We start from the raw sequence: 46,699 nt of genomic DNA on the forward strand, positions 1-46,699 counted from the left end.
GCCCCAATGCCACATTGGGTGCGCTGAACGCACCGAACGCCACATTGGGTGCATCTGACGCACCCAATGTGGCATTGGGGCAGAGCCCGCCGCATCGTCCCCGCCGCAGCCCGCCGCAGCCCGCCGCAGCCCGCCCCGCCGCCCCGCCGCCCCGCCGCCGCGCCGAAGCCCGCCCAACCAGCCAACGCCGCACGAGATTCCCCGCATCACTGTCTCGGCGCCCCGCCCCGCTTCGGGCGCTCCACTGTTTCGGTCTCCCCATCTCGGTTCGGGTACTCCGCTGTCTCGGCACCCCACCTCGCTTCGAGCGCTCGCTGTCTCAACACCCGCCCCCCTCCAAGCCCTCCACCACCCCGGCACCCCCTCCCACCTCGGGGCACTCCAGGACCCTCCGCCCCACCGGATAGGCTGCCCGGCATGAGTGCGGTCTACGACTGCGGCAAGCGCGATTCCCGAGCCGAAGGCCTGTCCGCGGCGGCTGCCGCGGTGCGGTCGAGCCGGCTGGTCGTCCTGCCGACGGACACGGTGTACGGCATTGGCGCCGACGCGTTCGACGCGGGCGCTGTCCAGGCGTTGCTGCGGGCGAAGAACCGCGGCCCGGACATGCCGGTCGGCGTTCTCGTCGGTTCCTGGTCCACTGTGGACGGTCTGGTGCTCGGCGTTCCGCCGCAGGCGCGGGCGCTCATCGAGGCGTTCTGGCCCGGCGACCTGTCGATCGTGCTGCCGCACGCGCCGAGTCTGCAGTGGAATCTCGGCAACTCGCGCGGCACGGTGATGCTGCGGATGCCGTTGCACCCGGTCGCGCTGGAGCTGCTGCGCGACGTCGGCCCGATGGCGGTGTCGAGCGCGAACGTCTCCGGGCGTCCGCCCGCCTCGACCGCCGAGGAGGCACAGGAGCAGCTCGGCGATTCGGTGTCGGTGTATCTCGACGGCGGATCGAGCGGGGAGCCGGTGGCGTCGTCCATCGTGGACCTGACTGGCGACAAGCCGGTGGTGCTGCGCGAGGGCGCGGTCACGAAGGCGGCCATCGCCGAGGTGATGGGCATCGACCCGGAGACGCTGGACTGATCCGGGCAAGTGACTGCCGTTCACCGGGGCCGCACGCGGGCGCGGTAGCGTGGCGCGGTGACTCCGACCTCCCGGCGGGCGTGACGCGGTCATGCCTGTAGTCCAAGGACTTCTCCCGATCCGGGAGTACCTGCTCGTCGCGCTGACCGCGACCGCGGTGACCTATCTGCTGACCGGCGTCGTGCGGCGCGTGGCCATCCGGATCGGTGCGATCGCCAACCCTCGCGCGCGCGACGTGCACGTCAAGCCGATCCCGCGGATGGGCGGGGTCGGCATCTATCTCGGGATCGCCGCGGCGATGGGGCTGGCGCACCAGCTTCCCGCGCTCAGCCACGGGTTCGACGTCTCCTACGACGCGGTCGGCGTGCTGCTCGCGGCGGGCGTCATCTCGCTCATCGGCGTGCTGGACGACCGGTTCGAGCTCGACGCGTGGACGAAGCTCGCCGGACAGGTCATGTGCGCCGGGATCCTCGTCATCTTCGGCGTGCAGTGGGTGTCGTTCTGGGTGCCGTGGGGCGGCAACGGCGATTCCATCGGCTCGGTGCTGGTGCTGGACAAGAACCAGGGCGCGCTGCTGACCGTGGTGATGGTCGTGGTGATGGTCAACGCGATGAACTTCGTCGACGGCCTCGACGGGCTGGCCGGCGGGCTCGGCTTCATCGCCGCGACGGCCACCTGCGCGTTCTCGCTCGGCCTGCTCGACAACGCGGGCGGCGACTTCGGCGCGTACCCGCCCGCGCTCATCGCGGCCGCGCTCGCCGGGGCCTGTCTCGGTTTCCTTCCGTACAACTTCCAGCCGGCCAAAATTTTCATGGGCGACTCCGGATCGATGATGATCGGGCTGATGCTCGCCGGGGCCACCACCTCGGCCAGCGGCCGGGTCAACTACACCCGGTTCTCCGCCTCGGACGCGCTGGCCCTGCTGTCCCCGCTCGTGGTCGTGGTCGCGGTGCTTTTCGTGCCGGTGCTCGACCTCGTGATGGCCGTCGTCCGGCGCACCCGGCGCGGGCAGAGCCCGTTCGCCGCGGACAAAATGCATTTGCACCACCGGTTGCTGGAAATCGGCCATTCGCAACGGCGTGCGGTGCTGCTGATCTATTTGTGGGCCGGAATCCTGTCTTTCGGCGCGGTCTCCATCACGATTTTCGACAGCCCGGTCGTGTTCTGGGCGATTGGCGCCGCATTGGTGGTCGCGGTGCTGGTTTCACTGGTGCCGCGGCTGCGTTCCCGGCACCGCCACGGCGTGTGAGCCCGCGGGCGGTCTATACTGGCGGGTCGAACCGAACGAGGAGCGATTGCAGTGAGCGACACCGAGACGCCCGAGACGCCTCAGGCCAAAGCTCCGGAGAACCCGCACGCCGCGCCAGTGCGTCAGCTGGCGCGCTCGATGACGCGCGCCTCGCTGCTGTTCACCCCGCCGTTCATCCTGGTCTGCATTGTGCTTTTCACTGTCCTCAACGGACTGCACGGCTTCCTCGGGGCACTGGTCGGCGGCGTGCTGGCGATGATCGCCTCGCTGTCGACGCTGGGCATGATGAAGGTATCCGCCGGACAGGACCCCTCGCTGGTGATGCTCATCGCGCTCGGCGGTTACGCGGCCAAGGTCATCCTGCTGTTCCTCGCGCTGACCCTGCTCAAGGGCGTCACCGTGCTGCACCCGCTTTCGCTCGGCATCACGATGATCGTCGCCATTCTCGTGGCCGCCGCCGTCGAGTTCGCCGCATTCCGCAAAGCGCGTATCCCGACCATCATTCCCGCCTCGAATTGACGGATTCGGGACAAGGGTCCCAGCCGGATCCGGGACCTAAGTCCTGGACCGTTCGGCTGGTTAGGAGTACGCCTGTACGGCAGTGATTGACCTGCTGGTATGGTCCGCGTCATGGGTGGCGGCCTCGGCCGCGCACTCCCGACGACGAACCGCGATCAGCAGTGTGGCGACCGGATGGTTCCGCCTCTCCTTCCACTTCTGGTCCGAAGTAGACCGCAGGGCAGTGTTCACGCGAGACATCCCTCGTGCGCAGACCGGTGACTGGCTCCGCGCACGGTGGGTACCGCCGCCTCCGGCGTCCCGATGAGTATCGGGTACGTTAAGTCCAGATCGTGACGATTCCCCCGGCGGAGTGAACGCCGGCCGGGAGAACCGGGAGGAGCCCAGTGGCCGCGCTGGTACTGACCGAGGGTGCGACCTTCGCGCCCCCTGGCGCCGAAAGCTTTGAGCTGCCGCCGTTGTTCGGCTTCGTCACGAAGCCGATGCTTCTGGTGGTGCTCTCGGTGATCATCATCGCGGGGTACTTCCTGCTGGCGACGCGCAAGCTGAAGGTCGTCCCGAGCAAAGGCCAGTTCGTGGCCGAGGGCATCTACGACTTCGCGCGCAACAACATCGCCCGCGAGCAGATCGGCTCGAAAGACTTCCAGCGCTTCGTGCCGGTCATCTTCGCGTTGTTCACCTTCATCCTGCTGAACAACCTCTACGGGGTCATCCCGTTCCTGCAGTTCCCCACCATGGCGCGGTTCGGATTCCCGGTCGCGTTGTCGGTGCTCGTGGTCTACCCGGTTTACCACTACGTCGGGATCAAGAAGCACGGCCTCGGCGGGTACTTCAAGAAGGAACTCGCTCCGGCCGGCGTCCCCGGGCCGGTGCTTCCGCTGTACGCGCTGATCGAGTTCGCGGAGAAGTTCTTCCTCAACCCGCTCACGCTCGCCATCCGTGTTTTCGCGGCCATGTTCGCGGGACACCTGATCCTGGCGGTCTTCACCCTCGGCGGCACCTTCCTGCTGACCGAGACCTCGAGCATCGCGCTGAAGCCGGTGTCGCTGGTGGCGTGGATCTTCGCCATCGGCCTGACGTTCCTGGAGGCCTTCATCCAGTGCCTCCAGGCGTACATCTTCGCCCTGCTGTCCGCGGGGTACATCGGCGCCGCGCTGGCGTCGGAGCACTGAGAACACCTAAAGACCCCGATCCGCGTGAGTGCGCGGACCGAAGTGAAGGGAAACGCACGTGAGCAACATCGTTCTGGCCCAGGCCGCCGCCGAGACCATCAACCTCAACAAGGGCCTCGCCGCGATCGGCTACGGCCTGGGCGCGATCGGCCCGGGCATCGGTGTGGGCCTGATCTTCGCCGCGGTGATCAACGGCACCGCGCGTCAGCCGGAGGCCCAGAGCAAGCTGCAGGGCATCGGTTACGCCACCTTCGTGCTCACCGAGGTGCTGGCCCTGATCGGTATCGTCATCTACTTCATCGCCTCCGCCTGAGTCGTCCGCTCTCGCGTAAGGAGACGTTGTGCTGAAGACCGAAATGGTGCTCGCAGCAGATGCACACAACCCGATCGTTCCGGACCCTTCGGAACTGATCCTCGGCATCGTCGCCTTCCTGATCCTGCTGTTCATCCTCAAGAAGTACGTCGTCCCTCGTTTCGAGAAGGCGTACGAGGAGCGGGCGCAGAAGATCGAAGGCGGGATCGAGAAGGCCGAGAAGGCTCAGGCAGAAGCCGAGAAGGCGCTGTCGGAGTACAAGGCGCAGCTGGCGGACGCCCGTTCCGAGGCCGCGAAGATCCGCGACGACGCCCGGCTCGAAGCCGAGCAGATCAAGGCGGAGCTGCGGGAGCAGGCCGAGTCCGAATCCCAGCGGATCGTGGCGCAGGGCCACGCCCAGCTGCAGGCGCAGAAGGCGCAGATCGTCGCCGAGCTGCGGGCCGAGATGGGCCGCAACGCGGTCGAGCTGGCCGGCCGCATCGTCGGCGAGTCGCTCGAGGACGAGGCGCGCCGCCGGGGCACCGTCGACCGGTTCCTCGCGGAGCTGGACACCGCCGGGGCCACTAACGGAGCGGGGAAGTAACCAGAGATGACGCTGCATGCTGCGAGCCGTGAAGCGCTCGACCTCGCCGAGCGCAAGCTCGGCGAGGTGCTGGCCGGAGCCGACCCCACAGTGTCGGCCTCGGTCGGGGACGAGCTGCTCTCGGTCGTCGACCTCCTCGACCGCGAAATCGGCCTGCGCCGCGCGGTCGGCGATTCTTCGGTCGCTCCGGAGAGCCGCCAGGGCCTGGTCCGCCGCCTGCTCGACGGAAAGCTGAGCGAGCAGGCCCTGCAGGTGCTCGACACCGTGGCGGGCAGCCGCTGGTCCAGTCCCCGCGAGCTGGTGGACGGGCTCGAATCGGTCGGCCGTTCGGCGCTGCTCACCGCCGCCGAAAAGGCCGGGAACATCGAAACCGTCGAGTCTCAGCTGTTCCAGGTCGCGCGGATCGTCGCGGGCGCCCCGGAACTCGAGACGGCGCTGTCCGACCTGGCCGCTCCGGCCGAGGCGAAGCGGAACCTCGTCCGCGCGCTGTTCGCGGACAAGGTCGACGCGGTCACCGAAATCCTCGTCGAGCAGGTCGTGCGGCGCGCCAAGGGGCGCGGCGTCGGCAACGGGCTCGACAAGCTGGTCACGCTGGCTGCGGAGCGCCGCGAACGCTCGGTCGCGTACGTGACCTCGGCGAACGCGCTCACCGACGAGCAGCGGTCCCTTCTCGGGACCAAGCTCGACGGCATCTACGGGCGGCCGATCGCGCTGCACGTCGAGATCGACCCGGCACTCGGCGGCGGCCTCGTCGTCCGCGTCGGGGACGAGGTCATCGACGGCAGCACCTCCGGGCAGCTGGCGGCGGTGCGCCGCACGCTGAGCCGGGCCTGAGCGGCACCACAGACTTTGCACACTGGACAGAAGAGAAGCGAGAGCGGGAACGAAATGGCGGAGCTGACGATCTCCTCGGACGAGATCGCCCACGCGATCGGGAATTACGTCTCGAGTTACGCCCCCTCGGTGGAGCGGGAAGAGGTCGGCGTCGTCGCCGACGCCGGCGACGGCATCGCCCACGTCGAGGGGCTGCCTTCGGCCATGGCCAACGAGCTGCTCGAGTTCCCGGGCGGCGTGCTGGGCGTGGCGCTGAACCTGGACGCGCGCGAGATCGGCGCCGCGATCCTCGGCGACTTCGAAAGCGTTGAAGAAGGCCAGCAGGTCAAGCGGACCGGCCAGGTCCTTTCGGTGCCGGTCGGCGACGGCTACCTCGGCCGGGTGGTCAACCCCCTCGGCCAGGCCATCGACGGCCTCGGCGAGATCGAGACCACCGGCCGCCGCGCGCTGGAGCTGAAGGCCGCCTCGGTGGTCGAGCGCCAGCCGGTGACCGAGCCGCTGCAGACGGGCATCACCGCGATCGACTCGATGACCCCGATCGGCCGCGGCCAGCGCCAGCTGATCATCGGCGACCGCAAGACCGGCAAGACCGCGGTCGCGGTGGACACGATCATCAACCAGAAGGCCAACTGGGAGACCGGCGACCCGAAGAAGCAGGTCCGCTGCATCTACGTCGCGGTCGGCCAGAAGGGCTCCACGATCGCCTCGGTGAAGACGGCGCTCGAGGAAGCCGGCGCGATGGAGTACACCACCATCGTCGCGGCCCCGGCGTCCGACTCGGCGGGCTTCAAGTGGATCGCCCCCTACACCGGCTCGGCCATCGGCCAGCACTGGATGTACGAGGGCAAGCATGTCCTGATCGTGTTCGACGACCTGACCAAGCAGGCCGACGCCTACCGCGCGATCTCGCTGCTGCTGCGCCGCCCGCCGGGCCGCGAGGCGTTCCCCGGCGACGTCTTCTACTTGCACTCCCGTCTCCTCGAGCGCTGCGCGAAGCTCTCGGACGAGCTGGGCGCGGGCTCGCTGACCGGCCTGCCGATCATCGAGACCAAGGCGAACGACGTGTCGGCCTACATCCCGACGAACGTCATCTCGATCACCGACGGCCAGTGCTTCTTCCAGTCCGACCTGTTCAACTCGGGCCAGCGCCCGGCCATCGACGTGGGCATCTCGGTGTCCCGAGTCGGCGGTGCCGCGCAGGTCAAGGCGATGAAGAACGTTTCGGGCTCGCTCCGCATCGACCTGTCGCAGTACCGCGAGCTGGAGGCGTTCGCCGCCTTCGCCTCGGACCTCGACGACGCGTCGAAGGCGCAGCTCGAGCGCGGTGCCCGGCTGTACGAGGTGCTCAAGCAGCCGCAGTACTCCCCGGTCCCGATCGAGGAGCAGGTCGCCACGGTGTACCTGGGCACGAGCGGTCACTTCGACTCGGTCCCGACCCCGGACGTGCGCCGGTTCAACCACGAGCTGCTCGAGTCGATGCGGCGCAAGCACCCCGAGGTGCTCGGCGCGATCCGCGACACCGGCAAGTTCGAGGACGACACCCGCGACGCGATGATCGCGGCGGTGAACGAATTCAAGAAGGAGTTCACCACCTCCGAGGGCAAGCCGCTCGAGTCGAACGCCGACGCGATGGCCGCCGAGAAGGTCGGGCAAGAGACCGTCAAGGTCAACAAGCCCGCTCCGAAGAAGTGAGCTGGTAGCCCATGGCCGCACAACTCCGGGAGCTTCGCTCTCGCATCAAGGCGACGAAGTCGATCAGCAAGATCACCAAGGCGATGGAGCTGACCGCCACCGCGCGGGTCGGCAAGGCGCGGGCGAAGGTCGCCGCTTCCCGGCCGTACGCGGAGGAGATCACCAAGGTGCTCTCCGCGCTGGCCGGCGCGGCGGCCAGTCTCGACCACCCGATGCTGGTCGAGCGCCCGAACCCGAAGCGGGCCGCGGTGCTCGTCGTGACCAGCGACAAGGGCCAGTGCGGCGGTTACAACTCCAACGTGCTGCGGGCGACCGAGGAACTGCTCGCGCTGCTGCGGTCGGAGGGCAAGGAGCCCGAGGTCTACGTGACCGGCAACAAGGGGCTCGGCTACTACCGCTTCCGCGGCCGCGAGGTCGTCAGCAGCTGGACCGGGTTCTCCGACCGGCCGTCCTACACGAACGCGGTGGAAGCCGGCGAGATGCTGGTGGACCGGTTCCTCGCCGGAACGGCCGCGGGCGAGCCCGGCGCCACCGACGGGGTGGACGAGGTGCATGTCGTCTACACCGAGTTCGTGTCGATGCTGACGCAGCGCCCGGTGGCCAAGCGCGTCGCGCCGCTCGAGGTCGAGTACTCCGAGGGCGAGGACGAGAAGCCGGCCGGTCTGCTGCCGAGCTACGAGTTCGAGCCGAGTGCCGACAAGCTGCTGTCCGCGCTGCTGCCGAAGTACATCAACACCCGGCTGTACTCCGCGCTGCTGGACTCCGCGGCCTCCGAGCTGGCGGCCCGCCGCACGGCGATGAAGGCCGCTTCGGACAACGCGAACGAACTGGTGAACACGCTGACGCGGGAGGCGAACCAGGCCCGGCAGGCGCAGATCACCCAGGAGATCTCCGAAATCGTCGGTGGCGCGAACGCGCTCACCGCAGCAGGAAGTGATGACTGATGACCAGTACTGAAGCCCCGCGCGCCAAGGGGCGCATCGTCTCGGTGACCGGGTCGGTCGTCGACGTCGAGTTCCCGCGCGGTTCCGTCCCCGACCAGTTCAACGCGCTCAAGGTCGACATCGAGTTCGAGCAGCTGCGCAAGACGGTGACCCTCGAGGTCGCCAGCCACCTCGGCGACAACCTGGTGCGCACGATTTCGCTGCAGGCGCAGGACGGTCTCGTCCGCGGCGCGGAGGTCACCGACACCGGCGGCCCGATCACCGTGCCGGTGGGCGACAAGGTCAAGGGCCACGTCTACAACGCGCTCGGCGAGTGCCTCGACGTGCCCGGCTACGGCGACGACCTCGAGCGCTGGGGCATCCACCGCAACCCGCCGCCCTTCGACCAGCTCGAGGGCAAGACGGAGATGCTGGAGACCGGCCTGAAGGTCGTCGACCTGCTGACCCCGTACGTGCAGGGCGGCAAGATCGGCCTGTTCGGCGGCGCGGGCGTGGGCAAGACGGTGCTGATCAAGGAAATGATCACCCGTGTCGCCCGGAACTTCGGCGGTACGTCGGTGTTCGCCGGCGTCGGCGAGCGCACCCGTGAGGGCAACGACCTCTTCCTGGAGATGTCCGAGGACGGCGTCATCAACGACACCGCCCTCGTGTTCGGCCAGATGGACGAGCCGCCGGGCACGCGTATGCGCGTCGCGCTGTCCGCGCTGACCATGGCGGAGTACTTCCGCGACGTCCAGAACCAGGACGTGCTGCTGTTCATCGACAACATCTTCCGGTTCACCCAGGCCGGTTCCGAGGTGTCGACCCTGCTGGGCCGGATGCCTTCGGCGGTGGGCTACCAGCCGACGCTGGCCGACGAGATGGGCCAGCTGCAGGAGCGGATCACCTCGACCCGGGGTCGTTCGATCACCTCGATGCAGGCGATCTACGTGCCCGCGGACGACTACACCGACCCGGCCCCGGCGACGACGTTCGCCCACCTGGACGCCACCACGGAGCTTTCCCGCGGCGTGTTCCAGAAGGGCATCTTCCCGGCGGTGGACCCGCTGGCGTCGACGTCGACGATCCTCGACCCGGCGATCGTCGGCGAGGACCACTACCGCGTCGCCTCCGAGGTCATCCGGATCCTGCAGAAGTACAAGGAACTGCAGGACATCATCGCGATCTTCGGCATGGACGAGCTTCCCGAAGAGGACAAGCTGACCGTGCAGCGGGCGCGCCGGATCGAGCGGTTCCTGTCCCAGAACATGCTGGTGGCCGAGGCCTTCACGCAGATCCCGGGCTCGACGGTGCCGCTGTCGGAGACCATCGAGTCGTTCGACCGCATCACCAAGGGCGACTTCGACCACTACCCGGAGCAGGCGTTCCTGGGCATCGGCGGTCTCGAGGACCTCGAGAAGAAGTACCACGAGATCACCGGCAAGTGAGTGCGTGAGACCGGCGGGGGCACTGTCCATTGTGGACGCCAGCCCCCGCCGTTCTCGTAACCGAAGCAAGACCTATTACACTCGGTGGTGACACCCCGAGCGAAGGAGTGCTACGTGGCTGAGATGTCCGTGGAGCTGGTTGCCGTCGAGCGCCGGCTCTGGTCGGGTACCGCCACCTTCGTGGTGGCGCAGACCACCGAGGGCGAGATCGGCATCATGCCCGGACACGAGCCGGTGCTGGGCCAGCTCGTCGAGGGTGGCGTGGTGAAGGTGAACACGACGGACGGCGACGTGCTGACCGCCGCGGTGCACGGCGGCTTCCTGTCCGTCACCGCGACCGGGGTGAGCGTGCTCGCGGAGAGCGCCGAACTGTCCGACGAAATCGACGTGGCCGCCGCGAAGGCAGCCCTCAGCACCGGCGACGAGGCCGAGCGGACGAGGGCCACGGCCCAGCTCCGCGCGGCTGGACAGTCGGTCTGACCGGACTAGACGGGCAGGAGCCGGGCCGTGCAGATCGCTGTCGTGGTGCTAGTGCTCCTGATCGTGCTCGTCGTCGTGGTCGGCTGGTACGGCCAGCGGTGGATCCGGATGCGCCGCGGAGGCGGCGTCAGCGTCGCGCTGCGGTGGCGTCCGGACAGTCCCCGTTCGAGCTGGCACCTCGGCCTCGGCCGGTACGAGGGCGAGAAGTTCGTCTGGTACCGCGTGTGGAGCCTGCGCACCGGCCCGGATCGCGTGTTCCAGCGGGAAAGCATGCAGATCGCCGACCGCCGGGACCCGTCCGGTTCCGAGGCGTACGCGGTGCCTGAGGGGTCGACGGTGCTGCGCTGCGAGTCCTCGGACCAGGAAGCGATCGAGATCGCGATGGGCCCGGGTGCGCTGACCGGGTTCCTGTCGTGGCTCGAATCGGCTCCGCCGGGACGAAGGCTGCCCCGGGCTTCGTGACTTTTTCAGCCGGGCCCGCCACCGTGGAAACACGGGGCCGGGCCCGGCTTTTTTCCCGTCTCGTGCACCGGGTTCGCGGGGCTACCCTTGAGGCATGGACGCCCGAGAACGGGAAGACCGGGCCCGCCGCTGGCAGACCTTGCCGAAGCCGGTGCGGCTCGAGGAACTGACCGCCGCCCAGGCTGTGGAACCGGGCCGCGATTCGACGTGGGACGTCGACTACGAGCGTTACTGGGCCGCTCAGGAAGCTACCTGGGCCGGGCGGTAGCGGAGCGCACGATCTCCGTGAAGCGTGCCGGTTTCTCGCCGTGCACGTTGTGCCCGCTGTCCACCCGGACGAGTTGGACGTCGCTGATCAGCGAGGCGATCCGCCGCGCGTCGTCCGCGTCGATCGCGCCCTGCAGCACGCCGTCGTCGCCGTACTTCCAGTTCGCGTGAATCAGGATCGCTGGCGCTTCGATCTTGCGCAGCGTGGCTTCGTGGTCGAACCCTTCGTCCCAGGCTCCGGTGTGGAACGCGTCGCCGAAACGCGGGTCGTAGTGCTCGATCGCGCGCTGCATGTCGTTCCAGCCCGGCGGCATGAAGAACACCGTGATCGGCCGGTCCGGATGCTTCGCCCGCCGGGCCAGTCCTGACCGGACAATTCGGTGCGCGCCGCCGCCGAAGAAGTCCCAGAGCTTCTGGTGCGCGAACAGGAACGCGCCCCAGTCGGATTCCCCGGACTCCAGGTACGTGTGACAGGCATTGGCGAGGTCGACCCAGTTCCAGGTCTTCCGTGCCCGCGGCAGCAAGGTGGTGAACAGCGGCGGGTCCTCCAGCACGACCGCCCGGACCAGGCCCGGCCGGTGCCCGGCGAGCCAGGCCGCCAGCTGCCCGCCCGACGAATGCCCGGACACGACGGCCCGCGATCCGATCACCTCTTCGACGAACCCGGCCAGATCGGCGCCGATCGCGGCTGCGGTGTACTTCTCCGGCGTCCGTTCGGACAAACCGTGGCCGTGGACGTCGACCGCGTACACCGTGAAATCCCGCGCCAGGTCCGGCAGCACGCGTGCGTAGCTGTGCCAGTCGACGGCCTGGCCGTGGATCAGCAGCAGCGGCGGCTTGCCGCCCGCCGGGCCTTGGGCGTAGTGCAGTTTCGAGCCGTTGAGCAGCACGTCGTGTTCGGTGAATCCGGCACGCCGGGTGCGGGCCATTGCCCAGTCGTACGTCTTGAGGTTGCGCGCGGCCCAGGCGCCCGCGGCGAGCCCCGCCGCCAGCGCGGAGGCACTGGCGGCGATCAGCCGCCCGGCTGCCACAGGACGTCGCCTTCGGGATTGGCCAGGCGGGCGAGGATGAACAGCAGGTCCGAGAGCCGGTTCAGGTATTTGGCCGCGATCGGGTTGGACGTGTCCGGCTCGGCCTCCATCAGCGCCCACGCCGACCGTTCCGCGCGGCGGGACACCGTGCGCGCCTGGTGCAGGAACGCCGCGCCCGGGGTGCCGCCCGGAAGGATGAAAGACGTGAGTTTCGGCAGCCGTTCGTTGAACTCGTCGCACCAGCCTTCGAGCCGTTCCAGGTACGCCTCGGTGATGCGCAGCGGCTCGTACGGCGGGTCTTCCTGGATCGGCAGGCACAGGTCCGCGCCCACGTCGAACAGGTCGTTCTGGATCCGGCGCAGCACGCCGGAGATCTCGTCGGGGAGCCCGCCGAGCGCGATCGCCAGGCCGAGCACGGAATTGGCCTCGTCGGTGTCGGCGTAGGCGGACAGCCGGGCGGAGGTCTTGGGCACCCGGGAGCCGTCGCCGAGCGCGGTCGTGCCGCTGTCGCCGACCTTCGTGTAGACCCGGTTGATACGAACCACCATGCGCCCGACTCTACCGGCCCGGGTTCGGGCAAAACTGGGCGAGAGGGCATGATTGGCGGCCATGAGCGAGCACTTCGACGTGCATGGCGGAGCCCGGCTGGTCGGCGAGGTCGACGTGGTCGGCGCGAAGAACAGCGTGCTGAAACTGATGGCCGCGGCACTGCTGGCCGAAGGCACCACGACCATCACGAACTGCCCGCAGATCCTGGACGTCCCGCTGATGGGCGACGTCCTGCGCAGCGTCGGCTGCGAGGTGGAGATCGAGGGCGACACGGCGCGCATCACCACGCCCGCCGAGCTGTCGCACCGAGCCGATTCGGCGGCGATGGGCAAGCTGCGCGCTTCGGTGTGCGTGCTGGGCCCGCTGGTCGGGCGCCTGAAGCAGGCGGTCGTCGCGCTGCCCGGCGGCGACGCGATCGGCCAGCGTCCGCTGGACATGCACCAGAACGGCCTGCGCAAGCTGGGCGCGACGAGCACCATCGAGCACGGCTGTGTCGTCGCGAAGGCCGAAACGCTGGTCGGCACCCAGATCTGGCTGGACTTCCCGAGCGTCGGGGCGACCGAGAACATCCTGATGGCGGCGGTGCTGGCCGAGGGCACGACGGTGATCGACAACGCCGCCCGCGAACCGGAAATCGCCGACATCTGCACGATGCTGACCGAAATGGGCGCGAAGATCGAGGGCGCGGGCACCTCGACGCTCACCGTCCACGGCGTCGAGACGCTGAACCCCACCGAACACCGCGTGATCGGCGACCGCATCGTCGGCGCGACCTGGGCTTTCGCCGCGGCGATGACCCGCGGCGACCTGACCGTGCGCGGCGTGAACCCGCACCACCTCGACCTGGTCCTGGACAAACTGCGCCTGGCCGGCGCGGAGGTGACCACCTACGACGACAAGGGTTTCCGGGTCGTCCAGCCGGAACGGCCGAAGGCGGTCGACTGGGTGACGCTGCCGTACCCCGGTTTCGCCACCGACCTGCAGCCGTTCGCGGTCGCGCTGTCGGCGGTGTCCGAGGGCACGTCGATGATCACGGAAAACGTGTACGAGGCCCGGTTCCGGTTCATCGAAGAGATGATCCGGCTGTCCGGCGACGCGCGCACGGACGGCCACCACGCGGTGGTCCGGGGCGTGGAGAGGCTGTCGAGCGCGCCGGTGTGGGCGTCGGACATCCGGGCGGGAGCCGGGCTGGTGCTGGCCGGGTTGTGCGCGGACGGGGTGACCGAGGTGTGGGATGTGTTCCACATCGACCGCGGGTATCCGCATTTCGTGGAGAACCTGAACCGGCTGGGCGCGCGGATCGAGCGGGTGGAGGGGGAGCCGGAGCGGGCTTGAGCGGTCCCGTGGTCGCGAAGCGGGGGAGGCTGGTTGTCCCCGCTTCGCGAGTCGGTGGTGTCAGGCATCTTCCCGGCTTGGTCGTCCCGGCCGGGAACGCGGCTGAGGAGAATCCTGTGTCCGGCGGTCGGTAAATATTCGCCGGAGCGCGGTCTTTCGGTCGCTGGTCACGCGCGCAACGCGCGCACCACCATCTCCGTCACCTGATCCAAATAGCCATCCTCCACCGGGGCGCCGCGCACGATCAGCCGCCAGTAAACGATCCCTGCGCCCATGTCCAGGGCCAGTTCGATATCCGTGTCCGCCGGGATCTCCCCGCGCTCGATCGCCCTGGTGAACACCTCCCGGTTGATGGCCCGCCGAGGCCCGCCGATCGTCAGGCGGGCGAATTCGGCCATCGCCGGGTTTCGGCGGGCTTCCGCGATCAATCCGGGGAAGATCCGCGAAAACCGCGGATGCGAGATCCATTCGCTGAATGCCTCCAGCGTGGCCCGGATATCGCCGCGCAGGCTGCCGGTGTCCGGGTCCACCGCGCGCGCCACGCTGAATTCCGCGATGACCGCGCCGATCATTTCGTTTTTCGACGGCCAGCGCCGGTATAGCGCGCTTTTCCCGACCCCCGCGCGTTTCGCGACCGCTTCCATAGACAGCCTGCCGAAGCCGTGGTCGGCCAGTTCGTCGATCACGGCTTCGGTGATGGCGTAAGTGACGTCGGGCTGCAGAACGGCAGCCCCGGTCGGCGTCCGGCGGGGTGTCATGCCGATCAGCATAGCGTGTGGACGATACGGTCCCGTCCCGTGTACGTTGTCGTTGAGACGGTACCGTCTCGTCCGTTCCTGAGGAGGGGCCCGATGACACTCATCGATCACGCACTCGAGCTGCTGGTCCAGCACGACATGGCCGGATTCGTGCAGCTGTTCGCCGAGGACGCCGTGCTCGAGTTCCCGTTCGCCGCGCCCAGCGAGCCCGCACGCGTCGAAGGCCGCGCCGCGCTGGCCGAGTACCTGCGGAACTACCCGAACCTGTTCGACGTCCGCGAGGTCGCCGCCAAGACCGTGCACCAGACGACCGATCCGGAGGTCTTGATCGCGGAGTTCGAACTGGCCGGCATCGCGGTCGCCACGCAGAAGCCGTACCGCCTCGGCTACGTCGTCGTCCTGACCGTCCGCGACGGCCTGATCCACCGCTACCGCGACTACTTCAGCCCGCTCGCCGTGATCGACGTTCTCGGGGTGCCCGGTGTCTGACGTTCTCGTGCTCGGCTCGACCGGCACCACCGGCAGCCGCGTCGTGCGCGGTCTTCACAACGCCGGGGCGTCGACTCGGGAGGCGACCCGCAACCCGGTGAAGCCTGGTCAGATCCGGTTCGACTGGGACGACCCCGCGACGTACGGCCCGGCGCTCGACGGAGTCTCGGCGGTCTACCTGATCGCCCCGGTCGCGGCCGAGCCGCAGCCGCTCGTCGAGGAATTCCTCAAGCACGCGCCAGAGGCACGCGTGGTCTTGCTCAGTTCGTCCGCCGTGGACGAAAACACGCCGGTGGTGGGCGCCCTGCCGGGTCTCGTCCGCCGCCAGCCCGGCTGGGCGGTGCTGCGGCCGTCGTGGTTCATGCAGAACTTCACCGCCGGGCACCTGGTCGGCGACAGCGCCCGCGCGGGCCGGATCGTGACCGCGACCGGCGACGCCAGGGTGGCGTTCGTGGACGCCGGAGACATCGCCGCGGTCGCCGTTCGCGCGCTGCTCGATCCGGAACCGCACAACACCGACCACCTCATCACCGGCCCGCGTGCGCTCAGCTACACCGAGGCGGCCGGGATCGTCGGGAAACAGCTCGGCCATCCGGTCGTGCACGCCCCGGTTTCCACCCATGAATACCAGCGGTTCCTGGTCCGCGACGGCCTCCCGGAGTCCTACGCCGAAATGCTCGCCTTGCTGGACGAGGCGATCCGCGGCGGGGCCGAGGACCGCGTGACCGACACCGTCGAGCGGGTCGCCGGACGACCCGCCCGTGACTTCCGCACCTTCGCGAAAGAGGAGATCCGATGAAGCAGCTGCTGTTCGAAGACGACCCGCAATTCTGGTTCGAGACGCTGATCGCGCTGGGCCAGATCGCCTACGGCGGCGCGGATTTCGGCGAGGTCGTCACGATCGCGTCGAACATCAAATCCGGTGACTACGACAGCTGGCACGACGCGTGGCTCGCCGGTGCCGAGCGGCTGTACGCCGAAGCCGCCACCATGCACCCGATCAGCGCGCGCGACGCGTACCTGCGCGCCTCGACGTACTACCGCCGCGCCGAGTTCTTCTTGCACGGCAACCCCGACGACCCGCGGATCAACTACGCCTACGAGCGCAACGTCGAGTGCTTCCAGCGCGCGGTGGAGACGATCGACAACGTCGAACGGATCGAAATCCCCTACGACGGCCACGTCCTGCGCGGCTACTTCTACCGCGCTCCCGGCGACGGGCCGAAGCCGCTTCTGGTGGCGCACAACGGTTTCGACGGCAGCGCCGAGGACCTGCACTTCATGGGCGCGACAGCGGGCCAGGAACGCGGCTACCACGTGCTGACCTTCGACGGCCCAGGCCAGCCGAGCGCCGTGCATCGCGACGGGATGCAGTTCCGCCCGGATTGGGAGCACGTCGTCGGCCAGGTGCTCGACTACGCCCTCGCCGACCCGCGCGTGATCCCGGAGAAGGTCGCTCTGATCGGCTGGAGCCTCGGCGGGATGCTCGCGCCGCGCGCCGCCGCCTTCGAGCCTCGGCTGGCGGCCGTCGTCGCGGTGGACGGGCTCTTCGACGCGGGCGCGACTTTCGTGCACCAGCTCCCGTGGGACCGCGACGAGATCGTCCGCCGGGCGAACGCGCCGGAGGATCCTGAACTGGACGCCTTTCTAGCCGGCGCGAAGGAGCAAAGCCCGACCGTCCGCTGGGCTCTGGGCCACGGCCGCTACGTGATGGGCGGCGCGACTGACCGCGAGTTCCTGGCGAAGTACCTCGAGTACAACCTCTACGACGGTGTGGCCGAGCGCATCACCTGCCCGTCGCTGATCTGCGACGCTCCGGAGGACCTGTTCTTCACCGGCCAGCCGCAGCAGCTGTACGACCGGATCAGCGGCCCGAAGAAGCTGCTGAACTTCACCGCGGAGGAGGGCGCGGACGCACACTGCCACGTCGGCGCGATGCGGCTCGCGAACGGCCGCATCTACGACTGGCTGGACGACGTTCTCTGAACCGGGGGTCAGGATTCCAGGGCCAGTGCCGCGCTGAACCCGATCAGCGCGGTGCCGGTCGCCCCGTCCAGTGCGCGGCGGACCTTGCGGCGGCTGAGCCACGCGCGGACCCGGTGCACGAAGAACAGGAGGACCAGCAGCCAGATCGTGCCCAGCACGGCGACCGTGTAGGCGAGCAGCAGCGCGTCCCAGGTCGTTGTGCGCACGGGGTCGAGGAACTGCGGCAGCACCGACAGGTAGAGCACCAGCACCTTGGGGTTCGTGATGTTCGACAGGAACCCCTCGCGCCAACGCCGGAAACCGCTGGTGCGCTTGCGCTGGGTGTCGGCGACCGTGTCGTAGTTCCCCCGCCACGCGCCGCGCAGCGCCTGGAAGCCGAGGAACAGCAGGTAGGCCGCGCCGAGCCACTTGAGCGTGAGGAACACCGGCTGCGAGCGGGCGATCACGACGCCGAGCCCGAGCGCCGCGGCGGTGCCCTGCACCGCGTTCCCGGCGAGGATGCCCGCGGTGGCCAGCAACCCGCCGCGCGCCCCGCCGGACAGCGCGTTCTTCAGCATCACCATCGTGTCCGGCCCCGGCGCGAGCACGATGAGGACCACGATCACCAGATAACTGCCGTATCCGCTCCACGTCACGTCTGACCACGGTAGATCCCGGATCGGCTGAGGTCTCGCCAATTTTGGTCACAGTGGTTCCGGCGGACAGGCAACCCGGGCGAACCGGACGGCGTGCACTCCGGGAACGAGGAGGGCGTCATGTACCCACTGGCCGAAGGCGAACAACTGCTCTGGTCCGGGCGGCCGCAGCGGTACGTGCGGCGCTACCGCGACTACCACAACTACCTCATGGTGGCGCTCCTGATCGTCGGCGGCGCGACGCTGGCCGCGACCTTCGACCTGAGCCACGGCGGCGTGATCGGCTGGGGGGTGGTGCTCGGTCTGCTCGCCGGCACCGCGCGCGAACGCAACCGCGAACGCCGCGGCTTCGTCGCCGTGACGACCTATCTGGTCACCGACCGCAGGCTGATCTTCGTGTCGGAGTCGCCGCCCGGCGTCGAGTTCCGCTGGGTCCAGCTCGCCGACCTCCGCCCGCCGCGAGTGCGCGACCACGGGGACGGCACCGGCACGATCGACTTCCGCCCCACGGTCACCGAGTGGCTGCGGGACCAGGGTTACCGGTCGCGGCCTGTCTGGTACCCGATCCTGCCGGAGCTGATGGCCGTCCCGCACGCCGCCCAGGTCGCCGACCTGATCGCCCGGAACGCTCCGCGCGCCCCGGTCGTTGGGTGAAACATGCTGATGACCTTGCTGGGTCTCTCGCTGCCGGTCGCCACCATCGTGCTGCTGATCGTCGGCGGCTGGGAGCTGCGCCGGAAGAGCAAGCCGTCCCGGCTCAAGGCGCGGCTGTCTTCGACCTACCTCGACGAGGTCACCGCGTTCCTCTACGGCACCAAGCGCAACGAGCTGGAACACCGGGATTCGGTGGAGATGACTCTCGAAGAGGACGCGCAGGGAGCGCCGCCGCTGGGTACGGTCGATCTCGACCGCGGTGTGGTGGTCGTCCGGCCCGGTACGCCAACCGGGCGTGGCCGAATCCACTCCGCCGATTAAGTTACCGGCGGGTACACTCGGGCGGTCGTCTCGGCGAAGAGAGGTGCACCGTGCCGTACCCCACCGACCACGAGCGCGACCGGCCCTGGGTCATGCGCACCTACGCGGGCCATTCGTCCGCCGCCGCGTCCAACGAGCTGTACCGGCGCAATCTCGCCAAGGGGCAGACCGGGCTGTCGGTCGCCTTCGACCTTCCGACGCAGACCGGTTACGACCCGGACCACGTGCTCGCGCGCGGCGAGGTCGGCAAGGTCGGGGTGCCGGTTTCGCACATCGGCGACATGCGGCAGCTGTTCGACGGCATCCCGCTCGCCGAGGCGAACACCTCGATGACCATCAACGCGCCCGCGATGTGGCTGCTCGCGCTGTACGTTTCGGTGGCCCGCGAGCAGGCCGAAGCCGAGGGCCGCGACGTCGACGAGGTGCTGGCCAAACTCACCGGCACCACGCAGAACGACATCATCAAGGAATACCTGTCCCGAGGCACCTACATCTTCCCGCCCGGGCCGAGCCTCCGGCTGATCACCGACATGATCGCGTGGACCGTGCACCACGTGCCGAAGTGGAACCCGATCAACATCTGCAGCTACCACCTGCAGGAAGCGGGCGCGACGCCGACGCAGGAGGTCGCGTACGCGCTGTGCACCGCGATCGCCGTGCTGGACGCGGTGCGCGACTCCGGCCAGGTCGACCAGGCCGACATGGAGAAGGTCGTCGCGCGGATCTCGTTCTTCGTCAACGCGGGCGTCCGGTTCGTCGAAGAGATGTGCAAGATGCGCGCGTTCACGCAGCTGTGGGACGAGCTGACGCGCGAGCGCTACGGCGTCGAGAACCCGAAGGCGCGAAGGCTGCGGTACGGCGTGCAGGTGAACTCGCTCGGGCTGACCGAGGCGCAACCGGAGAACAACGTCCAGCGGATCGTCCTGGAAATGCTGGCGGTGTCGCTTTCCCGCGGCTCGCGGGCGCGGGCGATCCAGCTGCCGGCCTGGAACGAGGCGCTCGGGTTGCCCCGGCCGTGGGACCAGCAGTGGGCGCTGCGGATGCAGCAGGTGCTCGCGTTCGAGACGGATCTGCTGGAGTACGAGGACATTTTCGACGGCTCGCACGTCGTTCAGGCCAAAGTGGACGAGATCGTCTCCGGTGCGCGCGAGGAGATCGCGCGGGTGCAGGATCTCGGCGGCGCGGTGGCCGCGGTCGAGAGCGGCTACATGAAGTCGCAGCTTGTTTCGTCGCTCGCGGAGTACCGGCGGGGGATGGAGAACGGCGAGCGGATCCTGGTGGGGGTCAACAAGTTCGAGACCACTGAGCCGTCGCCGTTGCAGGCTGAAGGAGCCAAGGCGATCGAGACGATCGACCCGGCGGTGGAGAAGGCCGCGGTCGCCTCGGTGGAAAAGTGGCGCGAGGAACGGGACAACGCCGCGGTGGCCGAGGCGCTCGCCGCGCTGAAGGCCAAGGCGTCCACTTCGGACAATCTGTTCGAGGTCACTGTGGACTGTGCGCGGGCAGGTGTGACGACCGGGGAATGGTCGGGTGCGCTGCGCGAGGTTTTCGGGGAATACCGTGCGCCCACTGGGGTTTCCGCGGCTGCGGCAGCGGGACAAGGGGACCCGGAGCTGGAGCGCGTCCGCGAACTGGTCCGCCGCACGGAAACCGAACTGGGGGAGCGGCTGCGCATCCTGGTCGGCAAGCCCGGCCTGGACGGGCACTCCAACGGTGCCGAGCAGGTCGCGGTGCGGGCTCGCGACGTCGGGTTCGAGGTGATCTACCAGGGCATCCGGCTGACCCCGGACCAGATCGTCGCGGCCGCGGTGCAGGAGGGCGTGCACGTGGTCGGGCTGTCGGTGCTGTCCGGATCGCATCTGGAGGTCGTGCCGCTGGTGGTCGACGGCCTGCGCGCGGCAGGGGCGGGGGACATTCCGGTGATCGTGGGCGGCATCATCCCGCCGGACGACGCCGCGCTGCTGACCGAACGCGGGATCGCGCGGGTGTTCACGCCCAAGGACTACGAATTGACCGACATCATGGCCGGTATTGTGGAATTGGTCCGGGAGCGGCACGGGCTGAGTTCCGAATAGGCGCGGGCGGGGTTTCGGCTCGTCGCCTGGCGGCGACATTGCTGCGGTGTCGTGAGCGGGTGCCCCGAAAGTGATTGTGACGACGGCGCGAGGGTGCTTGGTAAGCACCCTCGCGCCGTGTTTTTGGCTCCGTATCGGGGTGCGGCGGCGGGTGTGGCTGCTCTGGTGAGTTGGGTGCGCAGGCCGAGATCGGGCTGGTGGGGCGCGGGACTTGGGCGCAGTGGCGGGTCGGGGTCGCGGGTGGCTGTCGGGTGGCGGGGTTAGTGCACCAATGTGGCATTGGGCGCGTGGGATGCACCGAATGCCACATTGGGTGCATCGGACGAGGGTCGGTTGGGGGCGGGTCGTGAAGGGTTCCTTGAGGGAATCCAAGGCTGAAGGTTCCCCTCGCGGACAGCGGAGGGTCGTGAGGGAATCAGGGGCGGTGAAGGGTCCCCTCACGGAACGGTGGCCAGGATTTCCTTGGTGGACTTGACGGTCGCGAAGCGGTCGCCGTGCAGGTTCGTCGCGGTCGCGCGGTACAGCTCGTCGGCGGTGAGGACGGTGCCGTCCGGGCCTTCCAGGTCGAAGGTGAAGGTCGCGTCCAGTGCGAAAGTCACGTCGTAGCCCAGGTTTCCGCCCATGCGCGCGGTGGTTTCGCAGCAGAAGTTGGTCTGGATGCCAGCCAGGACGAAGCTGGTGATGCCGCGGGTTTTGAACCACGCGTCCAGGTCGATGTCGCCCAGGAACGCCGAGTTCACCTTCTTGCCGAACACCAGGTCCGGCCGGGCGCCGTCGAGTTCGGGTTTGAAATCGTTGCCGGGCTGGCCGGGCCGCAGCGGCGAACCGGGCGCGACCGAATCGTGGTGCACGAGCACGACCGGGTCGCGCCGGTCCTGCCAGGCTCGCAGCAGCGCCTTGATGTTCGTTTCCGCGCCGGGGTTGTTGCGCGGTCCCCAGAACGCGGCGTCGTCGAAGCCGCGCTGGACGTCGATCAGCAGGAGTGCGGTGGTCATGGCTCGATTCTGTCCCGGGGAGCGCGCCGACGGGGAGTAGCACAAGACGCGCGATGCGGTACTTTTCTGCCATGCGCACGATCGGGGTGCTGCTCCTGCCCGGCAGCCGGATGTTCGACCTGGCGGTGATCGCGGAGGTGTGGGCGCAGGATCGCACCGACAGCGGCGTCGGCCCGTTCACCGTGCGGGTCTGCGCGCCCGGGCGAGGGCGTACTCGGGTGTCGCCGCTCGGGGAAGTCGTTGCGACGCATGGTCTTTCCGGCTTGGCCGACTGCGACCTGATTCTCGCCCCAGGGCGCGACGATCCGCTGGCTGAAGTGCCCGCCGCCGCCCGCGCCGCGCTTCGCCGGGCTCATCGCGCCGGTAAGACGGTCGCCGGACTTTGCTCCGGAGCCTTCACCCTCGCCGCTGCCGGGTTGCTCGACGGCCGCCCCGCGACCACGCACTGGCGCGACCTGGACGCACTCGCGACGGCAGCGCCAGCCGCCGACCTCCGCCGCGACGTGCTGTACACCGAACAGGACGGCGTCCTCACGTCCGCAGGCGTCGTCGGCGGCCTCGACCTCTGCCTGCACCTGGTCCGCCGCGACCACGGCGCAGAGGTCGCCGCCCGCCTCGCGCGCCGTCTCGTCATGCCCCCGGTTCGCGAAGGCGGCCAACGCCAGTACGCCGAATCCCCGTTGCCAGCCAGCGCTTCCCGTCCCGGCATATCGTCCACTATGGACTGGGCGATGACCAGGCTCGCGGACGAGATCGGCGTCCCGGACCTGGTCGAACACGCCGGGATGAGCACCCGGACCTTCCACCGCGAGTTCGCCGCGGCCACCGGCAGCACTCCCGGCCGGTGGCTGCTCGTCCAGCGGGTGCAGCACGCGCAACGGCTGCTGGAAACCACGGACCTGCCGGTCGCCCGGGTGGCCGAACGCGCGGGCCTCGGCAGTGCCGCGAATCTGCGCCGCCGGCTGCGGGCGGAGGTGGGGGTCGGCCCGGATTCCTACCGGCGTACTTTCCGCATCCCGTCGGTCGGGGTTACGGTCGGGGCATGGGCGAGTACGAGCACATCCTCGTAAAGCGGGACGGGGACACCGTCACCATCACGATGAACCGCGCGGCACGGCGCAATTCGCTGTCCGCCGAGCATCTCGGCGAACTGCTGGCCGCGTTCCGCGAGGCAGGCGAGTCCGACGCGACCGGCATCGTGCTGGCCGGCGCGGGACCGGTGTTCTCCGCCGGGCACGACTTCGGCGACGTCGCCGCCCGCGACCTCATGGGCGTGCGCGAACTGCTCACCCTGTGCACGACGCTGATGCGGACGATGGAATCGGTGCCGCAGGTGGTGATCGCGCGGGTGCACGGCCTGGCGACCGCCGCGGGCTGCCAGCTGGTGGCGTCGTGCGATCTGGCGGTCGCGGCGGAGTCGTCGGGCTTCGCCCTGCCAGGCGGGAAGGGCGGCTGGTTCTGCCACACGCCCGCGGTGCCGGTGGCGCGCGCGATCGGCCGGAAACGCTTGATGGAACTGGCTTTGACCGGCGACGTGATCGACGCCGCGACGGCGCTGGACTGGGGTTTGGTCAACCGGGTCGTCCCGGACGCTTTCCTGGACGAGGCGGTCGCGGACCTGCTCGGCCGCGCGACCCGCGGCAGCCGGGCGAGCAAGGCGATGGGGAAGCAGACCCTGTACGCCCAGCTGGATCGGCCGGAAGCGGACGCGTACGCGATCGCCGTCGAGGTGATGGCGTCGGCGTCACAACTGCCGGGCGCGCGCGAGGGGATGGCGGCGTTCCTGGAGAAGCGCAAGCCCGACTGGACGGATTGACCCCGCTCCCGCACCTTGGCCCCATGCCGCCCCAATGCGGCATTGGGTGCATCGCACGCACCGAACGCCACATTGGGTGCATCTGACGCACCCAATGTGGCATTGGGGCGGCGCGCCAAGCAGCCAGCGCTCAGCGGCGTTCGTGCAGCAACAGCAACGTGTACGCCGCCACCGACTGCGCGTCCGAAATTTCCCCGGTGGAGATCATCTTCTCCACGTCGGCCCGGCTGAACCACGCCGTGCGCATGTCCTGTTCCTCCAGCTCCCGCTCCGGCTCGCCCTCCACCAGCCCGGTCGCGAGATACACGTGCCCGCGCTGGCTGGCCAGCCCCGGCGCGACGTCGAGCATCCCCAGTTCGGTGAACGCCGACGCGCGCAATCCGGTCTCCTCCCGCAATTCCCGCTGGGCCAGCTCCGCGGGCGGGGTCTCGGCGAGGTCGGGCGCGGTGCCCTGCGGGAATTCCCACCGCCGCATCCCGAGCGGGTACCGGAACTGCTCGACCAGGTGCAGCCGGTCGCCGTCGAGGGGGATGACCAGTGCGTAGGTCGGTTTGTCGACGACGCCGTAGATGCCTTCGCTGCCGTCGGCGCGGCGGACGGCGTCCTCCCGCACCGTCATCCAGTTGTTCCGATACACCTCACGGGTCGCGACACGCTGAATGGGGTCCACCTCGCCAGTATCGCCGAGCCTGTCCTACCCTCGGCGGGTGCGTCTCGTGCTCCCCTCTCAGCAAGCCAGCCCGCTCCGTGCGGGGCGGGTCCGATGAGGCTCGTCGTCGCCCGGTGCCAGGTCGACTACGTCGGCAGGCTGACCGCGCATCTCCCGATGGCCAACCGCGTCCTGATGGTGAAGGCCGACGGTTCGGTGCTCGTGCACTCCGACGGCGGCTCGTACAAGCCGCTGAACTGGATGTCGCCGCCGTGCTGGCTGATCGAGGACCCGGACATCTGGACGGTCCAGAACAAGGCGGGCGAGAAACTCGTCATCACCATCGCCGAGGTCATGCACGATTCGAAGCACGACCTCGGCGTCGATCCCGGCCTGCAGAAGGACGGCGTGGAAGCGCATCTGCAGGAACTGCTCGCCGAGCACATCAAAACCCTCGGCGACGGCTACACCCTGGTCCGCCGCGAGTACCCGACCGCGATCGGCCCGGTCGACATCATGGCCCGCGACGCAGACGGCGGGTCGGTCGCGGTGGAGATCAAACGCCGCGGCGAGATCGACGGCGTCGAGCAGCTGACCCGGTACCTCGAACTGCTCAACCGGGATCCGCTGCTGGCCCCGGTCCAGGGCGTTTTCGCGGCTCAGGTGATCAAGCCGCAGGCGCGCGTCCTCGCCGAGGACCGCGGGATCCGCTGCGTTGTCCTGGACTACGACGCGTTGCGCGGCACGGATTCGGACGAGTTCCGGCTTTTCTAAGAGGGTTACGCCGCGATCGGCCGCTGGTAGCGCAGGGCCTGGGTCGCGACCCGCGCGCCGAGGTGGCGCGCCGTCGTGAGGTCCGCCGCGTGGACGGCGTCCGGGCCCTGGTCGTTCCAGGTCTGCGCGCCCGCGCCGAGGTAGAACCCGAGCCGGTTGTCGTCGTGTTCGCTGCCGGTGGTGGTGTTCCAGCCGGGCATCAGGCCGAGGCTGACCCAGTGCATGCCGTGCTGCGCGGCGAGCAGCGCCAGGTACTGCAGCGTGTGCAGCTTGTCGCCGCTCATCGATCCGGAGTTGGTGAACCCGGACGCGAGTTTGTCCAGCCAGCGCTGGCTCATCCAGCGCTTCGAAGTCGCCTCGGCGAAGGCGTGGAACGCCCCGGACGCCGATCCCATGTAGGTCGGGGTGCCGAAGATGATCGCGTCGCTGGCGTCGAGGGTGTCCCATTTCGCGTCGGTCAGGTCGGCTACATCGACCAGTTCGGCGCGGGTCCCTGGCACTGACTCGACACCGTCGCTGACGGCCTTGGCGAGTTCGAGGGTGTGTCCGTAGCCGGAGTAGTAAGCGATGGCGACGTGAACGGAGGGCATGTCGGATCCTTTCGGGGTGTGGGGCTGGAACTCGCGTGAGTTCGCGGTTTCGGTCATGTCCGGGTAGCGGTCGCCGGCGACCTGCCCGGAGATCGGGTCCAGCCGGGCGAGTTCGCCGGCGGTGAGGGTGATTTCGAGGGCGGCCAGGTTTTCCGCCAGCCGCGCAGGCGTGCGGGTGCCGGGGATCGGCACCACCGCCAGGTCGTGCACGAAGGCTTGGCGATGCAGCCAGGCCAAGGCGATCTGAGCCATCGACGCACCGCGAGCTTCGGCGATCTCGGCGACGACGGCGAGCAGTTCGGCGTTTCGCTCGGCGTTGCCGCCGGTGAAGCGGGGGAACCCGGCACGGACGTCGTTGCCTGGCAGCCGGGAGGGCAACGCACCGGTCAGGACACCCCGCCCGAGCGGCGAGTAAGGCACGACGCCGACGCCGAGTTCAGCGGCGGCAGGCACCAGGGTCCGCTCGATGTCGCGGGTGAACAGGGACCACTCCGACTGCACGGCAGCGATCGGGTGGACGGCGTTGGCTTCGCGCAGTTCGTCGCCGGTGACCTCGCTCAGGCCCAGGTAGCGCACCTTGCCTTGCGTCACCAGTTCGGCCATCGCGCCGATCGAATCCGCCAGCGGCACCGACGGGTCACGGCGGTGCAGGTAGCAGAGGTCGAGCACGTCGAGCCCGAGCCGGGACAGGCTGCCGTCGACGGCGCGGCGGAGGTAGCCGGGATCGTTGCGCACGGACATCGAACCCTCGGCGCCGCGGACGCTGCCGACCTTCGTGGCGATGACGACCTGCTCGCGATGAGCCCGCACGAACGGGCCGAGGAATCGTTCGTTTTCGCCGCGGCCGTACATGTCCGCTGTATCGAACATGGTCACGCCTCGCTCGAACGCGGCCTCCAGCGTCGCGCGAGCGGCGGAGACGTCGGTGTCTCCGTAGAACTCGCTCATTCCCATGCAGCCGAGGCCCTGCGCCCCCGCGGTCAGACCCCCGCTGCCGAGCTGGATCCGCTCCAGCTTCTTGTCAGCCATTTCAGCTCCTCAGGTTGTTGACGTTGATAACGCTATGACCGTGACATCGTCATTGTCAACGTCAACGAGATTCTGTTATCGTTGGCATATGGCACCCCACGACCACCGCGAGCGCATCCTGGGCGAAGCGGTGAAATTGCTGGCCGAGGCAGGACCGTCGGGGCTGTCCACGCGAGCGGTCGCGACGGCGGCCGGAGTGCAGACTCCGACGCTGTACCGGCTCTTCACCGACAAAGACGGACTGCTCGACGCCGTGGCCAGCTTCGGTTTCGAGAGCTATCTCGCGGAGAAGCGGGCGTTCGAACCCAGCGAGGACCCGGTCGAAGACTTGCGCCGAGGCTGGGACGTGCACGTCGCGTTCGGGCTGGCCAACCCCGCGATCTACACGTTGATGTACGGGAATGTCCGGCCGGGCAGGCAGCCCGCCGCGGCGGTGGAAAACCGGGCCATCCTGCGCGGCATGCTCGAACGCGCCAACGCGGAAGGACTGCTCCGAGGATCGGTCGAGGCGGCCACCGTAGCCATCGAGGCGTCCACGACCGGCGCGGTTCTGCTTCTCCTTGCCCAGCCGGAAGAAGCGCGAGACGTCCAGTTGATCCGGCCGTTGCGCGACATCGTCCTCGACGCGTTGACGGAGCGAGCCGCACCCGAGGATCGCTCGCCCATCGCCGACCGCGCGCAGGCCCTGCTCGGGATCGTCACCCCCACCAAAGACGCGGACCCGGTGACCGACGCGGGCTTCAGCGTCTTCGAGGCCGGTCTGCTGCGCGAATGGCTGGCACGGCTCGACAACGCCAGTCGATGAGATGAGAAAGGGCTCCCGACCCAGGTCGGGAGCCCTTCGCTCAGCACGTTCGGCCCGGCGCGATCGCCGGCGAATTCGTCAGATCGTCGAACCGGGTTGCGGAGCAGCCGGTCCCGCCGCGCCCCGGCGTTGCGCCGCCTTCGCCTCGAACCAGGCCTTCACCTGCGCCTGGAACAGCGTCGACACCACCAGTCCGGCCAGCACCAGTCCCACGAGCGCCTGCGGGCTGCCGGACACCAGGTTGATCAAGCCGCTGATCGCGGAGAGCACCTCGCACGCCAGCAGTGCCCACCGGCCCCAGTCGTAGCCGAGCAGGATCGCGATGCCGGACGCCAGCAGGCCGGCGGCGAAGAGGTAGGACAGGAATTCGATCAGGTACAGGACCCCGGCCGGGTCTTGGCCGTGGTCCACCCATCTCGCGATCTCCACCTGGGCGAGGACGCCGTACAAGCCGTTCAGGAGCGCCTGCAGGAACACGAACACGAGCGCGCCGCGCAGTCGTCCGGGCATGCGGAGGGCGGGGGTGGGGTTGGTCATCTGGGGAGAGTCCTTTCCGAGGTGGTCGAAGGGTTTCGGGATCTTATGGGCGGCGGAGGGGGACGCTCCTGAATCGGGTGAATCTGTGACCATGGCGAGTCCTTGCCTGGCGAAGCGACAGGACTCAACACGGGTGCGTCGGGGCAGGCGGAATGCACAGGTCAGCGGCAGGTTGGTGAAAAACCGAGGTGTCGGGGTGCCTCTTCGGAATCCATGCAGTACTGTGCCGGTCTGACAGGAACGATGGTGTTTTCTGTGTGAGAATGTTTGATTCGGAGGTGGCAGGGGTGCCGTTCCTCGCCGACGCGAACTTGCGGCTCGACGCGAGTCCGATCGACTACATCGAGTTGGCGTTCTATTTCGTCCTGGTGCTCGGCATCGGCTATCTCGCGCGAAGGCAGGTGTCGAGCAGTCTCGACTTCCTGCTGTCGGGCCGGTCGCTGCCTGCGTGGGTCACCGGTCTGGCGTTCATTTCCGCGAACCTCGGCGCGGTCGAGGTCATGGGCATGTCCGCCAACGGCGTCCTCTACGGCCTGCCGACCGTCCATTACTTCTGGATCGGCGCCATCCCGGCGATGCTGTTCCTCGGCCTGGTGATGATGCCGTTCTACTACGGCTCCAAGGTCCGCAGCGTCCCCGAGTTCATGCGCCGCCGGTTCGGCCCGGCCGCACATCTCGTCAACGGCATCAGTTTCGCCGCGGCGCAGATCCTCATCGCCGGTGCGAACCTGTTCCTGCTGGCCAGCGTCGTGAACCTGCTGCTGGGCTGGCCGCTGTGGCTGTCGATCGTCATCGCCGCCGCCATCGTGCTCGGCTACACCGCGCTGGGCGGGCTGTCCGCCGCGATCTACAACGAGGTGCTGCAGTTCTTCGTGATCGTCGTGGCGCTGCTGCCGCTCACCATCGTCGGCCTGGTCAAGGTCGGCGGCTGGCAGGGCCTGGTCGACAAGATCACGCACAGCCCGGGCGGCTCCGAACAGCTGCACTCGTGGCCGGGCGACAACCTGACCGGCTTCGGCAACAACTTCCTGTCCGTTCTCGGCATCGTGTTCGGTCTCGGCTTCGTGCTGTCCTTCGGGTACTGGACGACGAACTTCGTCGAGGTCCAGCGCGCGATGGCGTCGAAGAGCATGTCGGCCGCCCGGCGGACGCCGATCATCGGCGCGTTCCCGAAGATGCTGGTGCCGTTCATCGTCATCATCCCCGGCATGATCGCCGGCGTCGTGGTGCCGGAGTACTTGCAGGACAAGGGACTTCTGCTCGCGGACAAACCGGCCACGAGCGGGGTCACCGCGAACAACGCGCTCCTGCTGCTGATGCGCGACCTGCTGCCCAACGGCATCCTCGGCATCGCGATCGCCGGTCTGCTCGCGTCGTTCATGGCGGGCATGGCGGCGAACCTCAGTTCGTTCAACACCGTCTTCACCTACGACATCTGGCAAACGTATGTGAAGAAGGACAAGCCGGACGGCTACTACCTGAACCTCGGCCGCAAGACCACGGTCGTCGCGACCGTGCTGGCCATCGGCACCGCGTTCGTCGCGTCGCAGTCCGCGAACATCCTGACCTACCTGCAGGACCTGTTCTCCTTCTTCAACGCGCCGCTGTTCGCCACGTTCATCCTCGGCATGTTCTGGAAGCGGATGACCGCGGCGGCCGGGTGGACCGGCCTGGTGGCCGGCACCGCGTCGGCGATCACGATCTGGGCGCTGTCGCAGGCGGACGTGCTCTCGCTCGCCGGGCAGGGCACGAGCTTCGTGGCCGCGGGCACCGCGTTCGCCGTCGACATCGTGGTGAGCGTCGGGGTTTCGCTGGCCACCCAGCCGAAGCCGGAGGCGGAGCTGGTCGGCCTGGTCTACTCGCTCACGCCGCGCGACGCGCTCAAGCACGACGCGACCGGCGAGAACGCGGGCTGGTACCGCAAGCCGGGCCTGCTGGCCGGCATCGTCCTCGTGATCACCATCGTGCTGAACATCATCTTCTGAGGAGGCCCGCATGACCGAGAAAACCTCGCGGCCGCACAAGGCGGGCGCCTTCGACATCCGGTTGATCATCGCGCTGCTGCTCGGCGTCTACGGCGTGATCCTCACGATCATGGGCGCAGGGTTCACCAGCGACGACGATCTGAAGAAAGCCGCCGACGTGAACATCAACCTGTGGTCGGGCATCGGCCTGCTGGTGGTGACCGCGTTGTTCGTGCTGTGGGCGGTGCTGCGGCCGCTGGTCGTGCCGCCGTCGGAGGAAACGACGGAAACCTCACCCGCCGAATAACCGGGTTGCGCCCACGTCCGGCGGCCCGGCCCGCTAGGTTGCCGGACGTGGTGCACGATCTCCGGTTCGGCCGGTTCCTGAAGCTGTCCGCCCTGGTCGCCGCGGGCGCGGTCGCGATGTCCGCGCTGTCCGCGTGCGGCGGCCCGAATCTGGGCAAGGAGAACTTCGCGCGCACGACCGTCCCCGCCGCCGGGGACAGCGGCGCGACGTCCGGCCCGATCACCGATCCCGCGGTCGCCCCCGCCGTCCTGCGCGACGTGCTGCCGTGCCAGTTCGTGGACAAGACCGCGATGAGCCCGCTCGGCACTGTGCAGGGCGAGGCGCGGGCGTCGAGCACGCAGTTCGACTCCTGTGTCGCGAAGGCGACCGACCCCGGCGGCAAGGAAATCCGGGCGAGCGTCGACGTCGGCGGCATCGTGACGTTCGCGTCGGACAAGACGACCGGTGCGGTCGGCGGGCTGCCGCAGGTCGAGGTGCCCGACGTCGGCGGAGGGTCCGGCTGCGTGGTCAGCGCGCTCACCGCGCGGAACCCGGCCTTCGGTGTGTCGTTCCGGATCGACTACACCGGCGGCGACGCCTGCGCCGCCGGCCGCAAGCTCGTCGCGACGGCCGTCGAGAAGCTGCACAACAACCCGCAGAAGTACACGCCCGGCCCGGGCACGCTGCTCGCCGTCGACCCGTGCACAGTGCTCGACACGGCCGCTGTGGACGGCGTCGTGAAGGGCGGGAAGCCGCGGCCGTCCGGGCTGCACTCGTGCGATTGGGGCCTCATCCCGAGCGTCCGGGTGACGATGTTCCCCGGCGTCGCGCCGACCGAGGGCGACGGCTGGCTGAAGGCCGACGTCGGCACCCCGAACCAGGCGTACTCGAAACAGGGCGGCACCGGGTCGAGCTGCCAGGTCAAATGGCAGCACCGGCAGTGGAAGGAAGACCGCGTCGAGGTCGTCCAGCTGGAGTACACGAACTCCGACGCGCAAGCGGACAAGGACGACCCGTGCGGCAAGACCGTCGGGCTGGCCAAGCAGCTGGCCGGGAAACTGCCCGCGGCGTGACCAGGGGGCGCTTTGCGGCGCGCCCGGCGACCTCATAGGTTGGGGTCGTCCACGACGCCGAGGTGCCGGAGGCCCGCCATGAAAAAGATCATCAACGATCCGGCTGCCGTCGTCGCCGAATCCCTGAGAGGGCTCGCGGTCGCGCACGCGGACCTGCTGCGCGTGCGCGACGATCCAGCGCTGGTCGTGCGCGCGGACGCGCCGGTGGCGGGCAAGGTCGCGGTGGTTTCCGGCGGCGGGTCCGGGCACGAACCGCTGCACGGCGGGTTCGTCGGGCCGGGGATGCTCGACGCCGCGGTGCCCGGGCCGGTGTTCACGTCGCCGACCCCGGACGCGGTGCAGGCGGCGCTCGCGGCCGCCACCGGTCCGGCCGGGGCGCTGCTGATCGTGAAGAACTACACCGGCGACGTGCTGAACTTCGAGACCGCCGCCGAACTGGCCGCGGCCGAGGACCTGGACGTGCGCAGCGTGGTCGTCGACGACGACGTGGCGGTCAAGGACTCCACGTTCACCGCCGGACGGCGCGGCGTCGGCGGCACCGTGCTGCTGGAGAAGATCGCCGGCGCGGCAGCCGAGCGCGGCGATGCGCTGGACGCGGTGGAAGCGTTGGCGCGCAAGGTGATCGGGCAGGTTCGGTCTATCGGGGTGGCGCTGTCCGCGCCGACCGTGCCGCACGTCGGCGAGCCGAGTTTCGACCTCGGCGAGGACGAGATCGAGTTCGGCATCGGCATCCACGGCGAACCCGGCCGCGAGCGGATCCCGGCCGAACCGGCGGACGCGCTGATCGCGCGGATGGTCGAGGCGGTGGTGTCCGACCTGCCGTTCTCCTCCGGCGACAAGGTGCTGCTGTTCACCAACTCGATGGGCGGCACCCCGCAACTGGAGCTGTACCTCGCGCACGGGATCGCCGAGCGGCTGCTGGCCGAACGCGGGATCCTGGTCGAGCGCAGGCTGGTCGGCCCGTACATCACGAGCCTGGAAATGCAGGGCATCAGCCTGACCCTGCTGAAACTGGACGACGAGCTTACGCAGCTGTGGGACGCGCCGGTGCGCACGCCCGCGCTGCGGTGGGGGATCTGATGGCCTGCACTGCCGAAGGAGTCGCGGCCGCGGTGCGCGCCGCCGCCGAGACGATCGCCGAACATCGCGCCGAATTGGTGGAACTCGACCGGGCGATCGGCGACGCCGACCACGGCGAGAACATGAACCGGGGCTTCGCCGCGATCGTCTCCGCGCTGGACACCGCGGTGCCGGAAACGCCGGGCGGGGTGGTGAAACTCGCTGCCACCACACTGATTTCCAAGGTCGGCGGTGCGGCTGGGCCGCTTTACGGCACGGCCTTCCTGCGCGCGTCGGCGAAGCTCGGCACCGCGGCGGAGATCGACGTGCCGCTGCTGCTGGACGCGCTGCGGGCGGCCCTGGAGGGTGTGCAGGCGCGCGGCAAGGCGGTGGGCGGCGACGCGACGATGGTCGACGCGCTGATCCCGGCCGTTTCCGCGGCCGAGGGCGCCGCGGACGGCACGATCGCCGACGTGCTCGCCGCGGCCGCCGACGCGGCGGACCGCGGCGCGGAGTCCACTGTGGACTTGGTGCCGCGCAAGGGCCGTGCTTCTTACCTCGGGGAACGCGCGATCGGGCACATGGATCCGGGTGCCCGTTCGACGGCGTTGCTGCTGCGCGCGTTCGCGGAGGCGGCCCGGTGACCGTCGGAATCGTTCTTGTGTCGCACAGCGCGAAACTGGCCGAAGGCCTGGCCGAACTGGCTGCCCAGATGGCCCCGGACGTCCGGATCGTCCCGGCGGGCGGGCTGCCCGACGGCGGCGGCATCGGCACCGACTACGACGAGGTCGTCGCGGCCACCCAGCGCGCGGACTCCGGCGACGGCGTGGTGTTGCTGTACGACCTCGGCAGTGCGCAGATGACCGCTGAGCTGGCGGTGGAATCGCTGGCCGATCCCTCTGCCGCGGTGGTGGTCGACGCGCCGCTGGTGGAGGGTGCGGTGGCCGCGGCCGTCGCGGCGCAGGGCGGCGCGGACCGCAAGGCTGTCGGCGAGGCCGCGGCGAGTGCCGGTGCCGCGCCCGACCTGTCCGCGGCAGAGCCTTCGGCGGCTGGCGAGGAAGGCGTGGTGGAGAAGGAATTCACGCTGACCAACGACGTCGGGCTGCATGCGCGTCCGGCCGCGGTCGTGGTGCGCAGCCTGGCGGGATTCGAGGCCGAGGTGTCGATCCGGCTGGGCGAGCAGGAGGCGGACGCGCACAGCGTGCTGGCGCTGATGTCGCTCGGCGCGCGCCAGGGCGACCGGATCGTCGTGCGGGCCCGCGGGCTGCAGGCTCCGGAGGCGGTCGCGAAGGTAGCCGAGCTGGTGGAGGCGAACTTCGGGGAGTGACCTGCGGGTTTCCGACCGGGTGACTTCGTCGGCACTGACTCGATTCCGATGTGCTTTCGAGGGGCCCGCGTGGCACAGTGAGCGGCAATTACCAGCGGGTAACCTCTGGAGGCCCTGTGGCACGGGAAATCTCGACGGTCGGTGTGGTCGGTCTTGGCACGATGGGCGCGGGCATCGCCGAGGTGCTCGCTCGCAGCGGGCTCGACGTGGTCGCGGTGGAACTGGACGACGCCGCGGTCGAACGCGGCCTCGGCCACCTGCGGCATTCGACCGAACGGGCGCTCGCGGGCGGGAAGCTCGACGAGGCGGGCCGGGAGGCGTTGCTGGGCCGGGTCCGCTGCACCACCTCGCTCGCCGATCTGTCCGAAGTGGACTTGGTGATCGAGGCTATCCCGGAGAATCTGACGGCGAAGGCCGAGGTGTTCTCCCAGCTGGACAAGGTGACTCGGCCGGACGTGGTGTTCGCGTCCAACACGTCGTCGCTGTCGATCACCGAGATCGGCGTGCACACCGCGCGGCCGGGCAAGGTCGTCGGGATGCACTTTTTCAACCCGGCACCGGTGCTGAAGCTCGTCGAGGTCGTGCGCACGGTGGTCACCGAGCCGGACGTGGTGTCCGACGTGGTGGAATTCGCGCAGCGGCTGGGCAAATCGCCGGTGGTGATGGGCGACCGGGCGGGCTTCATCGCGAACGCGCTGCTGTTCGGCTATCTCAACCACGCGGTGCGGATGTACGAGCAGCGCTATGCCACCCGCGAAGATCTTGACGCGGCGATGCGCTTCGGCTGCGGCTACCCGATGGGTCCGCTCGCGCTGCTCGACCTGATCGGGCTGGACACCGCGTACGAAATCCTCGACACGATGTACCACCAATCCCGGAATCGGCTGCACGCGCCCGCGCCGCTGCTGAAGCAGATGATCACCGCGGGTCAGCTGGGACGCAAGAGCGGACACGGTTTCTACGCCTACGACGCGCCGGATTCGCCAGTGGTGGTGGATTCCGTCGCTTCCTCCACTGTGGACACATCGATGGCTCGAGAGGTGCGTTCCGTCGGCGTGATCGGCACCGGGACCATGGCCACCGGCATCGCGGAAGTGTTCGCCAAGCGCGGGTTCGACGTCGTGCTGCGGGCGCGCAGCATGGAGAAGGCCGAAGCGTCGGTGGCGAAGGTGAAGAAGTCGCTCGACAAGGCCGTGGTGAAAGGCAAACTGTCCGAAGAGGACGCTGCGGCCGCGCTGGGCCGGATCCGGCCGGTGACGGAGTTCGAGGAACTGGCGGACGTCGACCTGGTGGTCGAGGCGGTGGCTGAGGAGCTTTCCGTTAAGCAGGCGGTGTTTTCGGCGCTGGACGAGGTCGTCCGGCCGGGCGCGGTGCTCGCGACCACGACGTCCTCGCTGCCGGTGATCGAATGCGCGGCGGCGACTTCGCGTCCTGGCGACGTGGTCGGGCTGCACTTCTTCAACCCGGCACCGGTGATGAAACTGGTGGAAGTCGTGTCGACGATCGCGACCGCTCCGGAGGTCACCGCGACCGCGACGGCAGTGTGCGCGGCCGTCGGCAAACACCCGGTGCACTGCGGCGATCGGGCCGGATTCATCGTGAACGCGTTGCTGTTCCCGTATCTCAACGACGCGGTGAAGATGCTGGAGGCGCATTACGCGTCGGCGGACGACATCGACACCGCGATGAAGGTCGGCTGCGGGTTGCCGATGGGGCCGTTCGAACTGCTGGACGTGGTCGGGCTGGACGTGTCGCTGGCGATCGAGCGGACGCTGTTCAACGAGTTCCGCGAAGAAGGCTTCGCGCCGGCACCGTTGCTGGAGCACCTGGTGACGGCCGGGCGCTTGGGTCGCAAGACAGGGAAGGGCTTCAAGGACTACTGACGCTTGTAGGTGTAGAGAATGAAGCCGTCGTGGTACTTGCCCAGCCGGTCGTAAAGCGCGCGGGCCGGGGCGTCCTCCAGGGTGTTCCAGTACAGCGACGGGAAGCCGTTTTCCTCGCCGTCGCGGGCGATCCACTCGATCAGCGCGGTCGCGACGCCCTTTCGCCGGACGTTCTCGGACACGAACAGATCGGCGAGGTAGCACTTCCCGGAGTACCAGATGCTGGCGTGGAACAGGTAATGCGCGATGCCGACCATCGTGCCGTCCAATCGGACGGCGACCCCGCGGATGCGGTCGTCGTCGAGCAGGCGGCGCCAGGTCCGGTCGTAGCTGTCGTCGGCGCGCTCGACGTCGAAGTAGGCGTCTTTGCCGCGGGCGAGGGTTTCCCAGTCGGCACGGTCGGATTCGGTCAGGAAGCTGATCTCCACCGGTCTATCTTGCGCTGATCACCGGCTGCGCCGCCGGATGCGCGCTTCCTGGGCGGGTTCGCCGTCCGGCGGCAGCAGCGGCCCGCCTTGCCACTGCTGGAACACGAGGTTGGTGTGCACGCGGGCGACCTCGTCCCGGGAGGTGAGTTCGTCCAGCACCAGCCGTTGCAGTTCGGCGGCCGACGTGGTGGCGACGTGCGCGAGGAAATCGTCCGGCCCGGTCAGGTGGTACACCGCGCGGATCTCCGGCAGCGCCAGCAGATGCTCCACGAACTGCTCGACCAGCGGCCGGCGATGCGGCCGGACCTGCACGAACAGGAACGCCTCCAGCGGACGGCCCACCTTCGCCGCGTCGACCTTGGCGTGCTGGCCGGTGATCACCCCGGTTTCCCGGAGCCGGGCCACCCGGTCCAGGCAGGTGGACGGCGCGAGCCCGACCGCGGCCGCCAGCTCCTTGTTCGACGTCCGGGCATCGTTCTGCAGCACCCGCAGAATCTCAAGATCAACCGGACTCAGTTCGACTTGGTCGTTCATTGCTGAATTTTAACCGAGGATGTTGCTTTGGCACCGTTGCTTGTCCGAACGTGACTGCCATGACTTCCGCCTTGCGCACCCGAGCCGTCCACGCCGGTCGCGACGATCTCGCCGACCTCGGCCTGCACGCCGCCCCGCTCGACTTCTCCACGACCTACCCCGCGCGCGACAGCGCGGAGGAGGCGCGCCGGATCGACGAGTTCGCCGCGGGCGGGAACGTCACCGGCATTTACGGCCGGATCGGCAATCCGACCGTCGAACGGTTCGAGCAGGCGCTGGCGGAACTCGAAGGCTTCGACCACGCCGTGGCTTTCGCGAGCGGCATGGCGGCGGTTTCGGCCTGCCTGCTTTCCGCGGTGTCGCAAGGCAAACGCCACATCGTCGGCGTCCGGCCGCTGTACGGCTGCACCGACCACCTGCTGACCACCGGTCTGCTGGGCACCGAGGTCACCTGGACCGCTCCCGAGAACGTCGCCGACGCCCTGCGGCCCGACACCGGCCTGGTTTTCGTCGAAACGCCGGCGAACCCGACGCTGAGCGAACTGGACATCGCCACCCTGACCGCCGCGTGCGGCGACGTCCCGGTACTGGTCGACAACACCTTCGCGACGCCCGTGCTGCAACGCCCCGGCCGCCTCGGCGCCCGGATGGTGCTGCACAGCGCGACAAAGTTCCTCGGCGGCCACGGTGACGTCATGGGCGGCATCGTGGCCTGCGACGCCGAGGAAGCCGCACGCCTGCGCTCCCTGCGCTTCGCTACCGGCGGCGTGCTGCACCCGCTCGCCGGATACCTGTTGCTGCGCGGCCTCTCCACGCTCCCACTGCGGGTTAAGGCTGCTTCGGAGACTGCGGCCGTCTTGGCCGAACGGCTCGCTTCGCACCCGTCGGTCCGGACTGTGCACTACCCGAAACTGGGCGGCCCCCTGGTGGCTTTCGAGGTAACCGGCGATCCGCACGCGGTGGTCGGCGCGGTCCGGCTGATCACGCCCGCGGTGAGCCTGGGCAGCGTCGACACGCTGATCCAGCACCCGGCGTCGCTGACGCACCGCATCGTCGCCGAGGACGACCGCACCGGCTCGGGCATCACGCACGGTTTGCTGCGGCTCTCGGCCGGGCTGGAGGACGTCGAGGACCTGTGGCTCGATCTGGATCAGGCTTTGAAGGCCTGCTGATCAGCACATCCGCCGTCGGTTCGGACGGTGGATGTGCTGCGGGCTGGTCCGGGCCGGGGACTCGGCCTGGATCAGCCGCGTCCGCACAAGTCCTTCGCCGGTCGCGTGAGCTGACTGATCAGCTGCAGCACCCGCCTCCGCAACACCCTCCGCCAGCCGGGGCGGGCGCGGACGCCGAGCCGGTGAGCGCGACCGTCGTGAGCAGCTTGACCGTGTCCGTGTGCCCCTCCGGGCACGGGGCGGGCGCGCTGGACTCGGCCATCGGGCGCTGGAGTTCGAACGTCTCGGTGCAGTCGCGGCAGCGGTAGGCGTAGGTGGGCATGCCTTGATTATCGCTGGCGGGCCGCGTTGGTGGGAAGCTGTCCGGGTGGATGTGCCCCAGTACGCGGATGTTCCGCACCTAGGCCAGGTCGTTCCCGCCCTGCTCGGCGCGCTGGGCGTGCCCGGCGAGGACGGCGGACTGGCACTGCCCGAAGCCCGCAGCGCCTGCGTGCTCCTTATTGATGGCCTTGGCTGGGAACTGCTCGCCCAGCACGCGGCCGACGCCCCCGTCCTCACCGAACTGGCCGCCAGCCCCCTGCGAGTCGGCTTCCCGTCGACCACCGCGGCCGGTGTCGCCGCGATCGGCACCGGCCTGGCCTCCGGCGAGCACGGCATGGTCGGCTACACCTTCGAAATGCCGGGGGCGGGCGTCATGAACGCCCTGCGCTGGCGCTCCCACGAGGACGGCAGCGACCTGCGAGGCACCCTGCCCCCACGCGAGGTGCAACCCCTGCCGACGACCTTCGAACGCGCCGCCGCCGCTGGGATCGAGGCCGCAGTGGTGTCCTCAGCGCATTTCGCCAACACAGCCTTGACCCAAGCGACCCAAAGCGGTGCCCGGTACGCCGGCGTGCACGCGCTGGGCGACCTGGCCGCGCGGACCTTGGACGTACTCTCCTCGCGGGCGTTTTGCTATGCCTACCACAGTGAATTGGACCAGCTCGGCCATCTCTACGGCCCGGGTTCGACCGCCTGGCGGATGCAACTGCGCCACGTCGACCGGCTGGTTGAGTCCATTGTGGATGGATTGCCCGCCGGTGCGGTGCTGGCGGTGGTGGCGGACCACGGAATGGTGACCGTCGAGGAGAAACTGAACCTGGAGGACGCGCCGGAACTCCTTGCGGGCGTCCGTGCTTTCGGCGGGGAAGTCCGTGCGCGGCATGTCTATACGGAACCTGGTGCGACGGCGGAGGTGGTGGCCGCGTGGCGCGAGGTGCTGGGCTCGCGGGCGTGGGTTCTGCCGCGCGAAGAGGCCATCGCGGCAGGCTGGTTCGGTGCCGCGGTGAGCGACCGGGTACGCCCGCGAATCGGTGACGTCGTGGCCGCGGCGACGGGAACGTTCGGCATGGTGCGCGAACTGGCCGAGGCGGTGGAGTCGAACCTGGTGGGCCAGCATGGCTCGTTGACGGCTGCGGAGCAGTTGGTTCCGCTGGCGATCGCTCGGGGTTGATCCGGGTTCGGGGCAGTTCGGCGGCGGTATCTGCTTTGCGTTGCTGAATTAGTGAGGTCCGGCTTGTGGGGCGATCGCAGTTTGGCGGCGAGGAGTGCGCTGCTGAGCTGGTGGTGACGGCCGTTCATGGGCCGACCACGGCTCGGCTGCGAGCATCGCGCCGCTAAACCGGCGGTGAGGCCCGGTTTTGTGGGTCGACCGCTGTTCAGCCGTGACCAGCGTGTTGCTGAAACCGGCGGCACACCCGGTTAGGGAGCCGACTGCTGCTCGTCTGCGATCACCGTGCCGCTGAAACCGGCAAAGGCACCCGGGTCCTGGGCCGACCGCTGCTCAGCCGCGACCAGCGCACCGCTGAAACCGGCGGCAGCACCAGATTCCTGAGCCAACCACTGCTCACGCGCACCTCACCGCCGACCTGATGCGCCCCGCAGCGCTGCTCCCGACCCCACCGCAACCCCGCTCACCCCGCGCTGGTCGGCATCCGGCACTCGCCCCCAGCCACCTCACCCGCCACAACCTCTGCCGAGAAACCCCATGGGTGCACCAAACCCAGCTGCTCGCAGTCCGCCAACCCAGTCGATTTCCGGCCCGAGCCGAAGTTCGGGTGCGTGGCTGCGCCGCCCCGCCGACGCCCAGTTACCGTGGCTGCGTGCCCAGACGCAATCGACCCGGCCGAGGCCGTCCCGGTCCCGCCGAGCGACCGGACGCCGGCGCCGTCAGCGGCTGGGCCCGCAGCGAGTCCGGTCCCGACGGAGACTGGCTGGTGCGCACTGTGCCCGGCGCGCAGGCCGCCAAGACCTACCGCTGTCCCGGGTGCGACCACGAGATCCGCCCAGGCGTCCCGCATCTCGTCGTCTGGCCCGCGGACGAGACCGGCGGCGTCGCGGACCGCCGGCATTGGCACCGGCCGTGCTGGGAGGCCCGGGCCCGGCGGCGGCCGAACCGGCGCTGGTGAAATCGTTACTGCGAAAGGGCTTCCTTGCGCCGAGCGCGGTGCCGCCGGACCGCGTCGCGGTTGACGCAGGCGTGCGTGCAGTAGCGCTGCGTCCCGCTACGAGTGAAGTCGACGAACGCGCGGCGGCATTCCGGCGCGGCGCAGCGGCTCAGACGTCGCAGGCTGGTCGAGGTCAGATATTGCGCCGCCGCGACTGACGTGACCGCGCGCAGCATCGCGGGCAGCCGGATCCCGTCATCTCGGTAGTGCAGGTGCCAGCTGTAGCCGTCGTGCGCGGTGATTCGCGGATAGGCGGCGGCTTCGGCCAGCAGGGCGTTCAGCAGCCGGACGCGTTCCGCTTCCTCCGTCGTGTCGACGACCTCGACCCAGCGGTCCAGAAACTCGCATACCTCGGGGAAGTCCTTGTCGGCCGACGGCGGGACCGGGCCCATCTCCGTCTCGTCCCAGCGCTGCAGCACCGCGGCCAGACCGGCGGGACGGTCGTTGGTGAGGCCGGTCACAAACTTGAGGAAACTCCGATGGTAAGAGTTATGCGGCATAAGACTATTACAGCACGCTTTTGCGCATGTCCCTCTCGCCGAGTCGCGCGGTCGCCGCGCCGTCCTGGATTCCCCTCGTCGCAGCCTGTGTCGGCACTTTCTTGCTGCTCGTCTACACCAGCATCGTCACCGTCGCGCTGCCCGCGATCGGCGCTGAACTCGGCGCGGGATACGGGCAGCTGCAATGGATCGTGGACGTCTTCACCGTCGCGCTCGCCGGACTGCTGCTCGGCTTCGGTTCGCTGAGCGACCTGCTCGGCCGCAAACGGGTCTACCTCGCCGGGCTGGTCGTGTTCTCCCTCGCGACGCTCGTCTGCGGCCTGGCCGGAACGCCCGGTGAGCTGATCGCCGCGCGGCTGGTGCAGGGCGTCGCGGGTGCGGCGATGTTCGCGACGATCCTGCCGCTGGTCGGACTGACCTACGAAGGCCGCGACCGGGCCCGGGCGTTCGCGGTCTGGGGAACGGTGGCCGGGGTCGCGAGCGCGGTAGGCACCTTCTCCGGCGGCGTGCTGGCGCAGTTGCTCGGCTGGCGCTGGATTTTCTTTGTCTCCCTGCCCATTTGCGCGGTCGCGATCGTCATGGCGGTGACGTCGTTGAAGGAAAGCCCGCGGTTGCGCGACCGCCGGGTCGACTACCCGGGCATCGTCACCTTTTCGCTAGCCGCGACCGGCCTCGCCTACTCCGTCATCACCGGCGGCGATCGCGGTTGGTCTTCCGCCGGTGCGATCGCCGGATACCTGGTCACAGTGGTTGCCATCGCGGCGTTTGTGGTCGCGGAGCGTCGCAGCAGCGCGCCAATGGTCCCGACCGGTTTGTTCGCGACGCGCCGGTTCCTCGGCGTTCTGCTCGTCGCGTTCAGCTATTACTTCGCCGGGTTTGGCGCGCTGCCAGTGATTTCGCTGTGGTTGCAGCAGACGACCGGGCTCAGCTCGGCGGCGACGTCGGCGGTGCTGGCGCTGCAGGTGGTGGTGTTCGTGGTGGTGTCGGCGCTGATCAGCGGACGCTTGCACGACGGATCGCCGAGCCGGGTACTGGGCGGCGCGACGGTGCTGATCGGCCTCGGCTGCCTGACCGCAGTCGCGGTGCTGCTCAGCCCGACCTGGACGGCGCTGCTACCTGCTCTGGTCCTGACCGGAATCGGCGCAGGCATTGTGTCCCCGGTCTTCCCGGCGGTCGCCATCGCTTCGGTGCCTGCGGAATATGGCGGTACGGCGGGTGCCGCCGCGAACAGTTCCCGGCAGCTGGGGTTGGCGCTCGGAATCGCGGTGACCGGCGCGGTCTACGCGACCCGCGGTGAGGGGAGTGCTGGTGCTACCCAGGGGGTGTTGCTGGTGCTGCTGCTGTGCGGCGTGGTCGCGGTCGGAAGCGGCCTCGTCGGCGGCTGGTTGTTGCGCGACAACACCACTCGCGTCAACCGGGGGTGACCCGCAGGACTTCCGGCGCGTGCCTCGCCTGTCTGTCCACAATGGCCACGTCAAGGCGACCTCTCCACAGCGCGGCGGGAGGGGGCCGCGCTCCAGCTGCCTGCCCAGTAGCGCGAGATCGCTCGCCGTGTTCGGGCCCTCCGTCGCATCAACCTGGGCAGCCGACAAACCAGACGCCGTGCGCTGTCTCCGCACCCCGGTCCTCACCACCGGACTCACCCGACGTCAACTAGTGCCCCCGGCCAGCCTCCGTGGCTCGGTACACCGCCTCCTCAACGCGACCAGTCGTCCTACCCCAGCCCCTCCGTCCCCTCAATCCGACCAACCCCTCCCTCCTTGTCCCCACCCCAGCCGTCACCGCCGGAAATGCCGAGAAACCGCCCCGTCGTACTCCTCCTCCACGTACTCGCTGAACCCCAGCTTCTCCACCACCCGCAACGACGGCGTGTTCGACACAGCCACGCTGATCAGCACCGGAATCGCCGGGATCTCCCGCTCCGCCCACTCCACCGAAGCCCGCGCCGCCTCCACCGCGTAGCCCTTCCCCCACGCCGACGGCCGGAAGCGGTACGCGAGGTTCAGCACCTTCTCGCCCCGGAACTCCCGGTTCCGCACCCCGGTCATGCCGATCACGTCCGCTCCGTCGGCGGATTCCGGCCTGCCCCGCTCCCGGACCGCCAGATACCCGTAGCCGAACTCCGCCCAGTGCTCGAGCCAGCTGTCGAACATCACCAGCGTGGTCGCGGTGTCCGGCGGACGCGGGTTGTACCGGTTCGTCTCCGGGTCGTTCTGGATCTCCACCACTGCCTGCCGGTCGGTCTCCACGAAACGCCGCAGCACCAGCCTTTCCGTCACGATCTCTGTCACGCCCCCGACCATAACGACGGGGTCCGACAAAAATCGCCCGCGAAAAACGGCGACAATCTCCGCCATGACCGAACTGCCGTTGGTGCTCCTGCACGCCTTCCCGCTCGACGCCCGCATGTGGGACCCGGTCCGCGCGCCGCTCGCGGAACGCTTCCGGGTCATCACGCCTGACCAGCGCGGCCTCGGCCGGAGCCCGCTGCCGGAATCCGAAGCCGAGCCGGACCTGGCCGACGCCGCCAGGGACGTCGTCGCGCTCCTCGACAAGCTCGAACTCGATCAGGTGATTCTCGGCGGCTGTTCGATGGGCGGGTACCTCGCGATGGCCGTCCTGCGGCAGGCACCCGAGCGCGTCGGCGGGCTGGTCCTCATCGACACCAAAGCCACCGCGGACACCCCCGAAGCCGCGCAGACCAGGCTCGACGTCGCGAACCGTGCGGAGGCTGAGGGCATCAAGGACTGGCTGGCCGACGGGAACCTGCCGAACCTCCTCGCCGACACTGCGTCCGCCGACGTTCGCGCGCGCGTACGCGAATTGATCGACGCTCAGCCGCCGTCCGGGGTCGCCTGGGCCGCGCGGGCGATGCGCAACCGTCCCGATTCTGTTGAGCTGCTGCGCGAAACCGACGTCCCGGCACTCGTCATCGTGGGGGAGCGCGACGCGATCACGCCGCTCGACGCTGCCAACACCATGGTCGAAGCGCTGCCCGAGGCGACCCTCGCCGTCCTCCCGGACGTCGGGCATCTGACGCCGCTGGAGGACCCGGCGGGCGTGGTCGAAGCGATCCTCGGCTGGGTCAGCTGAAGTACTCGGCCGCCGCGGCGCGCGCTTCGTTCAGCCGGTGCGGGAAACGCTGTGCGATCAGGAACCGCCACGTCACCGCGAAGAGCGCGCGAAGCTGCGTACACGTCGCGAGGACGGCTTCGTCCGCTTCGCCCGGGTACGCGGCGAGAAACTCAGGGCCGCCTTGTTGCGCGAGGATCGCCAGGTCCCATTCGAGTGGTCCGCGCCAGGTGTCCTCGAAATCGAGCCAGCACGGGCCGTCGGCGGTCTCGATGAGGTTCCCGGGGTGCGCGTCGCCGTGCAGGGCCTGGACCGGGCTAGATGGCAGCAGCTCCGCGAGCCGTTCGGTTTCCGCGCGGATCCGGTCGGCGAAACCGTCCAGCAGCGAACTGCTGCGGGCGACGACGTCCAGCAGTTCGCCGACCGGGCCGCGGGAGGGCAGTTCGCCCGGATAGCCGCGCAACGCGTCGTGGAGCCGGGCGAGCGATCCGGCGGTCTCGTCCGGCCCGTGCCGATGGTCCGGATCGTGCGGGGTCCAGTGCCAGAGCGTGACCGGCAGGCCCTCGGCGAAATGCGGTCCGGCCGGGGGATCGGCGGCCGGTGAGACGACGCGCACACCACGTTCGGTGAGGTAGGCCGAAAGGGCGACATCCCGTTCGAGCCACGCGGTCGCGTCCGGCCGCAGCAGCCGGGTGGTGGCCGGGACCCTCGCCACGACCGGACCCATCCTCACCAGCACGTTCGAGCGCTCGTGCAGCACCTCGGCGGAGTCCGCCGGAAGGCCGAACCGGCGGCCGGCGGCGAGCGCGGCGGAGACCGCCGCGGCGCGGTACAGGTCGGTCACGCGGTGATCTAACCAGCCGGTGCGCGCGACTGTCGGTACCGAGGGCTACGATCCCCTTAACCGCCCGGATCAGGCCCGCCCTGAGCCCGAGCGCCCCGAAGTTGACCACCACAAGGTTGCAGTGTTGGAGGCAGGAGTGACGGCCGTAGCCCCCAAGCCGATCGCAACGCGCCCGTATCCCGCGCGCGAGACGGCAAAGGGTTCGTACCTGCTGCGGTTGTTCCGCACGACGGACCACAAGCAGATCGGGATCATGTATCTGGTCTCGTCGTTCGCCTTCTTCATGATCGGCGGCGCGATGGCCATGCTCATCCGGACGGAGCTCGCCCAGCCAGGGCAGCAGTTCCTGTCGCAGGAGCAGTACAACCAGCTGTTCACCATGCACGGCACGGTGATGCTGCTGCTGTACGCGACGCCGAGCCTGTTCGGGTTCGCGAACTTCATCCTGCCGCTGCAGATCGGCTCGCCCGACGTGGCGTTCCCGCGGCTGAACGCGTTCTCCTACTGGCTGTTCCTGTTCGGCAGCCTGATCGTGCTGTCCGGCTTCCTGACGCCCGGCGGCGCCGCCGACTTCGGCTGGTTCGCCTACACGCCGCTGTCGGACGCCATCCACTCGCCCGGCGTCGGAGCCGACCTGTGGATCGCCGGCCTGGCGGTGTCCGGTCTGGGAACGATCCTCGGCGCGGTCAACATGATCACCACGGTGGTCTGCCTGCGCGCGCCCGGCATGACGATGTACCGGATGCCGATCTTCACCTGGAACATCCTGATCACGAGCATCCTGATCCTGCTCGCGTTCCCGATCCTCACCGCGGCCCTGTTCGGCCTGATGGCGGACCGGCACCTCGGAGCCCACGTGTTCGACCCGGCCAACGGCGGGGTGATCCTGTGGCAGCACCTGTTCTGGTTCTTCGGCCATCCAGAGGTCTACATCGTCGCGCTGCCGTTCTTCGGGATCGTGTCGGAGATCTTCCCGGTCTTCAGCCGCAAGCCGGTGTTCGGCTACAAGGGCCTGGTCTTCGCGACGCTGTCGATCGCGGCGCTGTCGGTGGCGGTGTGGGCGCACCACATGTACGCGACCGGTGCGGTCCTGCTGCCGTTCTTCTCCTTCATGACGTTCCTCATCGCGGTCCCGACCGGCGTGAAGTTCTTCAACTGGATCGGCACGATGTGGAAGGGCCAGCTGTCCTTCGAGACGCCGATGATCTTCTCGATGGGCTTCATCGTCACGTTCCTCTTCGGCGGTCTGACCGGCATCATGCTGGCCGCTCCGGCGATCGACTTCCACGTGTCGGACAGCTACTTCGTGGTGGCGCACTTCCACTACGTCCTCTACGGCACGATCGTGTTCGCGACCTTCGCCGGGATCTACTTCTGGTTCCCGAAGATCACCGGCCGGATGATGGACGAGAAGCTCGGGAAGTGGCACTTCTGGACCACGTTCATCGGCTTCCACACCACGTTCCTGGTGCAGCACTGGCTGGGAGCCGAGGGCATGCCGCGGCGTTACGCGGACTACCTCGCCAGCGACGGGTTCACCACGCTGAACACGATCTCCACGATCGGCGCGTACATCCTCGGGGCGTCCACGCTGCCGTTCATCTGGAACGTGTTCAAGAGCTACCGGTACGGCGAGATCGTCACGGTCGACGACCCGTGGGGCTACGGCAACTCGCTCGAATGGGCGACGTCCTGCCCGCCGCCGCGGCACAACTTCACCGAGCTGCCCCGGATCCGCTCCGAGCGGCCCGCGTTCGAGCTGCACTACCCGCACATGGTCGAACGCCTCCACGCGGAAGGCGAGATCGGCTTCTTCGGCAAGGCCAAGCACGTCGCGGCCCCGTCGCAGAAGCTCGTGGACGCCACCATGCCGGGCGACCACAGCAAGGACAACGCGAGCGAGCAGTAACGGCGCTCGGAAGGTTTGCGGGGCGGGGGGGCCGGGGGGGGGGGCGGGGCTTGTTTGGGGGGGGGGTTGGGGGGGGGGGGTTTGCGGTTGGGTCGCGGGTGGGGCTAGCGCCCCAATGTGGCAT

51 protein-coding genes are annotated in these 46,699 nt (G+C 69.0%); 37 read left to right on the plus strand and 14 right to left on the minus strand.

From position 1 onward, the window contains the following. Positions 1 to 417 precede the first annotated feature (417 nt). The 13 genes from ACWGIC_RS27680 (at position 418) to ACWGIC_RS27740 (ending at position 11,011) form a co-directional block, all read left to right on the plus strand. The gene (locus ACWGIC_RS27680) at positions 418 to 1,068 is read left to right on the plus strand and encodes an L-threonylcarbamoyladenylate synthase (protein WP_452078850.1); all 651 of its coding nucleotides are present in this window, start codon (positions 418 to 420) and stop codon (positions 1,066 to 1,068) included. Between the two features lie 91 nt (positions 1,069 to 1,159). Continuing rightward, the gene (locus tag ACWGIC_RS27685; RefSeq protein WP_452078851.1) at positions 1,160 to 2,317 is read left to right on the plus strand and encodes a glycosyltransferase family 4 protein; all 1,158 of its coding nucleotides are present in this window, start codon (positions 1,160 to 1,162) and stop codon (positions 2,315 to 2,317) included. 51 nt (positions 2,318 to 2,368) lie between these two features. Further along, positions 2,369 to 2,836: a hypothetical protein gene (locus ACWGIC_RS27690; protein ID WP_452078852.1), complete on the plus strand. Its 468-nt coding sequence runs from the start codon at positions 2,369 to 2,371 to the stop codon at positions 2,834 to 2,836. Between the two features lie 386 nt (positions 2,837 to 3,222). After that, a complete protein-coding gene (gene atpB, locus ACWGIC_RS27695) occupies positions 3,223 to 4,008 on the plus strand; it encodes a F0F1 ATP synthase subunit A (RefSeq protein WP_452078853.1) in 786 nt (261 codons plus the stop codon). 58 nt (positions 4,009 to 4,066) lie between these two features. Continuing rightward, positions 4,067 to 4,321: an ATP synthase subunit c family protein gene (locus ACWGIC_RS27700; protein WP_009082593.1), complete on the plus strand. Its 255-nt coding sequence runs from the start codon at positions 4,067 to 4,069 to the stop codon at positions 4,319 to 4,321. Between the two features lie 28 nt (positions 4,322 to 4,349). Continuing rightward, positions 4,350 to 4,904 carry a F0F1 ATP synthase subunit B gene (locus ACWGIC_RS27705; RefSeq protein ID WP_452078854.1) on the plus strand — a complete coding sequence of 185 codons (555 nt, stop codon included), beginning with the start codon at positions 4,350 to 4,352 and terminating at the stop codon, positions 4,902 to 4,904. Between the two features lie 6 nt (positions 4,905 to 4,910). Next, positions 4,911 to 5,738 carry a F0F1 ATP synthase subunit delta gene (locus ACWGIC_RS27710; protein WP_452078855.1) on the plus strand — a complete coding sequence of 276 codons (828 nt, stop codon included), beginning with the start codon at positions 4,911 to 4,913 and terminating at the stop codon, positions 5,736 to 5,738. A 54-nt stretch (positions 5,739 to 5,792) separates the two neighbouring features. Further along, the gene (atpA, locus tag ACWGIC_RS27715; RefSeq protein ID WP_452078856.1) at positions 5,793 to 7,430 is read left to right on the plus strand and encodes a F0F1 ATP synthase subunit alpha; all 1,638 of its coding nucleotides are present in this window, start codon (positions 5,793 to 5,795) and stop codon (positions 7,428 to 7,430) included. An 11-nt stretch (positions 7,431 to 7,441) separates the two neighbouring features. Then, positions 7,442 to 8,374 carry a F0F1 ATP synthase subunit gamma gene (locus tag ACWGIC_RS27720; RefSeq protein WP_452078857.1) on the plus strand — a complete coding sequence of 311 codons (933 nt, stop codon included), beginning with the start codon at positions 7,442 to 7,444 and terminating at the stop codon, positions 8,372 to 8,374. Further along, positions 8,374 to 9,801 carry a F0F1 ATP synthase subunit beta gene (atpD, locus tag ACWGIC_RS27725; protein ID WP_452078858.1) on the plus strand — a complete coding sequence of 476 codons (1,428 nt, stop codon included), beginning with the start codon at positions 8,374 to 8,376 and terminating at the stop codon, positions 9,799 to 9,801. The genes ACWGIC_RS27720 and atpD overlap by 1 nt, the downstream gene beginning before the upstream one ends. A gap of 114 nt (positions 9,802 to 9,915) precedes the next feature. Next, positions 9,916 to 10,281 carry a F0F1 ATP synthase subunit epsilon gene (locus tag ACWGIC_RS27730; protein WP_009082582.1) on the plus strand — a complete coding sequence of 122 codons (366 nt, stop codon included), beginning with the start codon at positions 9,916 to 9,918 and terminating at the stop codon, positions 10,279 to 10,281. A gap of 27 nt (positions 10,282 to 10,308) precedes the next feature. Continuing rightward, positions 10,309 to 10,743: a DUF2550 domain-containing protein gene (locus tag ACWGIC_RS27735; protein WP_037815359.1), complete on the plus strand. Its 435-nt coding sequence runs from the start codon at positions 10,309 to 10,311 to the stop codon at positions 10,741 to 10,743. 94 nt (positions 10,744 to 10,837) lie between these two features. Beyond that, the gene (locus ACWGIC_RS27740) at positions 10,838 to 11,011 is read left to right on the plus strand and encodes a hypothetical protein (protein ID WP_452078859.1); all 174 of its coding nucleotides are present in this window, start codon (positions 10,838 to 10,840) and stop codon (positions 11,009 to 11,011) included. Here the strand turns inward: ACWGIC_RS27740 and ACWGIC_RS27745 are convergent. Both ACWGIC_RS27745 and ACWGIC_RS27750 read right to left on the minus strand, forming a co-directional pair. Beyond that, complete coding sequence (locus ACWGIC_RS27745) at positions 10,992 to 12,041, minus strand: alpha/beta fold hydrolase (RefSeq protein WP_452078860.1); 1,050 nt, start codon at positions 12,039 to 12,041, stop codon at positions 10,992 to 10,994. The two genes, ACWGIC_RS27740 and ACWGIC_RS27745, sit on opposite strands and share 20 nt — an antisense overlap. After that, on the minus strand, positions 12,023 to 12,589 hold the full coding sequence (locus ACWGIC_RS27750) for a cob(I)yrinic acid a,c-diamide adenosyltransferase (protein WP_452078861.1): 567 nt from the start codon (positions 12,587 to 12,589) through the stop codon (positions 12,023 to 12,025). Before ACWGIC_RS27750 ends, ACWGIC_RS27745 begins: the two co-directional genes overlap by 19 nt. A 61-nt stretch (positions 12,590 to 12,650) precedes the next feature. Here ACWGIC_RS27750 and murA point away from each other — a divergent pair, with 61 nt between their 5' ends. Continuing rightward, on the plus strand, positions 12,651 to 13,925 hold the full coding sequence (gene murA / locus ACWGIC_RS27755; protein ID WP_452078862.1) for a UDP-N-acetylglucosamine 1-carboxyvinyltransferase: 1,275 nt from the start codon (positions 12,651 to 12,653) through the stop codon (positions 13,923 to 13,925). 167 nt (positions 13,926 to 14,092) lie between these two features. Here murA and ACWGIC_RS27760 read toward each other — a convergent pair whose 3' ends face one another. Next, positions 14,093 to 14,695 carry a TetR/AcrR family transcriptional regulator gene (locus tag ACWGIC_RS27760; protein WP_452078863.1) on the minus strand — a complete coding sequence of 201 codons (603 nt, stop codon included), beginning with the start codon at positions 14,693 to 14,695 and terminating at the stop codon, positions 14,093 to 14,095. An 81-nt stretch (positions 14,696 to 14,776) separates the two neighbouring features. On the opposite strand from ACWGIC_RS27760, the gene ACWGIC_RS27765 reads away from it, so the two are divergent. Genes ACWGIC_RS27765 through ACWGIC_RS27775 form a run of 3 tightly spaced genes read left to right on the plus strand, consistent with a single transcriptional unit; the run spans position 14,777 to position 17,158 of the window. After that, on the plus strand, positions 14,777 to 15,172 hold the full coding sequence (locus ACWGIC_RS27765) for a nuclear transport factor 2 family protein (protein ID WP_452078864.1): 396 nt from the start codon (positions 14,777 to 14,779) through the stop codon (positions 15,170 to 15,172). After that, positions 15,165 to 15,971 (plus strand): ergot alkaloid biosynthesis protein, encoded by an 807-nt coding sequence (locus tag ACWGIC_RS27770; protein WP_452078865.1) that lies wholly within the window; start codon positions 15,165 to 15,167, stop codon positions 15,969 to 15,971. Before ACWGIC_RS27765 ends, ACWGIC_RS27770 begins: the two co-directional genes overlap by 8 nt. Continuing rightward, positions 15,968 to 17,158 carry an alpha/beta hydrolase family protein gene (locus ACWGIC_RS27775; RefSeq protein WP_452078866.1) on the plus strand — a complete coding sequence of 397 codons (1,191 nt, stop codon included), beginning with the start codon at positions 15,968 to 15,970 and terminating at the stop codon, positions 17,156 to 17,158. Before ACWGIC_RS27770 ends, ACWGIC_RS27775 begins: the two co-directional genes overlap by 4 nt. Positions 17,159 to 17,166: 8 nt before the next feature. Here the strand turns inward: ACWGIC_RS27775 and ACWGIC_RS27780 are convergent, their stop codons facing one another. Beyond that, positions 17,167 to 17,793 carry a LysE family translocator gene (locus ACWGIC_RS27780; protein ID WP_452078867.1) on the minus strand — a complete coding sequence of 209 codons (627 nt, stop codon included), beginning with the start codon at positions 17,791 to 17,793 and terminating at the stop codon, positions 17,167 to 17,169. A 120-nt stretch (positions 17,794 to 17,913) separates the two neighbouring features. Between ACWGIC_RS27780 and ACWGIC_RS27785 the strand changes: the two genes are divergently transcribed. From ACWGIC_RS27785 to ACWGIC_RS27795, 3 genes are read left to right on the plus strand one after another with little or no spacing between them, the layout of a single operon-like run. Then, positions 17,914 to 18,447 (plus strand): hypothetical protein, encoded by a 534-nt coding sequence (locus ACWGIC_RS27785; protein ID WP_452078868.1) that lies wholly within the window; start codon positions 17,914 to 17,916, stop codon positions 18,445 to 18,447. A 9-nt stretch (positions 18,448 to 18,456) separates the two neighbouring features. Beyond that, positions 18,457 to 18,768 carry a DUF6191 domain-containing protein gene (locus ACWGIC_RS27790; protein WP_452078869.1) on the plus strand — a complete coding sequence of 104 codons (312 nt, stop codon included), beginning with the start codon at positions 18,457 to 18,459 and terminating at the stop codon, positions 18,766 to 18,768. 50 nt (positions 18,769 to 18,818) lie between these two features. Next, entirely contained in the window at positions 18,819 to 20,843 is a 2,025-nt protein-coding gene (locus tag ACWGIC_RS27795; RefSeq protein WP_452078870.1) for a protein meaA, read from the plus strand. Between the two features lie 437 nt (positions 20,844 to 21,280). On the opposite strand, the gene ACWGIC_RS27800 is transcribed toward ACWGIC_RS27795, so the two are convergent. Then, positions 21,281 to 21,838, minus strand: a complete 558-nt coding sequence (locus tag ACWGIC_RS27800; protein WP_452078871.1) for a cysteine hydrolase family protein — start codon at positions 21,836 to 21,838, stop codon at positions 21,281 to 21,283. A 71-nt stretch (positions 21,839 to 21,909) separates the two neighbouring features. On the opposite strand from ACWGIC_RS27800, the gene ACWGIC_RS27805 reads away from it, so the two are divergent. Together ACWGIC_RS27805 and ACWGIC_RS27810 are read left to right on the plus strand one after the other, a co-directional pair. Further along, positions 21,910 to 22,908 (plus strand): GlxA family transcriptional regulator, encoded by a 999-nt coding sequence (locus ACWGIC_RS27805; RefSeq protein WP_452078872.1) that lies wholly within the window; start codon positions 21,910 to 21,912, stop codon positions 22,906 to 22,908. Then, on the plus strand, positions 22,881 to 23,654 hold the full coding sequence (locus ACWGIC_RS27810) for an enoyl-CoA hydratase-related protein (RefSeq protein WP_452078873.1): 774 nt from the start codon (positions 22,881 to 22,883) through the stop codon (positions 23,652 to 23,654). The genes ACWGIC_RS27805 and ACWGIC_RS27810 overlap by 28 nt, the downstream gene beginning before the upstream one ends. A gap of 130 nt (positions 23,655 to 23,784) precedes the next feature. Here ACWGIC_RS27810 and ACWGIC_RS27815 read toward each other — a convergent pair whose 3' ends face one another. Next, positions 23,785 to 24,324, minus strand: a complete 540-nt coding sequence (locus ACWGIC_RS27815; RefSeq protein ID WP_452078874.1) for an NUDIX domain-containing protein — start codon at positions 24,322 to 24,324, stop codon at positions 23,785 to 23,787. Between the two features lie 93 nt (positions 24,325 to 24,417). On the opposite strand from ACWGIC_RS27815, the gene nucS reads away from it, so the two are divergent. After that, on the plus strand, positions 24,418 to 25,077 hold the full coding sequence (nucS, locus tag ACWGIC_RS27820) for an endonuclease NucS (RefSeq protein WP_452078875.1): 660 nt from the start codon (positions 24,418 to 24,420) through the stop codon (positions 25,075 to 25,077). 5 nt (positions 25,078 to 25,082) lie between these two features. On the opposite strand, the gene ACWGIC_RS27825 is transcribed toward nucS, so the two are convergent. Then, a complete protein-coding gene (locus ACWGIC_RS27825; RefSeq protein ID WP_452078876.1) occupies positions 25,083 to 26,696 on the minus strand; it encodes an aldo/keto reductase in 1,614 nt (537 codons plus the stop codon). Positions 26,697 to 26,784: 88 nt separating this feature from the next. On the opposite strand from ACWGIC_RS27825, the gene ACWGIC_RS27830 reads away from it, so the two are divergent. Continuing rightward, positions 26,785 to 27,501 (plus strand): TetR/AcrR family transcriptional regulator, encoded by a 717-nt coding sequence (locus ACWGIC_RS27830; protein WP_452078877.1) that lies wholly within the window; start codon positions 26,785 to 26,787, stop codon positions 27,499 to 27,501. Between the two features lie 78 nt (positions 27,502 to 27,579). Here the strand turns inward: ACWGIC_RS27830 and ACWGIC_RS27835 are convergent, their stop codons facing one another. Beyond that, positions 27,580 to 28,038 carry a hypothetical protein gene (locus ACWGIC_RS27835; RefSeq protein WP_452078878.1) on the minus strand — a complete coding sequence of 153 codons (459 nt, stop codon included), beginning with the start codon at positions 28,036 to 28,038 and terminating at the stop codon, positions 27,580 to 27,582. 287 nt (positions 28,039 to 28,325) lie between these two features. Here ACWGIC_RS27835 and ACWGIC_RS27840 point away from each other — a divergent pair, with 287 nt between their 5' ends. The 7 genes from ACWGIC_RS27840 to ACWGIC_RS27870 all read left to right on the plus strand — a co-directional run bounded on the left by ACWGIC_RS27840 (position 28,326) and on the right by ACWGIC_RS27870 (position 35,630). Next, positions 28,326 to 30,023 carry a sodium:solute symporter family protein gene (locus tag ACWGIC_RS27840; protein WP_452078915.1) on the plus strand — a complete coding sequence of 566 codons (1,698 nt, stop codon included), beginning with the start codon at positions 28,326 to 28,328 and terminating at the stop codon, positions 30,021 to 30,023. Positions 30,024 to 30,033: 10 nt separating this feature from the next. After that, positions 30,034 to 30,309, plus strand: coding sequence for a hypothetical protein (locus tag ACWGIC_RS27845; RefSeq protein WP_452078879.1), 276 nt, complete (start codon positions 30,034 to 30,036; stop codon positions 30,307 to 30,309). 47 nt (positions 30,310 to 30,356) lie between these two features. Further along, complete coding sequence (locus ACWGIC_RS27850; RefSeq protein WP_452078880.1) at positions 30,357 to 31,361, plus strand: hypothetical protein; 1,005 nt, start codon at positions 30,357 to 30,359, stop codon at positions 31,359 to 31,361. Between the two features lie 78 nt (positions 31,362 to 31,439). Further along, on the plus strand, positions 31,440 to 32,441 hold the full coding sequence (gene dhaK / locus ACWGIC_RS27855) for a dihydroxyacetone kinase subunit DhaK (protein WP_452078881.1): 1,002 nt from the start codon (positions 31,440 to 31,442) through the stop codon (positions 32,439 to 32,441). Beyond that, the gene (gene dhaL / locus ACWGIC_RS27860; RefSeq protein WP_452078882.1) at positions 32,441 to 33,064 is read left to right on the plus strand and encodes a dihydroxyacetone kinase subunit DhaL; all 624 of its coding nucleotides are present in this window, start codon (positions 32,441 to 32,443) and stop codon (positions 33,062 to 33,064) included. Before dhaK ends, dhaL begins: the two co-directional genes overlap by 1 nt. Further along, the gene (dhaM, locus tag ACWGIC_RS27865; protein ID WP_452078883.1) at positions 33,061 to 33,747 is read left to right on the plus strand and encodes a dihydroxyacetone kinase phosphoryl donor subunit DhaM; all 687 of its coding nucleotides are present in this window, start codon (positions 33,061 to 33,063) and stop codon (positions 33,745 to 33,747) included. The genes dhaL and dhaM overlap by 4 nt, the downstream gene beginning before the upstream one ends. A gap of 116 nt (positions 33,748 to 33,863) precedes the next feature. Beyond that, on the plus strand, positions 33,864 to 35,630 hold the full coding sequence (locus tag ACWGIC_RS27870) for a 3-hydroxyacyl-CoA dehydrogenase family protein (RefSeq protein ID WP_452078884.1): 1,767 nt from the start codon (positions 33,864 to 33,866) through the stop codon (positions 35,628 to 35,630). Here the strand turns inward: ACWGIC_RS27870 and ACWGIC_RS27875 are convergent. Both ACWGIC_RS27875 and ACWGIC_RS27880 read right to left on the minus strand, forming a co-directional pair. After that, positions 35,624 to 36,058, minus strand: coding sequence for an N-acetyltransferase family protein (locus ACWGIC_RS27875; RefSeq protein WP_452078885.1), 435 nt, complete (start codon positions 36,056 to 36,058; stop codon positions 35,624 to 35,626). The two genes, ACWGIC_RS27870 and ACWGIC_RS27875, sit on opposite strands and share 7 nt — an antisense overlap. Positions 36,059 to 36,076: 18 nt before the next feature. Next, a complete protein-coding gene (locus ACWGIC_RS27880; protein WP_452078886.1) occupies positions 36,077 to 36,592 on the minus strand; it encodes an Lrp/AsnC family transcriptional regulator in 516 nt (171 codons plus the stop codon). A 59-nt stretch (positions 36,593 to 36,651) separates the two neighbouring features. On the opposite strand from ACWGIC_RS27880, the gene ACWGIC_RS27885 reads away from it, so the two are divergent. Beyond that, the gene (locus tag ACWGIC_RS27885) at positions 36,652 to 37,764 is read left to right on the plus strand and encodes a trans-sulfuration enzyme family protein (protein WP_452078887.1); all 1,113 of its coding nucleotides are present in this window, start codon (positions 36,652 to 36,654) and stop codon (positions 37,762 to 37,764) included. A gap of 118 nt (positions 37,765 to 37,882) precedes the next feature. On the opposite strand, the gene ACWGIC_RS27890 is transcribed toward ACWGIC_RS27885, so the two are convergent. Further along, complete coding sequence (locus ACWGIC_RS27890) at positions 37,883 to 38,086, minus strand: FmdB family zinc ribbon protein (RefSeq protein WP_078870550.1); 204 nt, start codon at positions 38,084 to 38,086, stop codon at positions 37,883 to 37,885. A gap of 45 nt (positions 38,087 to 38,131) precedes the next feature. Between ACWGIC_RS27890 and ACWGIC_RS27895 the strand changes: the two genes are divergently transcribed. Further along, positions 38,132 to 39,256 carry an alkaline phosphatase family protein gene (locus tag ACWGIC_RS27895; protein WP_452078888.1) on the plus strand — a complete coding sequence of 375 codons (1,125 nt, stop codon included), beginning with the start codon at positions 38,132 to 38,134 and terminating at the stop codon, positions 39,254 to 39,256. Between the two features lie 649 nt (positions 39,257 to 39,905). Continuing rightward, a complete protein-coding gene (locus tag ACWGIC_RS27900) occupies positions 39,906 to 40,211 on the plus strand; it encodes a hypothetical protein (RefSeq protein WP_452078889.1) in 306 nt (101 codons plus the stop codon). A gap of 5 nt (positions 40,212 to 40,216) precedes the next feature. On the opposite strand, the gene ACWGIC_RS27905 is transcribed toward ACWGIC_RS27900, so the two are convergent. After that, complete coding sequence (locus ACWGIC_RS27905; protein ID WP_452078890.1) at positions 40,217 to 40,711, minus strand: CGNR zinc finger domain-containing protein; 495 nt, start codon at positions 40,709 to 40,711, stop codon at positions 40,217 to 40,219. A gap of 65 nt (positions 40,712 to 40,776) precedes the next feature. On the opposite strand from ACWGIC_RS27905, the gene ACWGIC_RS27910 reads away from it, so the two are divergent. Next, positions 40,777 to 42,174: an MFS transporter gene (locus ACWGIC_RS27910; protein ID WP_452078891.1), complete on the plus strand. Its 1,398-nt coding sequence runs from the start codon at positions 40,777 to 40,779 to the stop codon at positions 42,172 to 42,174. A gap of 354 nt (positions 42,175 to 42,528) precedes the next feature. On the opposite strand, the gene ACWGIC_RS27915 is transcribed toward ACWGIC_RS27910, so the two are convergent. Beyond that, entirely contained in the window at positions 42,529 to 43,053 is a 525-nt protein-coding gene (locus tag ACWGIC_RS27915) for a GNAT family N-acetyltransferase (RefSeq protein WP_452078892.1), read from the minus strand. 52 nt (positions 43,054 to 43,105) lie between these two features. On the opposite strand from ACWGIC_RS27915, the gene ACWGIC_RS27920 reads away from it, so the two are divergent. After that, entirely contained in the window at positions 43,106 to 43,843 is a 738-nt protein-coding gene (locus ACWGIC_RS27920; RefSeq protein ID WP_452078893.1) for an alpha/beta fold hydrolase, read from the plus strand. Here the strand turns inward: ACWGIC_RS27920 and ACWGIC_RS27925 are convergent. Further along, a complete protein-coding gene (locus tag ACWGIC_RS27925; RefSeq protein WP_452078894.1) occupies positions 43,836 to 44,666 on the minus strand; it encodes a phosphotransferase enzyme family protein in 831 nt (276 codons plus the stop codon). The genes ACWGIC_RS27920 and ACWGIC_RS27925 overlap by 8 nt on opposite strands. A gap of 136 nt (positions 44,667 to 44,802) precedes the next feature. Between ACWGIC_RS27925 and ctaD the strand changes: the two genes are divergently transcribed. Further along, positions 44,803 to 46,575, plus strand: a complete 1,773-nt coding sequence (gene ctaD, locus ACWGIC_RS27930) for an aa3-type cytochrome oxidase subunit I (RefSeq protein ID WP_451999433.1) — start codon at positions 44,803 to 44,805, stop codon at positions 46,573 to 46,575. Positions 46,576 to 46,699 lie beyond the last annotated feature (124 nt).

The organism is Amycolatopsis sp. NPDC054798 (genome assembly GCF_053611505.1).

Excerpts from the sequence above, each read along its gene's own strand:
- ACWGIC_RS27680 (WP_452078850.1), top strand. The coding sequence starts at position 418 with ATGAGTGCGGTCTACGACTGCGGCAAGCGCGATTCCCGAGCCGAAGGC.
- ACWGIC_RS27685 (WP_452078851.1), top strand. The coding sequence starts at position 1,160 with ATGCCTGTAGTCCAAGGACTTCTCCCGATCCGGGAGTACCTGCTCGTC.
- ACWGIC_RS27710 (WP_452078855.1), top strand. The coding sequence starts at position 4,911 with ATGACGCTGCATGCTGCGAGCCGTGAAGCGCTCGACCTCGCCGAGCGC.
- atpA (WP_452078856.1), top strand. The coding sequence starts at position 5,793 with ATGGCGGAGCTGACGATCTCCTCGGACGAGATCGCCCACGCGATCGGG.
- ACWGIC_RS27720 (WP_452078857.1), top strand. The coding sequence starts at position 7,442 with ATGGCCGCACAACTCCGGGAGCTTCGCTCTCGCATCAAGGCGACGAAG.
- atpD (WP_452078858.1), top strand. The coding sequence starts at position 8,374 with ATGACCAGTACTGAAGCCCCGCGCGCCAAGGGGCGCATCGTCTCGGTG.
- ACWGIC_RS27740 (WP_452078859.1), top strand. The coding sequence starts at position 10,838 with ATGGACGCCCGAGAACGGGAAGACCGGGCCCGCCGCTGGCAGACCTTG.
- ACWGIC_RS27750 (WP_452078861.1), bottom strand. The coding sequence starts at position 12,589 with ATGGTGGTTCGTATCAACCGGGTCTACACGAAGGTCGGCGACAGCGGC.
- murA (WP_452078862.1), top strand. The coding sequence starts at position 12,651 with ATGAGCGAGCACTTCGACGTGCATGGCGGAGCCCGGCTGGTCGGCGAG.
- ACWGIC_RS27760 (WP_452078863.1), bottom strand. The coding sequence starts at position 14,695 with ATGCTGATCGGCATGACACCCCGCCGGACGCCGACCGGGGCTGCCGTT.
- ACWGIC_RS27765 (WP_452078864.1), top strand. The coding sequence starts at position 14,777 with ATGACACTCATCGATCACGCACTCGAGCTGCTGGTCCAGCACGACATG.
- ACWGIC_RS27775 (WP_452078866.1), top strand. The coding sequence starts at position 15,968 with ATGAAGCAGCTGCTGTTCGAAGACGACCCGCAATTCTGGTTCGAGACG.
- ACWGIC_RS27785 (WP_452078868.1), top strand. The coding sequence starts at position 17,914 with ATGTACCCACTGGCCGAAGGCGAACAACTGCTCTGGTCCGGGCGGCCG.
- ACWGIC_RS27790 (WP_452078869.1), top strand. The coding sequence starts at position 18,457 with ATGACCTTGCTGGGTCTCTCGCTGCCGGTCGCCACCATCGTGCTGCTG.
- ACWGIC_RS27800 (WP_452078871.1), bottom strand. The coding sequence starts at position 21,838 with ATGACCACCGCACTCCTGCTGATCGACGTCCAGCGCGGCTTCGACGAC.
- ACWGIC_RS27805 (WP_452078872.1), top strand. The coding sequence starts at position 21,910 with ATGCGCACGATCGGGGTGCTGCTCCTGCCCGGCAGCCGGATGTTCGAC.
- ACWGIC_RS27810 (WP_452078873.1), top strand. The coding sequence starts at position 22,881 with ATGGGCGAGTACGAGCACATCCTCGTAAAGCGGGACGGGGACACCGTC.
- nucS (WP_452078875.1), top strand. The coding sequence starts at position 24,418 with ATGAGGCTCGTCGTCGCCCGGTGCCAGGTCGACTACGTCGGCAGGCTG.
- ACWGIC_RS27825 (WP_452078876.1), bottom strand. The coding sequence starts at position 26,696 with ATGGCTGACAAGAAGCTGGAGCGGATCCAGCTCGGCAGCGGGGGTCTG.
- ACWGIC_RS27830 (WP_452078877.1), top strand. The coding sequence starts at position 26,785 with ATGGCACCCCACGACCACCGCGAGCGCATCCTGGGCGAAGCGGTGAAA.
- ACWGIC_RS27835 (WP_452078878.1), bottom strand. The coding sequence starts at position 28,038 with ATGACCAACCCCACCCCCGCCCTCCGCATGCCCGGACGACTGCGCGGC.
- ACWGIC_RS27845 (WP_452078879.1), top strand. The coding sequence starts at position 30,034 with ATGACCGAGAAAACCTCGCGGCCGCACAAGGCGGGCGCCTTCGACATC.
- dhaK (WP_452078881.1), top strand. The coding sequence starts at position 31,440 with ATGAAAAAGATCATCAACGATCCGGCTGCCGTCGTCGCCGAATCCCTG.
- dhaL (WP_452078882.1), top strand. The coding sequence starts at position 32,441 with ATGGCCTGCACTGCCGAAGGAGTCGCGGCCGCGGTGCGCGCCGCCGCC.
- ACWGIC_RS27880 (WP_452078886.1), bottom strand. The coding sequence starts at position 36,592 with ATGAACGACCAAGTCGAACTGAGTCCGGTTGATCTTGAGATTCTGCGG.
- ACWGIC_RS27885 (WP_452078887.1), top strand. The coding sequence starts at position 36,652 with ATGACTTCCGCCTTGCGCACCCGAGCCGTCCACGCCGGTCGCGACGAT.
- ACWGIC_RS27890 (WP_078870550.1), bottom strand. The coding sequence starts at position 38,086 with ATGCCCACCTACGCCTACCGCTGCCGCGACTGCACCGAGACGTTCGAA.
- ACWGIC_RS27910 (WP_452078891.1), top strand. The coding sequence starts at position 40,777 with ATGTCCCTCTCGCCGAGTCGCGCGGTCGCCGCGCCGTCCTGGATTCCC.
- ACWGIC_RS27915 (WP_452078892.1), bottom strand. The coding sequence starts at position 43,053 with ATGGTCGGGGGCGTGACAGAGATCGTGACGGAAAGGCTGGTGCTGCGG.
- ACWGIC_RS27920 (WP_452078893.1), top strand. The coding sequence starts at position 43,106 with ATGACCGAACTGCCGTTGGTGCTCCTGCACGCCTTCCCGCTCGACGCC.